59 protein-coding genes and 1 pseudogene (2 of these 60 running past the window's edge) are annotated in these 54793 nt (G+C 60.9%); 28 read left to right on the top strand and 32 right to left on the bottom strand.

Features of this window, described 5'->3' with window-relative positions; translation table 11 throughout:
• Positions 1 to 835, bottom strand: the 5' portion of a protein-coding gene (gene hemA / locus LHL23_RS11675) for a 5-aminolevulinate synthase (RefSeq protein ID WP_226429987.1). 389 nt of this gene lie to the left of the window's left edge; the window shows 835 of its 1224 coding nt (coding positions 1–835); its start codon is at positions 833 to 835; the stop codon falls past the left edge of the window.
• A gap of 220 nt (positions 836 to 1055) precedes the next feature.
• Here hemA and LHL23_RS11670 point away from each other — a divergent pair, with 220 nt between their 5' ends.
• Complete coding sequence (locus tag LHL23_RS11670; RefSeq protein ID WP_226429971.1) at positions 1056 to 1769, top strand: Crp/Fnr family transcriptional regulator; 714 nt, start codon at positions 1056 to 1058, stop codon at positions 1767 to 1769.
• 49 nt (positions 1770 to 1818) lie between these two features.
• On the opposite strand, the gene LHL23_RS11665 is transcribed toward LHL23_RS11670, so the two are convergent.
• The gene (locus tag LHL23_RS11665) at positions 1819 to 2079 is read right to left on the bottom strand and encodes a hypothetical protein (protein WP_222477014.1); all 261 of its coding nucleotides are present in this window, start codon (positions 2077 to 2079) and stop codon (positions 1819 to 1821) included.
• On the opposite strand from LHL23_RS11665, the gene LHL23_RS11660 reads away from it, so the two are divergent.
• The 5 genes from LHL23_RS11660 (at position 2078) to LHL23_RS11640 (ending at position 7954) form a co-directional block, all read left to right on the top strand.
• Positions 2078 to 2911 carry a flagellar motor protein MotB gene (locus tag LHL23_RS11660; RefSeq protein ID WP_222477017.1) on the top strand — a complete coding sequence of 278 codons (834 nt, stop codon included), beginning with the start codon at positions 2078 to 2080 and terminating at the stop codon, positions 2909 to 2911. The genes LHL23_RS11665 and LHL23_RS11660 overlap by 2 nt on opposite strands.
• Before the next feature lie 125 nt (positions 2912 to 3036).
• Positions 3037 to 4344: a flagellar hook protein FlgE gene (locus LHL23_RS11655; RefSeq protein ID WP_222477019.1), complete on the top strand. Its 1308-nt coding sequence runs from the start codon at positions 3037 to 3039 to the stop codon at positions 4342 to 4344.
• Between the two features lie 47 nt (positions 4345 to 4391).
• Positions 4392 to 5840, top strand: coding sequence for a flagellar hook-associated protein FlgK (gene flgK, locus LHL23_RS11650; RefSeq protein ID WP_226429970.1), 1449 nt, complete (start codon positions 4392 to 4394; stop codon positions 5838 to 5840).
• Between the two features lie 3 nt (positions 5841 to 5843).
• Positions 5844 to 6851: a flagellin gene (locus LHL23_RS11645; protein WP_226429969.1), complete on the top strand. Its 1008-nt coding sequence runs from the start codon at positions 5844 to 5846 to the stop codon at positions 6849 to 6851.
• Positions 6848 to 7954 (top strand): flagellar basal body P-ring protein FlgI, encoded by a 1107-nt coding sequence (locus LHL23_RS11640; protein ID WP_226429968.1) that lies wholly within the window; start codon positions 6848 to 6850, stop codon positions 7952 to 7954. The genes LHL23_RS11645 and LHL23_RS11640 overlap by 4 nt, the downstream gene beginning before the upstream one ends.
• 395 nt (positions 7955 to 8349) lie before the next feature.
• On the opposite strand, the gene fliP is transcribed toward LHL23_RS11640, so the two are convergent.
• The 4 genes from fliP to fliF are packed head-to-tail and all read right to left on the bottom strand — an operon-like array spanning position 8350 to position 11648.
• Positions 8350 to 9093 carry a flagellar type III secretion system pore protein FliP gene (fliP, locus tag LHL23_RS11635; RefSeq protein WP_222477030.1) on the bottom strand — a complete coding sequence of 248 codons (744 nt, stop codon included), beginning with the start codon at positions 9091 to 9093 and terminating at the stop codon, positions 8350 to 8352.
• Positions 9090 to 9386: a FliM/FliN family flagellar motor switch protein gene (locus tag LHL23_RS11630; RefSeq protein WP_222477035.1), complete on the bottom strand. Its 297-nt coding sequence runs from the start codon at positions 9384 to 9386 to the stop codon at positions 9090 to 9092. Before LHL23_RS11630 ends, fliP begins: the two co-directional genes overlap by 4 nt.
• Positions 9379 to 9978, bottom strand: a complete 600-nt coding sequence (locus tag LHL23_RS11625) for an ABC transporter ATP-binding protein (RefSeq protein ID WP_226429967.1) — start codon at positions 9976 to 9978, stop codon at positions 9379 to 9381. The genes LHL23_RS11630 and LHL23_RS11625 overlap by 8 nt, the downstream gene beginning before the upstream one ends.
• Positions 9978 to 11648 (bottom strand): flagellar basal-body MS-ring/collar protein FliF, encoded by a 1671-nt coding sequence (gene fliF / locus LHL23_RS11620; RefSeq protein ID WP_226429966.1) that lies wholly within the window; start codon positions 11646 to 11648, stop codon positions 9978 to 9980. Before fliF ends, LHL23_RS11625 begins: the two co-directional genes overlap by 1 nt.
• Before the next feature lie 119 nt (positions 11649 to 11767).
• Here fliF and LHL23_RS11615 point away from each other — a divergent pair, with 119 nt between their 5' ends.
• The 10 genes from LHL23_RS11615 to LHL23_RS11570 all read left to right on the top strand — a co-directional run bounded on the left by LHL23_RS11615 (position 11768) and on the right by LHL23_RS11570 (position 21548).
• Complete coding sequence (locus tag LHL23_RS11615; protein ID WP_226429986.1) at positions 11768 to 12292, top strand: flagellar basal body-associated FliL family protein; 525 nt, start codon at positions 11768 to 11770, stop codon at positions 12290 to 12292.
• Between the two features lie 9 nt (positions 12293 to 12301).
• Positions 12302 to 12748, top strand: a complete 447-nt coding sequence (locus tag LHL23_RS11610) for a hypothetical protein (protein ID WP_222477041.1) — start codon at positions 12302 to 12304, stop codon at positions 12746 to 12748.
• Complete coding sequence (locus tag LHL23_RS11605; protein ID WP_226429965.1) at positions 12748 to 13362, top strand: MotE family protein; 615 nt, start codon at positions 12748 to 12750, stop codon at positions 13360 to 13362. The genes LHL23_RS11610 and LHL23_RS11605 overlap by 1 nt, the downstream gene beginning before the upstream one ends.
• A 78-nt stretch (positions 13363 to 13440) precedes the next feature.
• On the top strand, positions 13441 to 14310 hold the full coding sequence (motA, locus tag LHL23_RS11600) for a flagellar motor stator protein MotA (protein ID WP_222477046.1): 870 nt from the start codon (positions 13441 to 13443) through the stop codon (positions 14308 to 14310).
• Positions 14307 to 16769: a hypothetical protein gene (locus LHL23_RS11595; protein WP_226429964.1), complete on the top strand. Its 2463-nt coding sequence runs from the start codon at positions 14307 to 14309 to the stop codon at positions 16767 to 16769. The genes motA and LHL23_RS11595 overlap by 4 nt, the downstream gene beginning before the upstream one ends.
• A 128-nt stretch (positions 16770 to 16897) precedes the next feature.
• On the top strand, positions 16898 to 17206 hold the full coding sequence (locus tag LHL23_RS11590; RefSeq protein WP_226429963.1) for a hypothetical protein: 309 nt from the start codon (positions 16898 to 16900) through the stop codon (positions 17204 to 17206).
• On the top strand, positions 17199 to 19292 hold the full coding sequence (gene flhA, locus LHL23_RS11585) for a flagellar biosynthesis protein FlhA (protein WP_222477049.1): 2094 nt from the start codon (positions 17199 to 17201) through the stop codon (positions 19290 to 19292). Before LHL23_RS11590 ends, flhA begins: the two co-directional genes overlap by 8 nt.
• A complete protein-coding gene (locus LHL23_RS11580; protein WP_222477051.1) occupies positions 19289 to 20068 on the top strand; it encodes a flagellar biosynthetic protein FliR in 780 nt (259 codons plus the stop codon). Before flhA ends, LHL23_RS11580 begins: the two co-directional genes overlap by 4 nt.
• On the top strand, positions 20065 to 21153 hold the full coding sequence (gene flhB / locus LHL23_RS11575) for a flagellar type III secretion system protein FlhB (RefSeq protein ID WP_222477052.1): 1089 nt from the start codon (positions 20065 to 20067) through the stop codon (positions 21151 to 21153). Before LHL23_RS11580 ends, flhB begins: the two co-directional genes overlap by 4 nt.
• On the top strand, positions 21150 to 21548 hold the full coding sequence (locus LHL23_RS11570) for a hypothetical protein (RefSeq protein ID WP_226429962.1): 399 nt from the start codon (positions 21150 to 21152) through the stop codon (positions 21546 to 21548). The genes flhB and LHL23_RS11570 overlap by 4 nt, the downstream gene beginning before the upstream one ends.
• Before the next feature lie 85 nt (positions 21549 to 21633).
• Here the strand turns inward: LHL23_RS11570 and LHL23_RS11565 are convergent, their stop codons facing one another.
• From LHL23_RS11565 to LHL23_RS11525, 9 genes are read right to left on the bottom strand one after another with little or no spacing between them, the layout of a single operon-like run.
• The gene (locus LHL23_RS11565) at positions 21634 to 22131 is read right to left on the bottom strand and encodes a flagellar basal body-associated FliL family protein (RefSeq protein ID WP_222477054.1); all 498 of its coding nucleotides are present in this window, start codon (positions 22129 to 22131) and stop codon (positions 21634 to 21636) included.
• Between the two features lie 8 nt (positions 22132 to 22139).
• Positions 22140 to 22880 carry a flagellar basal body L-ring protein FlgH gene (flgH, locus tag LHL23_RS11560; protein WP_222477055.1) on the bottom strand — a complete coding sequence of 247 codons (741 nt, stop codon included), beginning with the start codon at positions 22878 to 22880 and terminating at the stop codon, positions 22140 to 22142.
• Entirely contained in the window at positions 22880 to 23302 is a 423-nt protein-coding gene (gene flgA / locus LHL23_RS11555; protein ID WP_226429961.1) for a flagellar basal body P-ring formation chaperone FlgA, read from the bottom strand. Before flgA ends, flgH begins: the two co-directional genes overlap by 1 nt.
• Positions 23302 to 24087, bottom strand: coding sequence for a flagellar basal-body rod protein FlgG (gene flgG / locus LHL23_RS11550; protein ID WP_222477059.1), 786 nt, complete (start codon positions 24085 to 24087; stop codon positions 23302 to 23304). Before flgG ends, flgA begins: the two co-directional genes overlap by 1 nt.
• Positions 24088 to 24097: 10 nt before the next feature.
• A complete protein-coding gene (locus LHL23_RS11545) occupies positions 24098 to 24814 on the bottom strand; it encodes a flagellar hook-basal body complex protein (RefSeq protein WP_226429960.1) in 717 nt (238 codons plus the stop codon).
• Positions 24814 to 25086: a flagellar biosynthetic protein FliQ gene (locus LHL23_RS11540; RefSeq protein ID WP_222477063.1), complete on the bottom strand. Its 273-nt coding sequence runs from the start codon at positions 25084 to 25086 to the stop codon at positions 24814 to 24816. The genes LHL23_RS11545 and LHL23_RS11540 overlap by 1 nt, the downstream gene beginning before the upstream one ends.
• A 3-nt stretch (positions 25087 to 25089) precedes the next feature.
• On the bottom strand, positions 25090 to 25386 hold the full coding sequence (gene fliE / locus LHL23_RS11535) for a flagellar hook-basal body complex protein FliE (protein ID WP_226429959.1): 297 nt from the start codon (positions 25384 to 25386) through the stop codon (positions 25090 to 25092).
• A 22-nt stretch (positions 25387 to 25408) separates the two neighbouring features.
• Entirely contained in the window at positions 25409 to 25801 is a 393-nt protein-coding gene (flgC, locus tag LHL23_RS11530) for a flagellar basal body rod protein FlgC (RefSeq protein ID WP_222477067.1), read from the bottom strand.
• 12 nt (positions 25802 to 25813) lie between these two features.
• Positions 25814 to 26203 (bottom strand): FlgB family protein, encoded by a 390-nt coding sequence (locus tag LHL23_RS11525; protein ID WP_222477069.1) that lies wholly within the window; start codon positions 26201 to 26203, stop codon positions 25814 to 25816.
• Between the two features lie 88 nt (positions 26204 to 26291).
• Here LHL23_RS11525 and LHL23_RS11520 point away from each other — a divergent pair, with 88 nt between their 5' ends.
• The gene (locus LHL23_RS11520; RefSeq protein WP_222477071.1) at positions 26292 to 27620 is read left to right on the top strand and encodes a FliI/YscN family ATPase; all 1329 of its coding nucleotides are present in this window, start codon (positions 26292 to 26294) and stop codon (positions 27618 to 27620) included.
• Between the two features lie 135 nt (positions 27621 to 27755).
• On the opposite strand, the gene LHL23_RS11515 is transcribed toward LHL23_RS11520, so the two are convergent.
• The 6 genes from LHL23_RS11515 to LHL23_RS11490 all read right to left on the bottom strand — a co-directional run bounded on the left by LHL23_RS11515 (position 27756) and on the right by LHL23_RS11490 (position 31073).
• Positions 27756 to 28547, bottom strand: a complete 792-nt coding sequence (locus tag LHL23_RS11515) for a DUF1217 domain-containing protein (RefSeq protein ID WP_222477072.1) — start codon at positions 28545 to 28547, stop codon at positions 27756 to 27758.
• Positions 28544 to 28948 (bottom strand): flagellar biosynthesis repressor FlbT, encoded by a 405-nt coding sequence (flbT, locus tag LHL23_RS11510; RefSeq protein ID WP_222477074.1) that lies wholly within the window; start codon positions 28946 to 28948, stop codon positions 28544 to 28546. Before flbT ends, LHL23_RS11515 begins: the two co-directional genes overlap by 4 nt.
• A gap of 2 nt (positions 28949 to 28950) precedes the next feature.
• Entirely contained in the window at positions 28951 to 29322 is a 372-nt protein-coding gene (flaF, locus tag LHL23_RS11505; protein ID WP_222477075.1) for a flagellar biosynthesis regulator FlaF, read from the bottom strand.
• Positions 29323 to 29400: 78 nt separating this feature from the next.
• The gene (locus LHL23_RS11500; RefSeq protein ID WP_222477076.1) at positions 29401 to 30225 is read right to left on the bottom strand and encodes a flagellin N-terminal helical domain-containing protein; all 825 of its coding nucleotides are present in this window, start codon (positions 30223 to 30225) and stop codon (positions 29401 to 29403) included.
• A 202-nt stretch (positions 30226 to 30427) separates the two neighbouring features.
• The gene (locus tag LHL23_RS11495) at positions 30428 to 30787 is read right to left on the bottom strand and encodes a flagellar biosynthesis protein FlgN (protein WP_222477077.1); all 360 of its coding nucleotides are present in this window, start codon (positions 30785 to 30787) and stop codon (positions 30428 to 30430) included.
• Positions 30774 to 31073 (bottom strand): rod-binding protein, encoded by a 300-nt coding sequence (locus LHL23_RS11490; protein WP_222477079.1) that lies wholly within the window; start codon positions 31071 to 31073, stop codon positions 30774 to 30776. Before LHL23_RS11490 ends, LHL23_RS11495 begins: the two co-directional genes overlap by 14 nt.
• A gap of 121 nt (positions 31074 to 31194) precedes the next feature.
• Here LHL23_RS11490 and LHL23_RS11485 point away from each other — a divergent pair, with 121 nt between their 5' ends.
• From LHL23_RS11485 to LHL23_RS11475, 3 genes are all read left to right on the top strand, one after another.
• The gene (locus LHL23_RS11485) at positions 31195 to 33015 is read left to right on the top strand and encodes a flagellar hook-length control protein FliK (protein ID WP_226429958.1); all 1821 of its coding nucleotides are present in this window, start codon (positions 31195 to 31197) and stop codon (positions 33013 to 33015) included.
• A 4-nt stretch (positions 33016 to 33019) separates the two neighbouring features.
• Positions 33020 to 33697, top strand: coding sequence for a FlgD immunoglobulin-like domain containing protein (locus tag LHL23_RS11480; RefSeq protein ID WP_226429957.1), 678 nt, complete (start codon positions 33020 to 33022; stop codon positions 33695 to 33697).
• A 129-nt stretch (positions 33698 to 33826) separates the two neighbouring features.
• Positions 33827 to 34621 carry a phosphotransferase gene (locus tag LHL23_RS11475; protein ID WP_226429956.1) on the top strand — a complete coding sequence of 265 codons (795 nt, stop codon included), beginning with the start codon at positions 33827 to 33829 and terminating at the stop codon, positions 34619 to 34621.
• Here LHL23_RS11475 and LHL23_RS11470 read toward each other — a convergent pair.
• The 5 genes from LHL23_RS11470 to LHL23_RS11450 all read right to left on the bottom strand — a co-directional run bounded on the left by LHL23_RS11470 (position 34594) and on the right by LHL23_RS11450 (position 39939).
• Positions 34594 to 35913, bottom strand: coding sequence for an NAD(P)/FAD-dependent oxidoreductase (locus LHL23_RS11470; protein WP_226429955.1), 1320 nt, complete (start codon positions 35911 to 35913; stop codon positions 34594 to 34596). The two genes, LHL23_RS11475 and LHL23_RS11470, sit on opposite strands and share 28 nt — an antisense overlap.
• Positions 35913 to 36728: an ABC transporter permease gene (locus tag LHL23_RS11465; protein ID WP_222477088.1), complete on the bottom strand. Its 816-nt coding sequence runs from the start codon at positions 36726 to 36728 to the stop codon at positions 35913 to 35915. The genes LHL23_RS11470 and LHL23_RS11465 overlap by 1 nt, the downstream gene beginning before the upstream one ends.
• Positions 36725 to 37606, bottom strand: a complete 882-nt coding sequence (locus tag LHL23_RS11460) for an ABC transporter permease subunit (RefSeq protein WP_226429954.1) — start codon at positions 37604 to 37606, stop codon at positions 36725 to 36727. Before LHL23_RS11460 ends, LHL23_RS11465 begins: the two co-directional genes overlap by 4 nt.
• A complete protein-coding gene (locus LHL23_RS11455) occupies positions 37606 to 38733 on the bottom strand; it encodes an ABC transporter ATP-binding protein (protein ID WP_039193213.1) in 1128 nt (375 codons plus the stop codon). The genes LHL23_RS11460 and LHL23_RS11455 overlap by 1 nt, the downstream gene beginning before the upstream one ends.
• Positions 38734 to 38850: 117 nt before the next feature.
• Entirely contained in the window at positions 38851 to 39939 is a 1089-nt protein-coding gene (locus tag LHL23_RS11450; RefSeq protein WP_226429953.1) for a polyamine ABC transporter substrate-binding protein, read from the bottom strand.
• A 142-nt stretch (positions 39940 to 40081) separates the two neighbouring features.
• Between LHL23_RS11450 and LHL23_RS11445 the strand changes: the two genes are divergently transcribed.
• The 6 genes and pseudogenes from LHL23_RS11445 to LHL23_RS11420 form a co-directional block, all read left to right on the top strand.
• Positions 40082 to 40768, top strand: coding sequence for a GntR family transcriptional regulator (locus LHL23_RS11445; protein ID WP_226429952.1), 687 nt, complete (start codon positions 40082 to 40084; stop codon positions 40766 to 40768).
• Positions 40769 to 40834: 66 nt separating this feature from the next.
• Positions 40835 to 42229, top strand: a complete 1395-nt coding sequence (locus LHL23_RS11440) for an aspartate aminotransferase family protein (protein WP_226429951.1) — start codon at positions 40835 to 40837, stop codon at positions 42227 to 42229.
• 354 nt (positions 42230 to 42583) lie between these two features.
• On the top strand, positions 42584 to 43684 hold the full coding sequence (locus tag LHL23_RS11435) for an ABC transporter ATP-binding protein (protein WP_222477105.1): 1101 nt from the start codon (positions 42584 to 42586) through the stop codon (positions 43682 to 43684).
• Positions 43685 to 43764: 80 nt separating this feature from the next.
• The gene (locus LHL23_RS11430; RefSeq protein ID WP_222477107.1) at positions 43765 to 44865 is read left to right on the top strand and encodes an extracellular solute-binding protein; all 1101 of its coding nucleotides are present in this window, start codon (positions 43765 to 43767) and stop codon (positions 44863 to 44865) included.
• Between the two features lie 80 nt (positions 44866 to 44945).
• Positions 44946 to 46217: an ABC transporter permease gene (locus LHL23_RS11425; protein ID WP_226429950.1), complete on the top strand. Its 1272-nt coding sequence runs from the start codon at positions 44946 to 44948 to the stop codon at positions 46215 to 46217.
• A gap of 14 nt (positions 46218 to 46231) precedes the next feature.
• Positions 46232 to 47077, top strand: a pseudogene (locus LHL23_RS11420) (ABC transporter permease); the annotation flags it as partial.
• 122 nt (positions 47078 to 47199) lie between these two features.
• Here LHL23_RS11420 and LHL23_RS11415 read toward each other — a convergent pair.
• Positions 47200 to 48528 carry a lytic murein transglycosylase gene (locus LHL23_RS11415; RefSeq protein ID WP_226429949.1) on the bottom strand — a complete coding sequence of 443 codons (1329 nt, stop codon included), beginning with the start codon at positions 48526 to 48528 and terminating at the stop codon, positions 47200 to 47202.
• Positions 48529 to 48626: 98 nt separating this feature from the next.
• Entirely contained in the window at positions 48627 to 49331 is a 705-nt protein-coding gene (locus LHL23_RS11410) for a helix-turn-helix transcriptional regulator (RefSeq protein WP_222477113.1), read from the bottom strand.
• 87 nt (positions 49332 to 49418) lie between these two features.
• On the opposite strand from LHL23_RS11410, the gene LHL23_RS11405 reads away from it, so the two are divergent.
• Positions 49419 to 50117 carry a glutathione S-transferase family protein gene (locus LHL23_RS11405; protein WP_226429948.1) on the top strand — a complete coding sequence of 233 codons (699 nt, stop codon included), beginning with the start codon at positions 49419 to 49421 and terminating at the stop codon, positions 50115 to 50117.
• On the top strand, positions 50114 to 50536 hold the full coding sequence (locus LHL23_RS11400) for a DUF1801 domain-containing protein (protein ID WP_226429947.1): 423 nt from the start codon (positions 50114 to 50116) through the stop codon (positions 50534 to 50536). The genes LHL23_RS11405 and LHL23_RS11400 overlap by 4 nt, the downstream gene beginning before the upstream one ends.
• Positions 50537 to 50570: 34 nt before the next feature.
• Here LHL23_RS11400 and rnr read toward each other — a convergent pair whose 3' ends face one another.
• The 4 genes in view from rnr to dapE are tightly spaced (at most 51 nt apart) and all read right to left on the bottom strand, a layout consistent with a single transcriptional unit that may run on beyond the window.
• Positions 50571 to 52844 (bottom strand): ribonuclease R, encoded by a 2274-nt coding sequence (rnr, locus tag LHL23_RS11395; protein ID WP_226429946.1) that lies wholly within the window; start codon positions 52842 to 52844, stop codon positions 50571 to 50573.
• 51 nt (positions 52845 to 52895) lie between these two features.
• Positions 52896 to 53468: a TIGR04282 family arsenosugar biosynthesis glycosyltransferase gene (locus LHL23_RS11390; RefSeq protein WP_226429945.1), complete on the bottom strand. Its 573-nt coding sequence runs from the start codon at positions 53466 to 53468 to the stop codon at positions 52896 to 52898.
• Positions 53465 to 53890 (bottom strand): GNAT family N-acetyltransferase, encoded by a 426-nt coding sequence (locus LHL23_RS11385; protein WP_226429944.1) that lies wholly within the window; start codon positions 53888 to 53890, stop codon positions 53465 to 53467. The genes LHL23_RS11390 and LHL23_RS11385 overlap by 4 nt, the downstream gene beginning before the upstream one ends.
• A protein-coding gene (dapE, locus tag LHL23_RS11380) for a succinyl-diaminopimelate desuccinylase (protein WP_226429943.1) crosses the window boundary here: on the bottom strand, positions 53887 to 54793 show its 3' portion. The gene runs 239 nt beyond the window's last position; the window shows 907 of its 1146 coding nt (coding positions 240–1146); its start codon lies beyond the right edge, outside the window; its stop codon occupies positions 53887 to 53889. Before dapE ends, LHL23_RS11385 begins: the two co-directional genes overlap by 4 nt.

Below are 54793 nucleotides of genomic sequence, written 5' to 3'. Positions count from 1 at the left end.
GGGCGGTGGTGAAAATGAATCCGCTGGCAAAGCTGCGCACAAAATCGCACAGCGGCGCACTGGCGGCGATATAACCGCCCACCACACCAAACGCCTTGCCCAACGTGCCCTCAATCACTGTCAACCGGTCCATCAGCCCTTCGCGCTCGGCAATGCCGCCACCGCGCGGACCGTAAAGCCCGACTGCATGCACCTCGTCCAAGTAGGTCATCGCGCCGAACTCATCTGCCGCGTCGCAGATCTCCTTGATCGGCGCTATGTCCCCATCCATCGAATAGACCGATTCAAATGCGATCATCTTGGGTGCATTGGCTGGCGCCGCTGCCAGCTTGGCCCGCAGATCGTTCACGTCGTTGTGCTTCCAGATCACTTTTTCAGCGCGGGAATGGCGGATGCCCTCGATCATGCTGGCGTGGTTCAGGCTGTCGGAAAACACGATCAGCCCCGGTATCTTGGCGGCCAATGTTCCGATCGCCGCCCAGTTCGACACGTATCCGGAAGTGAACAGAAGCGCCGCTTCCTTCCCATGCAGGTCGGCAAGCTCTTCCTCCAGCAGCACATGGGCATGGGTGGTGCCTGAAATATTGCGGGTTCCGCCTGCTCCAGCTCCGGACGTATCCAGCGCCTCATGCATCGCAGCCAGCACCTCCGGGCATTGGCCCATTCCCAGATAGTCGTTCGAGCACCATATTTTCACATCCCTACGGGTTCCGCCTTCGGTTTGCTGTGCCTCCGGGAATGCTCCCTGCCGCCGCTCAAGATCAATGAAAACGCGGTAGTTTCCTTCGTCTTTCAGCTCCTGCAGGCGATCCTTGAAAAAATGTTCGAAATCCATGGCTGGGCCTCCGCTCGCTTGCATCTGCCATTCTGTCTGGAGCGGATCCTGATACGGACCAGCGGCGTCATCCATGACTATGGTCAAGGATACAGACTGGCGGCGGCCCATTGCGGACCAGAGCGGCAGTGGACCTTCACCTGCCGCGTCTGTATTCATGAATCCTAGGCACATGAAGCTCCGGCAAAGGCGGGAGCCGGAACCCAGGAGACACAAGACTTTGGCGCACGAACAGAACAAAGCGGTCGCACGCAATTCGCTCTTGCTCCGTTCGCTGCCTGACCAACATGTCGAAACCCTGCTGTCCCACGGCATTTTCCGGCACTATGACCGGGGCGAAACCATTTTTCTGCAGGATGAGGAAGCCGCTGAGATCCACGTCATGATCGAGGGCTGGGCCAAACTGTTCCGGATTGCGCCCAACGGCTCTGAAACTGTGGTAAGTGTCTTTGCCCGCGGCGAAAGCTTCGGAGAAGCGGTGGCGCTCAAAGGTGCCAGGTATCCGGTGTCGGCCGAAGCGGTGACACCCGCGGAGGTTTTGCACATTCCCTCTTCGCTGCTGGTGTCTCTGATGAAACAGGAGCCGCAGATCAGTATTTCCATTTTGGCGTCGACCTTTGCCCATCTGCATTCGCTGGTCGAACAGCTGGAACAGCTGAAGGCACAGACCGGCGCCCAGAGGGTGGCGGAATTCCTGCTGAAGCTCTGTCGCTGCGATAGCGGCGGCTGTGAGGTGGTCCTGCCCTACGACAAGGTTTTGATCGCCGGCCGCCTAGGCATGAAACCGGAAAGCCTGAGCCGTGCCTTTGCCCGTCTGAAAACAGCTGGAGTGGAAATCAAAAAGAACCACGCTGTTATCGAGGACGTTCAGAAACTGCGCGGCTACGCTGAGATAGATCCGGCCGAAGCCTGGCACAAGGGCGGCACAGCGTAATAGACAGGGCTACGGGCCTATCGGTCTCTTCGGATCAGCATTTGATTTCTCATGTGCCGTGCTGGTCCAATTTGCCTGGCGACGCCATGTTAAACTGCTCTTGATCAACCTTTGACAAGCTTTCCCGATGCCGAGGCAAGTGGCTGGAAGGATTACGGGTCCAGTGCTGCAGCGCTGCCGGCAGTTCGCGGCAGGCCGTTGTGGAGATGTGCTTGTCGTCGCAGGAACTGCCGGCAAATTTAACTGTTAAGCCGGGCTTAACGTGCCGCCTGCTATCCCGGGAATGGGTGAAAATAGTGGTGGTGAACATGAGCGCACAGAGCAATGTGGCGCCCATTATCATCAAAAAGAAAAAAGTCAGTGGTGGCGATGGCCATCACGGCGGCGCGTGGAAAGTGGCTTATGCCGACTTCGTGACCGCGATGATGGCCTTCTTTATGCTGATGTGGCTGCTGAACGCGACGACGGAAAAACAACGCAAGGGTCTGGCGGATTATTTCTCGCCATCGATTCCGCTGAGCCGGATCTCAGGCGGCGGCAATGGCGCCTTCCAGGGGGACAGCATGTTCACCGAGGATATCCAGCCAAAGTCCGGCACCGGCGCAACGGATATCAATCCGGCAGATGCCCAGAAGGCGCAGGGTGACACGGGGGTTGAGTCCGACCACAAGCGGGATCAGGATGACGACAAGTTCCGAGCGATTGAGGAACAGCTGTCCGGCCGCGGCGGAGAGAGTATGGTGTCCACCGCGATGGCCCGCCACATTGTGACCCGCGTCACCGACGAAGGGCTGATCATTGAGCTGTTTGCCACCGAAGACGTGCCGCTGTTCGAAGACGGGCAGGCGAATCCGACTGCTTTGTACAGGGATCTGGTCCGGATGATTGCGCGTGTATCTGAGGGCGTGACCAACAACATTGCTGTGGGCGGCCATATCCGCTCGCATCCGGTCGTGCTGGCGAAGAATCCGGTTTGGGAACTGTCCCATGACCGTGCGGATGAAACCCGAAAGCTGCTCGAATCGGGAGGCTTGGCAGCAGCCAGGATTCACCGTGTGACCGGCCATGCTGACCGCAAGCTCGCTGCCAAAAATCCAATGGCGGCCCGCAATGACCGGATCGAAATCATCCTGCTTCGCTAATAAACCGCTGAAAACGCACAACGTGCGGCTGGCAGATACGTCATTTTTGATCTGTTAGCCGCCCGTTAATGGCTGCTGCGCTAGCTGTTGCATCAGAATGATTAGATGCAGCAGAAAGGCGTGCTATGACCATTTCTTCGTCGCTGAACGCGGGCGTTTCAGGATTGAGCGCCAACGCCAGCCGGTTGGCTTCCATCTCCGACAACATCGCCAACTCCTCGACCCGCGGCTACAAGCGGGTTCAGACAGATTTCCATTCCATGGTCTTGTCCGGTTCTGGCGGCACCTATTCGGCGGGCGGGGTGCGCACCACCAATGTGCGGCTGATTGACGAACGCGGGCCGCTGGTCTCGACCAACAATGCAACCGATCTGGCGGTACGCGGCCGCGGAATGCTACCGGTGGCCTCGATCACCGAGGTGGAGGCCGGCGGCAACCCTTCGATGCTGCTGACCTCTACCGGGTCGTTCCGTACCGACTCGAACGGCTACTTGTCGACCGAATCCGGCCTGGTTCTGATGGGCTTTCCAGCGCTTGCGGATGGTACTGTGCCGGATGCTGCACGTGACACCAGCAATTCGCTGGAGCCGGTCCACATCGACCTGAACCGCCTTTCGGCGGAGCCGACAACCGAGATCAGCCTGACCGCGAACCTGCCGGCCTCCGAGACTGATCCTGGCGCCACCGGGGCTCCGGTGGAACATGTCGTACAATACTATGACAATATGGGCCGCTCCGAAGAACTGGCGATCACCTACACACCAAGCGTGGCGACCCCGCCGGCAACCACCGGCACCAATGAATGGACGATGCAGATTGTCGATTCGGCAACCGGCGCCACGGTGATCGGCGAATACACTCTGACCTTCGACGACAGTGCGTCCACAGCCGGCACGCTGCAAAGCGTGGCCACTGTGACCGGCGGTGCCTATGACGCGACGGCCGGCTCGGTCACCATCAACGTCGCAGGCGGACCGATCGAGATCAATATCGGCGTTATCGGCGAGCAGAACGGGATGAGCCAGCTGGGCGATGAATTCGTTCCGGGCACAACCGTGAAGGACGGCACCGCGGTTGGTTCCTTTGTTTCGGTGGAAATCAACGAATCCGGGGAAGTCATCGCCAAATATGACTCCGGCGACACCAAGGTCATCTACAAGGTTCCGCTGGCGGATGTGTCGAACCTGAACGGCATGCAGGCTTTGGATTCCCAAACCTACAAGCCGACGGATGATTCCGGGGCGTTCTACCTGTGGGATGCCGGCGACGGCCCGACCGGTGAAATCCTGGGCTATGCCCAAGAGGAATCGGCTGTCGACGTGGCAACCGAGCTGACCGACATGATCCAGACCCAGCGGGCCTATTCGTCCAACGCGAAGGTCATCCAGACCGTTGATGAAATGCTGCAGGAAACCACCAACATCAAGCGCTAAGGCGCTTGATGGCCCCCTGACACTGCCTTCATGAAAGCAGGCTGAACATGTCTATTTATTCCGCCCTAAACAGCGCGATGAGCGGCCTGACTGCTGCCAGCCGGTCTTCGCAGATCGTTTCCGAGAATCTCGCCAATGCCCTGACGCCCGGGTACACGCGCCGGGTTTTGGATCTGAACAGCCCGGGCGTTGGTGTTCCCGGTGTCCAGGTAGGGCATGTTCAGCGGCTGAACGATCCGGTGGTAATTTCCAACCGCAGGGTCGCCGAGGCGGATTTCGGCACCGCCAAGATCCAAGCGGACTTCTTTGAAAGGATGTCCAGCCTGGTTGGCACCGTGGATGACGAGATGTCCTTGGCAGCGCAACTATCAAATTTCGAGTCATCGCTGATCGAAGTCGTGTCGCGCCCGGATTCACAACCCCGGCTCAACGACCTGTCGGTCAAGGCGGATTCCCTTGCGGAATCGATTTCGCGTGCAGCCGAGGGGCTGCGTGATCTGCGGATCAACGCCGACAGCGCAATCAACAGCCAGGTCGACACCGTCAACCAGGCCTTGAAAGAGATCGAAAAGCTGAATGCACGCATCATGGTCGTGGAGGCGGGCGGCATGGATGCTGTTTCCATGCACGATCAGCGGGATCAGCTGATCGACCAAGTGAATGAAATCATTCCCGTCAACGTTGTCCGGCGTGATAACGGCCAGGTGACACTGTACTCGGCGGGCGGTGTGATGCTGCTGGATGGCAAGGCGTCGGAGCTGAGCTTCTCGCCGTCGCGGGATATCATGCCGCATATGACGCTCGGCAATGGAATGCTCTCTGGGCTGGAAGTCAACGGCAGGGTGATCGAAACCGGTCCGGACGGCCCGCTGCGTGGCGGCACTCTGACTGCGCAATTTGAGATCCGGGATGTCACCGCAGTGGAGGCCCAGGAAGACCTGGATGCGATGGCGCGGGATCTGATCGAACGGTTCCAGGATCCGGCACTGGATGGCACGATCGGAGTGACCGATGCCGGTATCTTCACCGATGACGGCGGCTTTTTCGATGCTGCAAATACTGTCGGGATCGCAAACAGGATTGAATTGAATGACCTGGTTTCTCTGACCGGAAGCGCAGAGACATGGCGGTTCCGCGACGGTCTTTATGCTGCTGCGCCAGGTGATCCGGGTGATTCCAGCCTTTTGCAGAGCTATACCGATGCACTGAACACCACGCGCACGGTATCGTCGGTTGGTCTGGGCACATCGGATTTGACTGCAGGCACCCTGAGCGCAAATCTGCTGTCCCGGTTTGCACAGGACAACGAAACCGCATCCCGCGCATCAACCTTCGCGGCCACCAGTTTTAACGAGCTGAGCCAGGCAGAACTGGCGCTGGGTGTCGATACCGACGCCGAGCTGCAAAACCTGATGCTGGTGGAGAAATTCTATGCTGCCAACGCCCGGGTCATCTCTGTCGTGGATGAGCTTATGGAAACACTTCTGAGGATCTGACGCATGATTATTAATTCTTACGGCGATATGGCGCAGCACCTCTTTCTCCGCGGCCGCAATGCGGATCTGAAGGAGAACGTCACCACGCTTTCCGAAGAGTTTGCCACAGGTAAAACCTCCAACCTGACTGAGCGGCTTGGCGGTGATTTCACCTATCTAGCAGATCTGGAAAGCACTCTGAACCGGCTCGACAGCTATATGGTTACAAATGGCGAGGTGCAGCTGTTTGCAACCACGGTCCAGGGCAGCTTAGAAAAGGTTCAAAGCCAGGTGCAGGCTCTGCGCAATGATATCCTGAGGCTGTCGCCGGCAATGGATGTTTACAACGCCGAACAGTTCGGCAGCCAAGCTAAGCAAAAAATGGAGAGTGCCGTCAACCTTATGAACACGTCTGTTGGCGGGCGCACAATTTTTGCCGGGACCGCAACGGATACCAAGCCGCTGAATGATTCCGGCACTCTGATGACTGCGATCCTCACCGAAGTGTCAGGGCTTACGACAAGCAATGACATCATCCAAGCGGTCAAGGACTGGTTTGACGACCCGGCTGGCTTTGATGCGGTCATGTACCAAGGCTCCGCCACAGCCCTGCAGCCCGTGACCGTGGGCGAGGGGGAACAGGTCTCTTTGGGCATTCAAGCCAATGACGACAAACTCAAGCATACGCTGCAAAGCTATGTCATCACGGCGCTGGCCGATGAGCCCGGCCTCGGATTGAACGACGACGTGAAGATCGATCTGGTCATCGAGGCCAGCAGCGAGCTGACCGAAAGCGAAGACCGGCTGATCAAGGTGCAGGCCGATGTTGGCTTTGTCGAGGGGCGCCTGGACGCGATCAACGCCCGCAACGAGGCCTCCAAAACCAGCCTGAGCATCGTCAAGAACAACCTGGTCTCTGCAGACCCATATGAAACCTACACCCGGCTGCAGGAAGCGCAAACACAGCTCGAAGGCCTTTACACGGTCACCGCGCGCAGCTCGCAGCTTTCCCTGCTGAAGTACATCTCATGATTGGATTTCTTCGTCTTCTCATCTCGTGCCTGTTCCTGCTGCCGGCAGTGGCTCAGGCCAATACAATCCGCCTGAAGGATCTGGTGGAATTCGACGGCGTGCGCGGCAACGACCTGGTTGGCTATGGCCTGGTCGTTGGTTTGGACGGCACCGGTGACGGGTTGCGGAATTCGCCCTTCACCGAAGAAATCATGTCCAACATCCTTGAGCGGCTGGGTGTCAACGTGACCGGCGAGCAGTTCCGTCCCAAGAATGTTGCCGCGGTTTTTGTCACTGCGACTCTGCCGCCCTTTGCCCGGGTTGGCAGCACCATTGATGTGACAGTATCTGCTATCGGCGACTCCAAAAGCCTGCTGGGCGGCACCTTGATCATGACCCCCCTCAATGCAGCTGACGGGCAGATCTATGCGGTTGCACAGGGTACCATCCTCGCTGGCGGCGCCGTTGCCGAGGGGGATGCCGCTGTTGTGACCCAAGGGGTGCCGACGGCGGGGGTGATCCCGTCCGGCGCCCGCGTTGAGCGGGAGATTGATTTTGATCTGGCCTCGCTCAGCTCCATGCGGCTGGCGCTGCGGGAGCCTGATTTCACGACTGCCGGGCGGATTGAACGGGCCATCAACGCGGAGTTCGGCAGCAATGTCGCCCTGATGCGGGATTCCGGTACAGTTGAGGTTGATATCCGCCGGACCAACACGCGCTCGACGGCTCATGCCGTGGGCCGGATCGAGAACATTCTGGTGGAGCCCCAGCGCAAGGCGCGGGTGGTGGTCGATCAGCGCTCAGGCACAATTGTGATGGGCAGTGACGTGCGGATCTCCCGCGTGGCCGTGGCTCAGGGCAATCTTACTCTGCGGATCGAAGAGACCCCGCTGGTTGTGCAGCCGAACCCTTTTGCTGATGGTGAATCGGTTGTCGTTCCGCGCACCGGTGCCGCCATCGAAGAAGAGGAAGGCATTCAGCTGGCAGAAGTTCCTGAGACCACGTCGCTGTCTGAAGTTGTGGCAGGTCTGAACGCCCTGGGCGTGTCGCCGCGGGACATGATCGACATTCTCAAGAGCTTGAAGGCGGCGGGAGCCCTGCACGCGGAGTTTGTGGTCCGCTGAAGCGACTTGCAGAAAAGAAAGCTACCCCGGCCTTGCGCGCAATGGCCGGGGCTTTCTGTTTCGGAAAATCGTACCCTGCGGCCTTTGGCCGGATCGTCAAATCAGAGACCAAACACCTGAGCGCCTCAAGGTTCTGACGATGAAGTGAGCGGCCGGAGGGGGACAGGTGGAGTGGCGGCTGTGCGGTGTCCCATTCCGGCAAGTGATAAGGCGCGTTTATCCGTTTCGGCCTGCAGGACTGGTTCCTGAGCAGACAGCGCCCAGCATATTGCCGGAACTGACTGCATTGCAGGCGGATTGATGGCAATCATTTGCCAGAAGGGGTAGACGGGCCCAGCTTGCAAAAAAACCGGGCACCTTGAATGCCCGGCTTGTTTCAGCGTGAAGCAGCTGAGTCAGGGATAGTAACTGCGCACCAGCGCGGTGGCGATCAGGCTCCAGCCGTCAGCAACGACAAAGAAGGCCAGTTTGAACGGCAAGGACACAATTGCGGGCGGCACCATCATCATCCCCATCGACATGAGAATCGCTGCCACAACGAGGTCGATTACAAGGAACGGCAGGAAAACCAGAAAGCCGATCTGAAACGCGCGTGCGATTTCCGACAGCAGAAAGCTGGGAATCAGTGCTGACAGCGGTGCTTCAGGGACCGGGTCCAGGCCCTGGGTCTCGGGTCTGAGATCTGCAATCGCATAGAAAGTGTCGGGATCCAGCCGGTTGGCCATGAAGGCGCGAAACGGATCCAGGCTGCGGGTGATGGCCTCCCCTGGTTCCAACTGCTCTTCCAGCAGAGGGTTGATCCCGGTGGCCCAGGCCTCAGTGAAAACCGGTTCCATCACGAAATACGTCAGAAACAATGCCAGGCTGATAATCAGCATGTTTGGCGGCGCCTGCTGCAGGCCGATGCCCTGACGCAGGATCGACAGAACCGTCACCAGAAACGGGAAGCAGGTGATCATGATCAGCAGGCCGGGAGCCAGGCTGAGCACGGTAATCAGCAGGATCAGCTGGATCGAGCGGGCCGAGATCGACTGCCCGTCTGCCAGTGAAAGACTCAATTCTTGAGCCAGGGCGGTGTGCGGCAAGGCCAGCAGGAGCGCTGAAACCAGAGCCGCCCGCACAAAAGTTGTGTGTATCATCCCAACCCGCTTTGCAGATCGGCAATTTCTGTCAGGCGCACGGCAAGCTGACCCGCCTGGTCGCCTTCCAGTTCTTCGAGCTGGCCGCGCGCGACCAGCCGGTCGCCGACATAGAGATCCACGGGATCTTCGACCCGCTTGTCCAATGTCAGGACGGCGTTCTCACCCAGGCTGACCAGATCGCGGATCAGCGGCCGGGCTTTGCCGACGGAGACAGTCACCTCGACGGGAACCGAAACAAAGGGATTGCCCGCATCGGCGGATTTCAGGTTCAGATCGGCAGCATCATCCATACTGGCTGTCCTCATTTGCGTGGTAGGTAAAGGCCTCAATCGAGTCCTGGATCGATTCAAGCAGAGCGTCGCAATTGATTTCGCATTCGGTACTGCCGACGCTCAGGTAGGCTTGCCCCGGAGTCAGGACGCTGTCTTCCCGCACGGTCACAGGCACGGAAAAATTCTCCGGCAGGAGGCTTCGCACCGCAGCGGCTTCGCCAGGGGAGACCACGATCTGCATCGGCTGGTCAGTCTGACCTTTGGCCATTTCCGCCAGCTGATCGACAATGTGATGCCCAAAGGAGGCTGCCATTGCATCCGGCAGTACGGCGCTGGTCAGGACCTTGAACATCGGGTCCAGCGAGTCGAGCAGCTGGCCTTGCGCTTCGTGGAACGTAAAGCTGAGGTCTTCGAGGGAACTGGCAAGCTCGGCGGAAATCCGGATGTTTTCCTGGTCCTTGGCAGCTACCGCATCGTCCCAGCCGGCGCTGTAGCCGTTCTCGAAGGATGCAAGGCGCTGTTCTTCCAGCACTTCCTCGGACACCGCAGGCAAGGCAGGTTCCACCAGAGTTTTCATTCCGAAATCTTCCAGCAAATGTGCAATTGTCATCAGGCCTGCTCCTTATTCTCTTCCAGCCAGCCGCGCAGGATCTGGACAGTTTCTTCCTGTCGTTCGCCAATCAGGCTGCGCAGGCGGTCGACAGGATCATCCATCCCGCCGCCCAGAGCCGGCAGGCCGGCGGCGCCCATCATGTCGCCGGTTCCCATGGCCGGCAGGCCGCCCAGCGGTTCGAACTGACCAGTTTCATTGTTTTGGATTTCACCATCCAGTGCGAGCCCTGCACCGAGGTCAGGCGCGGTCATGAAACCGCCGCCGTCCATGCCTGGCAGACCCGGCAGCCCATTTTGGTCCGGCGCAGGCAATGCCGCAGCCGGAGCGGCTTGGTTCGACAGAATCGGTCGCACCACGAAGAGGCCCAGGACCAGGCTGACAACGGCCAGTGCCGCAATCTGAACCAGCGACATGGCATCGAAATTCAAGTTGTCGATGAAGGAAGCTGTGGCCACTGATCCCTGCGGCTCAACTGCGGGCAGTTCCATCGACTTGAGGGTAATGACGTCCCCGCGGTCCGCGTCGTAGCCAACCGCAGCGGAAATCAGTTCCCGCATGGCATCCAGCTCATCCTCGGGCCGGGGCTGGAAAACGGTTTCGCCTGCATCATTTGTGGTTTCGGTGCCGTTGATCAGGACCGCCACGGTCAGGCGCTTAATGGCGCCCGGACCGCGCAGGATTTCCTTTTCGGTTTCCGAGATCTCATAGTTGATCCGTTCCCGGGTTGCGCTGGTATTGGCCTTGGTGCCCTGGCCGGAGGCGGCATCACCGTCCGGAATGTTTGAGGCTACGGTCACTTCGCCGGACTGGTTGGTAGAGGAATCGGCGCGCTCTTCTACATCGGTGCTGACAGCGACGCGGCTTTTCGGATCCACCCGTTTTTCGCGGATCGATTCGGTGTCGGTGACGGTTTCCACGCTCACTTCGACAACTGCATTGCCCTGGCCGACTCGGGCTTCGACCAGACGCAGGACGCGTTCGCGAAGCGTCTGAGAACGGTCATCTGTCCCGGCCCCGGCTGCCGCAGCTGCGTCCGTGGAGCCGATCAAGGCGCCATTGGCATCAATCACGGCCACGTTGTCCACCGCTAGGCCGGTGACTGCGGACGAAACCAGAAAGCGGATGGCATTGGCCTGCGGCGGCGTGATGGGCGATCCCATTGGCACGATGGAGACGGATGCCGTTGGTTCCACAGAACGCTGAAAGGGATTCGAACCGGTATTGGCGATATGCACCCGTGCCTGGCTCACATGCGGGCTGGCGACAATAGTACGGGCCAATTCGCCTTCCTTGGCGCGCCAGTAGGCGGCGTCGAACATCTGCGAGGTGGTGCCGAACCCGCTGAGCGAATCGAGCAGCTCATAGCCCTTGCCCCCGTTGGCGGGCAGGCCTTCGCTGGCCAGGGTCATCCGTAGTTCGTCCCGCTGGGTGGACGGCACGTAGATTGAACCGCCGCGCACTTCAAATTGCGTGCCGCGCTGTTCCAGCGCCCGCACCACATCTCCGGCCGAGCCGCTTTCCAGCCCGGCATAAAGCAGTGTCATTGTTGGCTTGCTTGCCACATGGGACATCGCGATCACGCTGAGAATCATGATCACCGTGGCCCCCACGGCAATCAGGCGCTTTCGCATGTCCATTTCTGCCCAGACATTCTTGATCTGCTGCACATTAACCTCCGTCGCACCGGCGTTCTCTCCGGTCTGCAACCGTTTTGACGGATCGCCCTTAACATTCGGTTAGTTCCTCGCAGGTTATGAAGATGCTGCACGACGTTTTAGGGATAGCCATGACAGACGCTGCAGTAGATATCGAAGCACAAGCCCAGGCCAAGAAAAGCAAACTGCCCCTGATTATCGGGACAGTGCTGGCACTGGCGGGCGCGGGCGGCGGATTCTTTGCCGTTCAGTCAGGCCTTCTTCCCTTTGGTCAGAAAGCGGCGCCAGAACCGGTGCCCGCGGCCGAAGTGGCGCCAGAAGGCGTGGACAGTGGTGAGACGGCGGAGGATATCGCCAATCTTGCCTTTATCGAAATGGACCCGATTCTGATTACCCTGCGCAAAGCCAGCGGTTTGAAGCATTTGCGGTTCAGAGCACAACTTGAGGTCGGCCTGGAGCACCAGGCCGAGGTTGAAAAAATCCTCCCGCGGGTTGTCGATGTCCTGAACAGCTACCTGAGAGCATTGGAGCTTGAGGATCTTTCCGATCCGATGGCACTGCCGAAACTGAGAGCGCAGATGCTGCGGCGGATCAACATTGCCACCGGCCAGGGCCGGGTGCGTGATCTGCTGATCATGGATTTCGTACTGAACTAGGAGGACAGGATGGACATTATTGCTGATATCCTGCTTGCAGCCGGAGCGCTGGGCGCCGGATTCTACTGTCTGGTGCTGTCGCGCCGGCTGAAGCGGTTCAATGACCTGGAAAAAGGCGTGGGCGGCGCGGTTGCCGTGCTGTCTGCGCAAGTGGACGATCTGAACAAGTCGCTGCAATCGGCGCAGCATGTTTCCGACGGGTCCAGCAAGGCTTTGCAGCAGCTGACCGGGCGCGCCGAATCGGTGGCTCAGCGGCTGGAGCTGATGATGGCTTCCATGCACGACATTCCGGAGGCCGGCACTGCGGCAGCGCCCGCTCCGGCGGCAGCGGAAGACGCGGAGATGGCGGCTGCTTACGAGGCTGGTCCGCAGCCTGCTGACGAGCCGCAGGAAGAGCCCAAGTCTTCCGGTCTGATGTTTGTGCGCCACAACCGCAGCCAGAACCGGGTGGCGTGATGGCGAGGGCGGCTAAGAAAACCAGGCGCTTCCGGCGCAGCGGCACGCTGACGATGCTGGCGGTGCTTCTGATGGGCTCCGCGGCCGTGCGGCTTGGGCTTGAGGCGGGGCCGGCAATTGCCCGTGAGGTCGCCAGCCTGCAAGAGACTGGCGGCGACTCTCCTGCACACAAAGGCGAGCCGCTACGGGATGCGATGCCTTCGTCCGCGGAGCTGCAGACCATGCTGGCTGCGTTTCAGCAGCGGGAGCAGGAATTGGCTGCCCGCGAAGCGGAGATCCAGGACCGCATGAAAGCGCTGGAAATTGCGGACCAGGCAATTGACAAAAAGCTCGCCGCGCTGGAGCAGGCAGAGGAAGAGCTGCGCGCGACACTGGCGCTGGCGGATGGCGCAACCGAGGCCGATGTGACCCGGCTGACAACAGTTTACGAGCAGATGAAACCCAAGGAAGCGTCGGCGCTGTTCGAGGAAATGGACCCGGCCTTTGCGGCGGGGTTTCTGGCCCGGATGCAGCCTGAGGCCGCGGCGGGAATCATGGCCGGGCTCAGCCCCGAAGCCGCCTATACCATCAGCGTGGTTCTGGCAGGGCGCAACGGATCCGTGCCCACGGAGTAACTTGGGCGCGGCGGCTTAGTCATTCCTTAGGAAGACTCGCCTAATCTTATAAAAACCAACGGAATTCGGAGTGGACCTATGATCGGGATTGTAGGCATTGTGGTGATCTTTGCCATGGTGTTCGGCGGATACCTTCTGGCCGGCGGCAAGATGGCGATCATCCTGAAGTCGCTGCCGTTTGAGATGATGATGATTGGCGGGGCAGCTGTCGGGGCCTTCCTGATTGCCAACGATATGGGTGGTGTCAAACACACGCTCAAGGACATCGGAAAGGTGTTCAAAGGCCCCAAGTGGAAGCCGGATGACTACCGTGATCTTCTCTGCCTGCTGTTTGCGCTGATTCGCATTGCCCGGGCCAACCCGGTCGAGGTGGAGCAGCATATCGAAGACCCGGAAAACTCCTCTGTCTTCAACAAGTACCCCAAAATTCTGGCCGACAAGGAAGCGGTGAACCTGATCTGCGACACCATGCGCTCAGCCTCTATGAACTACGATGACCCGCACCAGGTTGAGGAAGTTCTGGAAAAGCGGATGGAAGCCAACCTGCACCACGCTCTGCACTCCAGCCACGCCCTGCAGACGATGGCCGATGGCCTGCCTGCACTGGGGATCGTCGCCGCGGTTCTGGGGGTTATCAAGACCATGGGATCGATCGACCAGCCGCCTGAAGTTCTCGGCAAGCTGATTGGCGGCGCGCTGGTGGGTACTTTCCTGGGCGTTTTCTTGTCTTACGGCCTGGTTGCACCCTTTGCGGGCAAGGTGAAGGCCGTGGTCGAAGAGGATGCCCATTTCTATCAGCTGATCCGTGAGGTGCTGGTGGCCAACCTGCACAATCATGCGGCGGCCATCTGTATCGAGGTCGGGCGCCAGAATACTCCCTCGCACTTCCGTCCCGGCTTCTCGGAACTTGAAGAAGCCCTCAAATCGGTGAAACAGGACGCAGCATGATCTGGCGAGCATTTGCCACTGCAGCCGTTCTTCTGACGGCAGGCGCTGCCCAGGCGCAGACGATTGTGACCCGCTCGGGCGAGCATAAGGGGTTCACGCGTCTGGTGATGCGGCTGCCGCAAGGCGCAGATTGGTCGCTGACACAAAGCGGTATGACGGCGACGGTGAACATCGGTGCGCCGGAAGCGGTTTTCGACACGTCGCGGGTTTTTAATCTGATCCCCCGAACCAGGCTTCAATCACTGGCGCAAAACGGCCCTGGCCAGCCGCTGAGGCTGCAGTTGGGATGCGATTGCACCGTCACCTCTTATGTGCAGGAAGACGGTTATCTGGTGGTCGATATCCGCGATGGGGGCCGGCCGGGCGGAAAACAGCAGCGTACATTTGCGGGAAATGTTCTGCCCCTCGCAACCCCGGTGCCGCAGACCGGCTACCGGTTCAATTTTCCTCAGCCGGCCGAAACAGATGCAAGGCTGGCGCTGGAGCTGGCAGCGGCACTGGCCGGCCAGCAGGGGCGGCCCCAAACGGTTCAGCCGCAGCTAGAGACTGAGCCGGCAATTGCGGAAACCGAATCTGGGGCTGCGGATGAACCGTTGGCCGAGGCTGCAGAGCCAGGCCTGAAGACGGACGGCAGCCAGCCTGCATTGGAGGCGGATGTCCAGACAGAGAAGACGGTCCTCGAAATTCCTGAAACCGATTTTCTTATCGATATGGAAGAAACCGAACGTGCTGCGACGGTAAACGAATCCGAGCAGCGGTTGCTGCAGCAGATCGGCCGGGCAGCGAGCCAGGGTCTTTTGAATGTTGCTGAAGAAGGGCTGGCGGATGCCGGCAGGGCTGCCGGACTTGACCCGCTTGGCGCAGCGGACAGGCCCCTGAACCCGCTTGCGCATATTTCTGTCACCTCAGCGATCGACCGTGAGACGGGGCTGGTTGCGGCCTCGTCTGGCAACCGCGGCGAGGCGTCCCACTGTCTTCCGGACCGCGACGTCGCGATTCAGTCCTGGGGCAATGAAAGCCCGTTTGCGGATCAGCTGGCGCCTCTGCGCAGTGCCCTGGTGCATGAATTCGATGGCGTGAATCCGGCTAGTGTCTATGCTCTTGCGCGGCTCTACCTTTATTTCAGCTTCGGGGCTGAAGCGCGTTCGATTATGACAATTTTGCCGCCAGAACAGCGCAATGAGCAGGAAGTCGCTTTGCTGGGGACGATGGCATTGCTGATGGATGGCACCGCATTGCCGGTCAATCATGCGCTCTCCGGGCAGCAGGGCTGTGAGAGCGACAGCGCGTTCTGGGGTGCATTGGCCGATGGAGTGATCAAGAAAAGCGCCAATACCGATGCCATCCAGCAGACGTTTTCCAAGCTGCCGCCGCATTTGAGGGTACATTTTGGCCCCAAGATCAGCACGATGTTTGCCGACGCCGGAGAGCACCACGTTGCCGAAGCTGTGCTGCGTTCAGTGGACCGGACCGGGGTGGAAGACGTCCCTGAGATTAATCTGGCCGAAGCAGCAATCGCCGAATTGGAAGGCGACACCGAAAAGATGGCCGAGGAACTGACCAGCGAAGTCGCGGAGAGGACCGGGAATGCTCCCGCAGCGCTGATTGATCTGGTGGCTCTAAGTGTCAAGGAACGCAAGGCGCTTTCGCCTGATGTGCCGGACCTGATCGCCTCTTACGAGCTGGAGCACCGCGACACGGAACTTGGCGCGGAACTGCGCCGCGCCCACGTTGCCTCGCTGGCACTGATGGGGGAGTTTCACGGTGCCTTCAGGGAACTGAACAGCGTGAGCGACAGGGACGGGCCGAAAGCGCGGGCAGCAGCCCTGGAACCGCTAATGCTGCTGCTGGCAGAACGAGCCGATGATGTGACGTTCCTGCAGTACGCGCTGGTTTTTTCCGCGCAGGCGACCCCGGCTGAGGCAGCACCCGTGGCCGCGCAGGTAGCGCGCAGGCTGCTGAACCTGGGCTTTGCGAGACAAGCTCAGGACCTGCTTACCAAACTTGCTCTTGAGCCTGAGAACGAAACCCGACGCCTGCTGATGGCTGAAGCTGCCCTGGGCCAGGACAGGCCGCACCGGGCGCTGGTTGAGCTCATGGGGCTGGAAGGGTCAGAAGCCAACCGCATGCGTGCGCAAGCATTGTGGCGCAACGGTGAATTCGGCCGGGCCGGGGAATACCTGCTGGCCGAAGATGACGCGGACGCGGCCGCCCGGGGTTTTTGGCATTCCGAGAACCTAGGGGCAATTGAGGCCATCGGCGCGGATTCCGGTGCGGCGTTCGGAGCGGTTGCCTCTGTCACAACGCAAATCGGTGAAATCGCCAAGGACCCCGAAGGACTAGCGCCTTTGGCACACGCGCGGGCGCTGGTCGAAAGCAGTGCAGGTACGCGAGGCGGCATAGCAGAACTGCTGAACCAAGTGGGCACAGGACGCGGAAATCCTGAGGCAAGCCAGTGACCTGAACAGGGATGCACGGCTTGTAGGCCGCCTTGTCTCAAGGCGGCCTTGGTCCCCGATGATAACACTTTGTCAACCGGCTGCCGGTAACGTGACAAACGGGTGAATCCTGATTTGGAACGGGCAGAATGCCGGAAAACTACTCGAAAAAATGCCCGAACGGGCTGATTCTGCGCGCAACAGGCGCAGAGAGCAGAGCGGCAGCTCTGCTGAAATCTCTTCCCATAGCGATTTCGTTCCGCTGCCAGCCGGCTGCAGCGGCTGTTGCTGATGCTGTTTCCTTACAGACAGCAGCTGGGCGGCCTTTTGTGCGGCGTGAGCCGGAGCTGGGCGTCCGCAGTCTGAACAAGCCTCGTCTCAAGCTGTCTCCATCACGGCGCAGCCAGGCTTCCAACCCGTTGAAAGCAATCCAGAAGCGGGGCTTGAACATTGCCTAAGCTGACAACTGAACAACTTTTCAGCCCGACTGTGCTTCTGGCGCTGGCTTTGATGGCGATCATTGTGATGATGATCCTGCCAATGCCGGCCTGGGTGCTGGATGTCGGCCTGGCGGCCTCTTTTGCGCTGGCCATCCTGATTTTCACAATCACGCTGTTCATCGAGCGGCCGTTGGACTTTTCGTCGTTTCCAACGATTCTGCTGGCTTCGCTCATGCTGCGGTTGTCGCTGAACGTGTCCTCGACAAAGCTGATCATCGGACAGGGGCATACCGGCACCGACGCAGCGGGTAATGTGATCGAGGGCTTTGCCCAGTTTGTTATGGGGGGCAGCGTCTTCCTCGGGCTGGTGGTGTTCGGCGTTCTGCTGATCGTCAACTTCATGGTGATCACCAAGGGTGCCGCGCGGATGGCCGAGGTGGGTGCCCGCTTTGCGCTGGACGGGATGCCCGGCAAACAGCTTGCAATCGACGCGGATATGTCGGCCGGGGCCATCGACCATCAGACCGCCAAGGAGCGCCGGGAACGCGACCAGCAGGAAACCACCTTCTTCGGCTCGCTGGACGGCGCGTCGAAGTTCGTCAAGGGCGATGCCATTGCCGGTTTGCTGATCACCCTGCTGAACCTGGTCATGGGGTTGATCATGGGCGTTCTGGTCCATGGAATGCCGGTTGGCAACGCGTTTGAAACCTACGCAATTCTCACGGTTGGCGACGGTCTGGTGTCGCAGATCCCGTCCGTGATCATTTCGATTGCCGCTGCGCTGCTGCTGGCCCGCGGCGGCACCACCGGTGCCACAGACATTGCCCTGTTCGAGCAATTCGGCCGCCACCCTGCCGCGCTGACGACGGTTGCGGTTCTCATGGTGCTGTTCGCGCTGGTTCCGGGCCTCCCCTTCCTGCCTTTTGTGATCGGCGGCGGGGTGCTTGGCTATACTGCGTTCCGGATGGCCAAGAAAAAGAAGGACGACGCCGAAGCCGAGATCGAAGAGAAGATCGAAGAGGCGTCCGACCCGGCTGCATCGCGGCCGCTGGGCGACATCCTCGACCTTGACGACCTGCATCTGGAATTTGCACCGGACCTAGTGAGCATGGTGCTGGATGCCGGAACCGGTCTGGATGCACGCATAGCCAATATGCGGTCTCATATTGCCACCACATTCGGCCTGATTCTTCCCGAGATCCGTCTCACCGACCAGAATGAACTGGATAGGGGAACCTATTTGATCAAAGTGCAGGGCGTTGAACAGGCCCGCGGCACGTTGCATCCCGACATGGTTCTGGCACTGATGCCTGACAATCACGATGCGCTGCCGGCCGGCACCGATGTGACAGAGCCGGTTTATGGTGCGCCTGCCCGCTGGATTTCCGCCAAGGCGCAGGAGCAGGCCGCCCTGTCCGGGGCGACCGTTGTCACCCCGCCGGAGATTTTGGCGACCCATCTTTTGGAAACCATCAAGCAGAATTTCCCGCGTCTGCTGACGCTCAAGTCGCTGCGCCGCCTCCTGGACGAGATGACCCAGCTGTCCGATGGCTTCCGCTCTGAGTCAAACCGCAAACTGCTGGATGCGCTGGTGCCGGACAAGGTTCCGATGGACACCCTGCACGCGGTGCTGCGGCTGCTGCTGGAGGAACGGGTGTCTATCCGAAACATGCCGCTGATCCTCGAATCGATTGCAGAGGCGCGGATGCACACCACTCAGCCGGAGATGATCTGCGAGCATGTGCGCCAGCGGCTGGGCTTCCAGCTCGTGGCTGAGATGAAGCGCGACGATGGCACCATTCCGCTGATCCAGCTGGCGCCGGAATGGGAGGACAAGTTCTCCACCTATCAAGTGGACGCGCAGGGGGCTGGCCTCGATATTGCCTTGCCGCCTGACTTGTTCAACAGGCTTGCGGACGGGCTGAGTGACAAACTGGGCACCACGACGGATCAGGGTGTCTTCGCCGCGGTGGTGACCTCAACCCGCCGCCGCCGGTATCTTAAGACCATTCTGAAGTCCCGCGGCATCAGCAATCCTGTGCTTTCGTTTGAGGAAATCGGCCTCGAGGCGCGTCCGGCCCTCGTCGGGATGGTTCAGGCATGAACATGAACTTCCTGCCGCCAGAGCTGGTTCTGCTGCTGGGGGCAGGGTTCTGGCACGCAGCCATCGTTTTCCTGAGGGTGTCCGCCATGGTGTCGGTCCTGCCCGCGATGGGGGAGCTGTACGTACCGACGCGGGTCAAGCTGGCAGTGGCCGTTGCATTCACTTTTGTGGTGGCACCTGCGCTTCCAGCGTTTCCCGAACCGGACGGGATCTTCGATTACGCCCGCTTTGCAGTGACTGAGGCGATCATCGGCCTGGCGCTGGGCATCGGTGTGCGGATCTTTGTTTTTACGCTTCAGACAGCGGGTGCAATGGCCGCGCAAAGCACGTCGCTGTCGCAAGTGCTGGGGGGCATCGGTGCGGAACCAATGCCGGCACTTGGAGCCGTGCTCATGATTTCGGGTGTGACCCTGGCGGTGATGCTGGGGCTGCACGTCCGGGTGGCAGAGCTGCTGATCGGGTCATACCAGATGTTTCCTGCCGGCCAGTTCCCTGCTGCCGCCGGGCTGGCCGAATGGGGAGTGTTCAGGGTGTCGGAAAGCTTCTCACTGGCCTTCACGCTGGCGGCTCCGTTTGTAATCACCGCGGTGATCTACAACTTGGCTCTCGGGGTGATTAACAGGGCCATGCCGCAGCTTATGGTCGCGATGGTCGGTGCGCCGGTCATTACTTTCTTCGGCCTGTTCATCCTGATGGTCGGCAGCCCGATGATACTGGATGTCTGGTCCCGCGCATTGATGACATTTCTCGTGAATCCCGGAGGCGGCATGCCATGAGCGGCGGCGACGACGATTCTGACAAGTCATTCGAGCCAACGGAACAAAAGCTTCGCAAGGCCCGCGAAAAAGGCGAAGTCGCGAAATCCACAGACCTGTCGGTGGCGGCGGCTTACTTGGGTCTGATTGTTGCCTTTTATGCGGCCGGCAGTAGCAGCGTCGAGGGAACCGGCACCGCGCTGATGGCGTTTCTGGACCAACCAGACCGGCTGGCACAGCTATTCTTCGAAGGCTCCGCGGCCGCTCCGTCCGGGGGCTTCGCCGGCAGCTTGATACGGCCCATCCTGCCATGGTTCCTGGTGCCATTTGCGCTTGTTCTGCTTTCGATTGTCGGCCAGCGGGCCCTGGTTTTTGCGCCCAGCAAGCTGGAGCCGAAACTGTCGCGCATTTCCATCATTTCCAACGCCAAGAACAAATTCGGCAGGGCGGGACTGTTCGAGTTTCTGAAGAGCTTCCTGAAGCTGTTGCTCTACTCGGTGTGCCTGAGCGTCTATCTGACTCACCGGCTGCCGGACATGATTGCCTCCTCCGGCACCGGTCCCCAGTCGGTGGTAACGATGCTGTCGCAATTGGCATTGGAGTTTCTATTCTTGGCGCTGATCATCGCATTGGCAATCGGTGTTGTTGATGCAGCCTTTCAGCATGCTGAACACCGCCGCAAGAACATGATGTCGCGCAAGGAAATCCAGGACGAAATGAAGGATTCCGAGGGCGATCCGCATATGAAGGGCAAGCGGCGCCAGCGCGGCCAGGAAATTGCGATGGGGCAGATGATGGCCGATGTGCCGAATGCGGATGTGGTGATCGTGAACCCGACCCACTACGCGGTAGCCCTCAAGTGGAGCCGCGAGAAGGGGGCCGCACCGGTTTGCGTCGCAAAGGGGGTTGATGAAGTGGCTGCGGCGATCCGGCGTGTGGCGAATGAAAACGCTGTCCCGATCCACAGCGATCCGCCGACCGCCCGGGCGTTGCATGCAGCCATAGAGATCGGCGACGAAATTCTGGAAGAGCATTATGCGCCGGTTGCCGCCGCGATCCGCTTTGCCGAGGAAATGCGCAAACGCGCCAAGGGGAAAATCACATGAAGCAAAAGATGCTGGATCAGATGGCGGCGGTGACCGCGGCGCAATACATGCAGGAACATGCCAAGATCCAGCCTGCCCTGGCCCGCGAAGCGGAGCTGCGCGGCCAGCTGGCCAAGCTGAACGCACAGGTGCAGGCAGCCCGGGAGCAGGCGGATGGCGATCATGCCATGAAAGCCCTGGGCGCGGATCTCCTGTGGCAGGGCTGGCATACCCGCACACGGCGCCAGCTGAACATGGAGCTGGCGCAGGCTACTGCGCAGAAGCTGCGGATGATGGATCAGCTGCGTAAAGCTTTTGGACGTAAGCAAGCGGTAGAAACCATGGCCGCAGCCGAACGAAAGCGGCACAAGGCTGCCCAGGCAAAGGCGCTGATGGACAGATTGCTCGACGGTTGACGGGCCTGAGATCCTGCACATAGAAAACAGGCCGGTCCTTTGGGACCGGCCTGTTTCTTCTTGGCGGCTGCGGACCGTTTGCCGGTCAGACATCCTGACGGGATATCTCCATGATCAGCACGTCGTGAATTGTCTTGCCGACATGTTTTTGCGCCGCTTCCCGCAAGGCAGTGCGCAGCGGCTCTAGGATATCGGAGCGCGTGAAGGCGCCGCGGAAGCCGCCCATGTTGGCGTGATCGAACAGCACTTGCAGGAAAACATCGCGCAGCTTGGGCTCGAAAGCGCGGATTTTCTCACCCGCACCGGGGGCTGTCTCGAGGCTGAGCGAAATGACGACCAGCGAGGTCAGCTGATCTCGGTCGACCACCGGAACCACGAACTGGTTGGTGATCTTGATGTATTCGCGCAGGGCTTCCTCGCCTTCTTCGGCGGGTTCCTCCGCAAACGCTGCCGGGGCAGGCGCAGCACCGCCGCCTGCAGCGGCGTGCTGTTCCTCAGGAGCAGGCGCCAGCATTATACCGGCGCCGATGCCGCCTCCGGTTCCAAGGATCAGCAGGATGACTGGCAGAAGCTTCGAGAGCATGGCAATCCTCAGAACGGCAGGACAACGTCAAGCAGCTGCTGGCCGTAGCGGGGCTGCTGCACATCAGTGATCTGACCGCGGCCGCCATAGGACACCCGGGCAGAGGCGATCTTGTCATAGGTGATTTCATTCTGGCGGCTGATATCCTGCGGCCGGACATAGCCGGTGACCAGAAGTTCGCGCAGTTCGAAATTCACCCGCAGCTCCTGAGTGCCGCTGATCGCCAGCACCCCATTCGGCAGCACGTCGACGACGGTCGCGGCAACCCGCAGCTCCAGCTTTTCGCTGCGCTTGACGGACCCTTTGCCGCCTGAGGCGCTGGAGCTTCCAATCTCAACAGCGTCTGCAGAGGACGCACCTTCCGGAAGTTTCCGGTCCAGGCGCTGCGGCAGGCCCAGAAGCTGAGGCATGTTCATGCTTTCAGAGCCTGAACGCGACCGCTGGGTATCGTTGGAGATTTCCGCTTCCTCGTCGATCTCGATCACCACCGTCAGGATGTCGCCACGCTTTATGGCACGGCGGTCGCCCAGCAGCGACTGCTGCGAGCCGCTCCACAGAGAGGAGCCGTCGACCGTGCGCCGGGTCTGCGTCTGCATTGGCAGCCCTTGATACAGCATTGCAACATGTTCAGGCGTTTCATTGGCCGGGGTGAATGTGGGCGGCTTGCCCAGATGGTCCATCCGGCCGCAGGCGCCCAGCAAAGCCAGTCCGAAAAGCAGCGGTTTGACGCGGGAAAATTGCATAGTCATCAGTTTACCTCTACGGAGCCGTCGCCGTTGATCCGGCCGGTGACAGTGGTGCGGGAAGAAAGGTTCATGACCCGGACGGCTTCGCCTGCAGCGCCGCGGCCCAGAGAACGCCCTTCCGCGGCAATGGTCAGCCCGCCCTGGCGGAAGACCAGGGTAACAAGGTCATTGCGTTCGATGATGGCCGGCGGGCCGATGTCGCCCGGGCGCATGGGCCTGCCTGCATAAAGCGCGACCCGCGCTTCCATGCCGATCACCTCCGACGGGTCGGTCAGTGCGCCCAGGATCTCACCTTTTTTCAAGGCCAGGTCCTCGGCATTCACGATCTCCTTTGCGCGGATCGTGCGCAAAGGTGTCAGGTATTCCGCCCAGGCTGGGGGAGCGCACAGCGCCGCGGCTGTCAGGCAGGCAAGAACACGTTTCATCAGCGCACCTGTGTGGTTGCACTCATCATCTGGTCGACAGCCGAGATGACCTTGGCGTTCATTTCGTAACCGCGCTGGGCTTCGATCAGCTCGGTCACTTCGCGCACCGCGTCAACAGAACTGGCTTCCAGATACCCCTGGCGCAATGTGCCGAGCCCGTCTTCGCCAGCTGTCGATACGGCGGCAGCGCCGGAGGCTTCCGTTTCCGTGAACAGGTTGCTGCCGATTGCCTCCAGCCCCTTGGGGTTGGTGAAACTTGCCAGAGTGAACTGACCCAGCAACTGGCCTTCCGTCGTTTCGTTGAAGTACCCGTAGACTTCGCCTTCGGCATTGATCGAGATGCTGGTTGCGTCATCGGGGATTGTGACTTCGGGCGAAACGGCGAAGCCGTCAGAGGTGACAATCAGCCCTTCTGCCGAGCGCTTCAGCGCGCCGTCGCGGGTATAGGCGGTCTGGCCGGACGGCAGGGTCACTTCCAGATACCCGTTGCCGTCAATGGCGATGTCCAGGTCATTGTTGGTCTGCTGCAGAGCGCCCTGCGAAAGATGCACGGATACAGCGGCGGGGCGCACGCCCAGGCCTACTTGCACACCGGTTGGAAGCACGGTTCCATCGGACGCGTTCACGGTGCCAGCGCGCGAAATCTGCTGGTAATGCAGGTCGGCAAACTCGGCCCGCCGCGCGTTGTACGCGGTGGTGTTCATGTTGGCGAGGTTGTTGGAGATGGTCTCCACCCGCAGTTGCTGGGCGCTCATGCCGGTCGCGGCGATCTTCAGGGCACGCATCTGGATTCTCCTAGGTCTTGATCAGGTTCTTGATGGCATTGCGGATGCGCTCGTCTTCCGACTGCAGGAAGCTCTGGCCCATTTCATAGGCGCGCTGCACTTCGATCATGCGGGTCACTTCGGAAATTGCGTTCACGTTGGATCCTTCCAGGAACCCCTGCAGGACCTTCGAATCGAAGGACTGCTCGATCTCCCCTTCGACGCGGAACATGACCCCGTCTTCCCGAACCATCGTGTGCTGATCCATTGGCTTGAAGAGGCCCAGCTGGCCCAGCAGACGCCCGTCTGCACTGATTGAGCCGTCGGAACCGACTTCGATCTTGCCGGCATCCGGCGGCACGAAAACCGGCGCACGACCTGCGTCGAGCACCCGGAAGCCGTCCATGGTCACGAGGTCGCCGGCCGCATTGGAAGAGAACGCACCGGAACGGGTCAGCCGTTCGCCCTGGGGCGTCTCGACCATGAAAAACCCGTCGCCTTCGATTGCGAAATCAAATGTGCCGGCCGTCTGGGTGAGCTGGCCTTGTTCCATAGATGTGTTGAAAATGTTCGCACGCGACATCGACAACGATTGCTGCCCCGGAGACGACTGCACGAATTCCGAGAAAATCAGCCCTTCCTGACGGTATCCGGTCGTGGCTGAGTTGGCGATATTGTTCGCAACAACGCGCATCTCCCGGATCAGACCGGACTGGCGTGAAAGCGTGGCGTAACCTGCAGTTTCCATTACGAACCTCCGGCAATCATCGGAATGATGTGGCCGTCGAAGAAGGCCACCAGCGTTTGCGTCATGAAGCCCATGGTCATCCAAAACACGACCAGAATGGCCGTCAGTTTGGGCACGAACGTCAGGGTCATTTCCTGCACCGACGTCAGGGCCTGAAACAGGCCAATGGCCAGACCGACAACCAGCGCGACGATCAGGATCGGGGTTGCCATGGTCACGGCCGCCCAAATTCCCTGGCGCAGCGTGTCATAGAAGAGGCTTTCGCTCATCATGGCTCAGACCGGCATCCTCAGGATTTCCTGATACGCCTCGACCACTTTGTTGCGCACCGTGACGGCAGTCTCGACCGCCAGTTCAGTCTGGGCCAATGCCTGCACCAGTGCATGCGGGTCCGCCTGCGAAGTCATTGATTGCACGGAGACCTGCTCACTGCTCTGCAGGGTCGTTGCAAAGTGCTCGAAACTCTCTTTCAGACGGGCGCCAGCGCCAGCAGCTTCATGGTTGGGGTCGGCCTTGGTGGCTGGCCTGGCGGCGGCATAGCCGCCTGCGGCGGAAAGACTGCGAATATCCATTCTGGATCTCCAAATTTTTCGGTTAGCGTCTCAAAAGGTCCATCAGCGAGGCTGACATCGAGCGGGTCTGTTCAAACATCTTCAGATTGGCTTCGTAGCTGCGCTGGGCTTCGCGGGCGTCGGCAATCTCGATCATCAGGTCGACATTGGAGCCCTCGTAGTGGCCGCTGTCATCGGCAAGCGGGTGCGAAGGATCGTAGACTTTCTCCAGGTCCCGGCGGTCCAGATTGATCCGGCCGGTGCGCACATGCTCCACATCGGTTTGCAGTTCGCGCACGGCCTCGAAAGGCACGGTCTTGCGCCGGTAGCCCGGAGTATCCGCATTGGAGATGTTCTCAGACACATGCCGAAGCCGTGCAGCCTGCGCCTTAAGGCCGCTGGAAGTGACGGAAAGGGCTCTTGAAAACTCACTCATCGCTCATCCCCCTCAGTTCTTGCCGAGACTGGCGCGCAGAATGTTCATGGAAGATTTGTAGATCGCCATGGCGCGTTTGTGCTGCCGGGCGACTTCGACGCCCTTCAGCAGCTCGGTTTCGACGGAGACGGAATTGTCGTTGGGGTCGCTGCCGGCCTCGGTAGAAGTGACGGCCCAGTCCAAATTGCTGTTTGAGTTGCCATTCAAATGGCTGCCGCGGGATGCGATCATTCCGGTCGGGCGGGCGCCTGCAGCAAAGACCTCTTTGAATGGCTTGATGTCCTTGGCGTGGTAACCCGGCGTATCGGAATTAGCGATATTCTGGGAAACCAATGCCTGGCGTTTCCCGGCATGGGTTGCCATCGAATAGGCGATTTTGAATACGTTCAATTCTGTGAACACCAGGGTTTCTCCCTTGATCGATTTCAATCAAGGCTTAACCCCGATTCCTTTAGAAATTGTTTTCAGGACATGAAGGGAGACCGCTGCGATGAAAGCAGAGCTGCAAGCACTGACCCGTCAGATCGCCGGAAAACGCCTGGCGACAAAGATGGGCCGGGTGACGGGGATCTCGGGCGGGGAAATCGAAATCGGCGGGCTGGCTTCCTCGGCGCGGATTGGCGACAGGCTGATCTTGCGGCGTGGGCCGCAGGATGCATTGCATGGCGAAGTTCTGAAGATAAATGGCAGCAATATTAGCATGTTACCGGATAGGGCGCCGGATGGGGCCGCCATCGGAGATCCGGTTTTGCTGAACCCGTCTCCGGAATTTGCACCCAGCGATCATTGGATTGGACGCGTTATCGATCCCTTTGGCGAGCCGCTGGACGGCCGCCCAATGCTTCCCGGCAGTGAGCCGCGCGATCTGATGGCGCCGCCGCCCAAGGCTGCTGGCAGGCGGCCGATGGGAGAGCGGCTGGCCACCGGGCAGGCGGTTCTGAATACGATTCTTCCGATTGTACGGGGGCAGCGAGTCGGCCTCTTTGCCGGGTCCGGGGTCGGTAAATCCTCATTGCTGGCCAAACTTGCCCAAGCAATGCAGGCCGATGTGGTTGTGATGGCACTGATCGGCGAGCGCGGCCGGGAGGTGAACCACTTCGTTGAGCAGGTCCTGGGACCGGAAGGCATGCGCCGCGCCATTGTGGTCGCCGCGACCTCCGATCAATCCGCGCTGGTCAGGCGCCGCTGCGCGTGGGCTGCCATGACCGTGGCAGAGCACTTCCGCGATCAGGGAAAGAACGTTCTGTTCCTGGCGGATTCGGTCACGCGTTTCGCCGAAGCGCACCGGGAGATTGCGGCCGCCTCCGGCGAGGCGCCGGCGCTGCGCGGCTACCCGCCTTCGGTGACGCCGCTGATTACCGGCTTGTGCGAACGGGCGGGGCCGGGGGCCGAGGGCCAGGGCGATATCACGGCGGTATTCAGTGTCCTGGTTGCTGGGTCGGACATGGACGAGCCGATCGCGGATATTCTGCGCGGGGTTCTCGACGGGCATATCGTCCTGAACCGGGAAATCGCCGAACGCGGACGGTTTCCCGCAATCGACGTGTCCCGCTCTGTGTCGCGCAGCCTGCCAGCCGCAGCGACAGCCGATGAAAATGCTGCGATCCAGGACGTGCGCAAGTACCTGGGGGCTTATGAGCAGTCCGAGGTCATGATCCGCGCGGGTCTTTACGCTGAAGGCAACGATGCGGTCCTGGATCAGGCCGTGAAACTGTGGCCGGAGCTGGATGCGTTTTTCGGCCGGGAAGATCCGGAAGGTATCACCAGCAGCTTCAACCGCCTGCTGCTTCTGCTGCGCCGGGCCAAGGCCGGGCGCTGAAGCCGGCGCCTGTACTTGTCAGCCCGGCTGGGAAGTGCAGGTGCTGGTTACCCTCTGGGAAAATGCGAAAAGGGTGCAGCCAGACTGAACTGGTGGCACCCTTCTTGAGTTTTCCGTGTTATCTGGCCCGCTTGTTCAGCTGGTCAGCAGCATCAATGCGGTTGAGCCGGAAGAAACGCTTGCCTGGAAATCGGCAATTTCTGACCGCACCAGGTAAGTGTTGATCAGCTTTTCCATTTTTTCCGGATCAGAGAAAACTGCGAGATCATCAGAGCCGAACACTTGTTTTGACTTGTCTTTGAAGACTTCCAGCTGCTGGTCCAGATCGATCTGTGCCAGGCTGGTTGGCAAGCCCAGGGCGGTTTCGAACAGCTCCCGCAGTGCCTGCTGGCCCATGACATTGAACCACTTGGTGTTCACAGCGGTTCCATCTTCGGCAAGGTTCAGGACTTCGCGTTCGCCAAACATGGCCACGCGCATAGAGTTGTCCTGTTCACCAACAGCGGCCTCGAAGGATTGCACCTGATTGGTGTGAACCAGGTCAAACATCGCCTTCAGATCGCCGGTTTTGAGCGATTGCCCCGGGCCAAACCCGAAAGCCTCGCTCAGCTGGACATAGCGGTCATCCCCCATCCGGTTGGCCAGCGCGTCGTCGGCCTCGGTGCCTTCCTGAAAAATCCGTTCCAGGAAGGCTTTCTTGTAGCTGTCCTCTTCCAGCCCGAATGCGCCAAGGGCAACATTCAGCAGCCGCGAGTCGCCAATGAGGTCCTCTGCTGTTTTCACGTTCCCGATGTTTTCCATGAAATAATCGGTTTCGCGTTTCAGGACCGCGTCATTTTTGAAAACGTCGAACTGCTTGTCATAGGTCGCCTGGAGGAAGTTCCACCCGGCGATACCTGTGGCTGGCAAGAGGGGCTGAAAGTTCATGACGGCCGGACCGCGAACAAGCGGTCTTCCCGCGGCAGCAAGGTGCGCAGCGCCTTCAGGCAGCGGTAGTGGTTGTTGTTGATCAAGGCGTCCGTGGCTTCGGCAATGGATGACCGGCTGTCAGGGTCGGTAAAGACCTGGCTCAGTTCTTCGATCCGGCGCAGCATCGGCAGGCGTTCCTCATCAGGGTCTGCATCGCCCGACAGGATCAGCTGGGCGGCGTAGCACACCCGGCGCACTGGCGTATTCGCTTCTTCCGGATGGATTGCATCACGAAGGCGCAGGATATTGGCGTCCGGTGTAACAATGGACAGGCGGCTTCGGCGGTCGCCGTTTTCGATCACCGCGCCATTTACAAGGACACGCTCTTTGGGGGCAAGTTTCAGGACAAGTCCGCTCATATTCAGGATGCTCCGCTGCGGAGGCCACGCAGGATGGCCGTATTGATTTCCACCAGCGGCCGGACATTGGCCTTGCGCTGAAGCACTTTGCTGGTGTGCTGTCTCGTGAATTCCGCCAGTTCGAAGAGATTCCGCTTGAGATCATCCGGCAGTGGATTCGCCTCCATCGAGAGATCTGCGGTGAAAATGGACCAAAGCTTGCGGTTGTCATTCAGTGCTTGAGCAAGATCACTGAAGCCATCGCCGCCTTTCTGCGCAGCCGTGATCAGCCGGCGGGTAACGCGGGCGACCACTTCATACTCGAAATTCTTTGCTGTCCGGGTCGGGGACTTTGCCGCCGAATAGGCACTCTTCGCCTTCAGAAGGGCATTCACGTGTTTTCCTAACGTTTTATTCTTCAGGTTCTCTGAGAAGGGAAGACCGGGGCGCGTTTAGCGCCCCGGTAAGGGCTGTTAACGGAACAGCTGCTGCAGGGTCGACGGCGCCTGGTTGGCGATGGTCAGCGACTGCACGGCCAGCTGCTGCTGGGTCTGCAGCGCCTTCAGGCGGGCAGATGCCTCTTCCATGTTGGTGTCGGTCATCGCGCTGACGCCGGTCTTCAGCGAGTCGGTCAGCTTGGACACAAACTCGTTCTGGTCGGTGATGCGCTTGGAGTCCGCACCAAGTGCCGCTGCATCGTCGATCGCACCTGCGATAAGGGTGTCGATTTCACCGAGCGCAGAGGCTGCAGTGGTTGCATCGGTGATCGTAGTGAGAACACTTGCGGTCCAATCAAGATCGTTCTCCATGTCTACGGCATCGACGGTGATCGATGTCGAGCCGTCGACGGAACCAAGCACCGTCAGCGACGAAGCAGTGCCGTCAACAGTGGCATTCAGAAGGTTTGCGCCATTGAATTCTGCAGAAGAAATGATTGCGGTAATCTGCTCCTGTTTCTTTTCAATGTCGTTCTGGATCTTGGCGTGGTCAACGTTTTCCGAATTCGCGGAAACAATCAGCTCCTTCATGTCCTTCAGAGCTTCGACGATCTGCTCCGCACCGGAAGATGCTACGGCAACGGTTGCTTCGCCAAAGTTCAGAGCGTCGCTCACGGCTTCATAAGCCTGGATGTCGGATTCCATAGTCTTGGAGATGGCCCAGACAGCGGAGTTGTCCTTGGCCATGCCGACCTCTTTACCAGTCGAAATCTGGTTCTGAGTGTCGCTCAGGTCATTGTTCACCGAACGCAGAGTCTGCAGAGCAACCATTGCGCCGTTGTTGGTCAGAATGCTGGTCATAGCTTTTTCCTTTAGCTGCGGGGCGCTTTGACCCCATTATTCCTTGCCCCTGGGGGCGCTGTGTGACGTCTTTCTGACAGTGCGTTCCGCCGTCCGGCTTCCGCGCCACCTTTCATCAGGTGCAAGGCGACATTGGCGCATCAGTTGCTAAGGGAGTGCTAATGGCGGCATTTGGTTTTTTAGAATTTTCTCCAAATTGCGCTCAGGCTCTTTTTTCCAGTTTGGTTGCCCCGCGGGTGCCAAAGCGGTTCCGGCGCCCGGACTGGTCATAGACGTCCAGGCCCCTGCGGATGCGGCGCAATTCGGCCATCCGGGCAGCGACGGACCGGATCCCCTCCATCGCACTGTCGAGAAGCTGCTGGTTGCGCGACAATTTGGTCTGCACCAGTTCCAGCGCCTCGCGCTCCAGCTCTGTCACAGAGTTCAGTTTGCTGATGACTTTCTCTTTTTTCGCCAGAAGCTCTTCCAGCTTGCTCAGGTCGCCTGCCATCAGGGCAACGCGTTCGCGGTCGAGAATATTATCGAGCTCATCAATGAGCTGCTGCGGTTCAGGGTTGCTCACCTTGGGTCTCCTTCAATGCGTGATAAAGTGATTCGGCCAGGCCAATGCCGCCAGAGCGGGCGATCTGCGTTGCTTGCTCGCGGATCAGAAAGCTGGAAAACTGCTCTTCGCCAGCGCCGCCTCCGAAGCTTTCACTGGCTTCGCCGAGGCCTGCGGATTTGAGCATTTCAGCAAGAAATGTGGCTTCCAGTTCAATTGCCGCCTCGCGCAGCGGGTCGCTCTTGGCGGGCCGCACCGGGGTGGCCGCAGAGGAAGTCTGAAGCTGGATGGGCAATATGTCTGTCATGTCCGGTTCTCCGGTTGAAACTCGAATTCCATCGATTTTCTGAATTTGCCCCGGAACCGGTTAAAATTGCCGTAACCGCTTTGGGGTAGGTGTGTCCGGGTCGAGATAGAATATCCGGAACATGACCATGATGATGAATTCGATCCTTGGAATTGAGGCTGCCAGCGGCGGCAAGCCGTTGGCGGCCAACGCGAGGACGCAAGAAAAATCAAATAGTTCCAGTGATTTTTCTGCCTTTGTTTCTGCAGAAAATGGGCGGGGCGAAGTCCCGGAAAAAGTTTCTGAAAAAGCTGCTGAAACAGCCGGCGAATCTGCAACGCCCAAAGCAGAAGCCGGTCAGGAAGGCACCTCTGCCGAAATCAGCAGTGAAGACGCCAATGCTGGAGCCGGCAGCGAGACGGCAGCGGCCGGCGAGCAGTCCGACACCGCCCCAGAGACGGGAACCGGGAGCGCAAGCGCAACGCCAGAAGGTCCCGGTGCGGTTGATTTCGCCGCCATTGAGATTGACAGAAAACCCGGCATGGAAGCAGGGAACGGCACCGAACCGGGCGCGGCGGGCGTTGGCTTGGAACCTGAAGACATGTCTGAGACCAAGGCAGCGAACATCGATGAGACAAGCCGCCTGCCTGACAGTGATGACATTCCGCGTCTTGCATCGGACCCCGGCAGCAAGACGCCGGGCACCGCGGACCGTATGGCGCCAGAGCGTGTAGAGCCAGACCGTGCGGCACCAGGCCGTGGGGAACCGGCGGCAGCCGGCAGCAGCAGCCAAGATGCGCGCGGTGCAGTCGCCGCAGCCGCTCAGCAGGGCTCAACACCAGGAGAGGTTAGCAGCCTGGCAGTCCAAAGTGTTTTGAGCGGAAGGCAAACCAAGCCGGACCAACCTTTGGCAGACGGTGAGCGCAAAATTGTTTCCGGCACGGCAGCGGCGGGGCTGGAAGCAAGCACAGCGGCACCGCCTGCCGTAAATGGCAGCCGCGGCAGCGGCCATACTGTGCCAGCCGATTCTGCGCTGAGGCCTGCTCCTTCGTTCAGCGCCAACGCTGCTTCGGGTCAAGCCTCCGATGGGTCTGGCCGAGCCCTGCCACTTTCAGGTTTTCCAAATGCGCAGGCTGTTGAGAAACTGGCCGCGGTGCAGCCCGAAGGCGTGGCGCGCGCCGTTGCGGCTGGCGCGCAAGGCGCAGTTCAAGCGCTTGCCGCAGGCCAGCCGGTGACAGCGGCGCCACATCAGAAAGCGCAGCCGGGCCTTTCTGGCATGAAAGTCTTTGACGATGTTTCAGAGGCAGCTGCTGAAGTGGCGAAAGCCGCATCCGCAGATATCAGGACCGGAACTGCCCAGGTCGCCTCAGCACCGCAAGCGGCGCTTCCGGCTGCGGCGGTTATCCAGTCGTTGCAGGCTGGCGGGATGGCTGAGGCCTCCGCAGAGACCGATTTCCTGTCCCTTGCGCTTGGCATGACCGGTGAATCACCGGGGCTGACCCAGCTTCTGGCGGAAGCGTCGTTTGGCACGCAGGCTGGGCACCGGCCGGAAATGCCCCGGATGATCGCGGCGCAGATTGCCGAGGCTTTTGCAGCCAAGGGCGAACAGAAAGTCGAGGTGAGCCTGAACCCGCAGGAGCTGGGGCATGTGAAAATGCGGGTGGTGACCAGCGAATCAGGCATCACGATGATCATCCAGACAGAACGCCCGGAAACCGGCGATCTGATGCGGCGCCATATCAACGAGCTGGCCGAAGAATTCCGCCGCATGGGGTACGAAGATATCTCTTTTGAATTCAGCGGCGGCCAGACCGGCGGCGGGCAGCAGGGTGAAAATGAACAAGGCGGTTCGGCGCAGGCCGGCGGCAGAGGTGAGACGGAAATGTCCGGTGGAATGGCCGCCGGAGCGCCAGCAACACAGAATCTCCGGCTTGGCGCTGCCGGTGTGGATATGAGGGTCTGAACACATGACAACAGCAGTCACTTCCGCGGGCAGCTCTGCGGCACAAACCTTCGCGCAGCCGGCGGCCTCCCAAGGCACTTCCGGGCTGACATCCGATTTCGAAACCTTCGTGAAGATGCTGACCGCGCAGGCCACGAATCAGGACCCATTGGAACCGCTTGATTCGACCGAATATGCGGCGCAACTGGCGCAGTTCTCGATGGTTGAACAGCAAACCAAGAGCAATACCCTGCTGGAGGGGCTGCAGTCGCAGCTTGGCCTCGCCAACATGGCGGCGCTGTCGGGCTGGGTCGGCATGGAGGCGCGGGGCGTGGCGCCCGGCTATTTCGACGGCAGCAATGAGATCACCATTGCACCTAACCCGGCCGCCGCTGCGGATTCGGTGACACTGGTCGTGCAGAATGCAAATGGCACTGAAGTACAGCGCGTCACCTTGCCGGTGTCTGCTGAGCCCTATCAGTGGAACGGGCTGGATGACGACGGCAACCCGCTGGAAGCTGGAGAGTATTCCTTTGTCGTAGAAAGCAGGAAGGGCGATGACCTGTTGCTGCAGGAATATGCCGAGATCTATTTCAAGGTGAATGAAACCCGGATGCAGGGCGGAGATGTGGGGCTGATTACCGAGGGCGGCTCGGTGGTTCTTGCCTCCTCGGTCAGTGCGTTGCGTGAACCTGCAGGGTAATCCGGCGGTAGGCGCTGACAGAAAAACTGTCTAAGAACAGGGCGGCCAACACCGGAGACCGCCCTGCAACCTCTGCCCGATCAGTTCGAAGCCCGTTTCTTTGCGCATTTGTCTGCACAGGGGCTGCATGTGCCTGCCCCGCGGCGCCTGACCGGCGGGCGGTCAAACCACGTCTGGCGGGCCGGCGGGCTGGTGATCAAGCTTTACGCCGAAGATGGAGCAAATCCGCTGTTCGCCAATGACCCGGCGCGCGAGGGGGCGATACTGGCGGCGCTGTCCGGTACCGGAATGGTGCCGCCGCTGGTGCAGACCGGTGCATTCGAAGGCCGGAATTGGCTGAGCTATGCCCATGTCAACGGCAGCCCCTGGCAGGAAGACACCGCCCATGTGGCAAGGCTCCTGGGGCGGTTGCACGATGTGTCGCCGCCACCTGGGCTGCCGCAGGGGATAAACGGCAGCACGGCTTTGGAAACGCAAACTCTGGGTATTCTCAAGAACTGCAAGAACCCTGACCAATTGACGGCCCTGCGCCCGTTGGGCCGGGTGCCGCCTCTGCCGCAGCCAGTGCTCATCCATGGCGATCCGGTGCCGGGAAACCTGCTGGCGCATGACGGCACCCTGACGCTGATTGACTGGCAATGCCCGCAGATCGGCGACCCGGCAGAGGATCTGTCTCTGTTCCTGTCCCCGGCAATGCAGCTGATGTACCGGGGGGCGCCGCTGACGAAGGCCGAGGAAGACAGCTTTCTGAGGGCCTATCCCGATCCGCGTATTGCAGGCCGGACGCTAGCGCTGAAACCCTGGTTTCACTGGCGCATGGCAGCCTATTGCCTGTGGCGGGCCGAACAGGGTGGAGAGAAGGACCGGCAAGGCTATGAACTGGAACGCGCGGCGCTTCAGCCCATCAGGCCTAGAACCGCATAGGCGGGCGGCATCAGCACCCGGCGGGCGCGGCCGAATGGAAAGCGCGGCATCTTTTGAACTGCAGGCGAATAGGGCAGCTCTGGCCTGCACCCCTGCACCAGGTCGCTGAGAATCCGCCCGGCATAGCTGCCCATCGCAACCCCGTTGCCGTGATAGCAGAGGCCGGCAAACATGCCAGGACTCTCGGGCACCGGCCCGATGAAGGGCACCAGATTGCGCGACAGGCAGACCATGCCGGACCAGCAATGGGTGGTTTCCACATTCCGCCACTCCGGGAACATGGCCTCGAAATCCTGCCGCAGCTTGTGCCGGATGCCTGCCTCGGCACGGGGCGAGGCCAGCAGCCCGCCGCGCATGCCAAACAGGAAGCGCCTGTCCGGCATCAGCCGGAAGTAGTGCAGCAGGTGGCGGGTGTCATAGGCCATCTGCTGAGAAAACCAGCCTTGAGCCTGCAGCTCTGCCTCTGTCAGGGGGTGGGTTACCATGACCGTCGATTGTGCGGGCATGTAGCGTCCCGCCAGCCATTCGGGCAGGTCCTCAGAGGAGTAGCCATTGGTGGCGATGACAACCTTGGGTGCCCTCAGAATCCCTTTATTAGTCTCTATCTTATAACCGCCGGCCGCCTGTTTTATGGATAGCGCCGGACTGTTCTGAAACAGTCTGGCGCCTGCTTTCCCGGCAGCGGCGGCCAGGCCGAACAGGTATTTGCGCGGGTTCAAGGCAAAGCCCACCGGCGTGGTCAGCGCGGCATGGAAACTGCCGTTCAGACCGTGGTCCGCCAACTGGCGGCGGGCAAGGAACTCCACCTCTTCGCCCGCCCTTTGCAGTTCCTCGGCCTGTGCTGACAGGCGGCGCGCAGCTTTCTCGCTGTGCGCCAGCTGCGTCTCCCCGCGGGAGTGGGTGTCGGCCGCTATGCCGTGAGAGGAAAGCAGTTCATGCACAAGGTGCACCGCAGCCTCTTCGCTGGCCTCGTAAACGTCTGCGGCGGAACTACCGAACAGCCTGCGCATTGCGGTGCCGGAGAGTTTCGAGCCGCCAAGGCAGCAGAACCCGCCATTGCGCCCTGAAGCCCCCCAGCCCGGTGTCTCCGCTTCCAGCAGGGCAACGGAAACCCCGCTTCCGGCCAGGTGCAGGGCTGCCGACACGCCGGTGAAACCGCCGCCGATGATGGCAACATCGGTAATGGCTTCTCCTTCAAGAACGGGCCAGTCCGGTGCCGGGACGGTCTCGTCCCACCAGCAATTGCTGCGCGGGCCGGGACCATAGGCATAGCCGGAAAAGATCCGGCGCATCAGGTGCGCACCGCAGCCTGTTCCTCGCGCTTCTGGCGGGCCACCTGATGCTTGGTCACCAGCGAGGCGGTGATGACGCCCACGGTGACGATCGAGATCATAATCGTCGACAGTGCGTTGATTTCGGGGCTGACACCCAGGCGCACGGCCGAGAAGATCTTGATCGGTAGGGTGGTGGCCGAGGGGCCGGAGGTGAAGGATGCAATCACCAGGTCATCGAGCGACAGGGTGAAGGCCAGGAGCCAGCCGGAAATCACCGCGGGCGCAATGATCGGTAGGGTCACCAGCCGGAACGCCTCAGATGCGGAACAGCCCAGATCCAGCGCAGCCTCCTCCAGCGAGCGGTCAAAGGTCACCAGCCGGGAAGACACCACCACCGAGACATAGCACATCGAGAAGGTGGTATGCGCCAGCACGATGGTGAATACGCCGCGATCCAGGCCGATGCCGATGAACAACAGGAGCAGCGACAGGCCGGTGATCACCTCGGGCATCACCAGTGGCGCATAGATCATGCCGGAAAACAGCGTCCGCCCCATGAACCGCCCGCCGCGCACCAGCACATAGGCGGCAATAGTGCCCAGCACGGTCGCCATCGTGGAGGAGAACACCGCCACCTTGATGGTCACCCAGGCGGCATTCAGGAACGCCTCGTTCTGCAGCAGCTCGCCGTACCACTTGGTTGAAAACCCGGCCCAGACGGTGACCAGCTTGCTTTCGTTGAAGCTGAAGATCACTAGGATCACCATCGGGATGTATAGGAAGGCAAAGCCGAGGGTCAAAGATACGGCGTTAAACCAGCTCATACGGTTCATTGCTCTGCCTCCTGCTGTTTCTGCTGGTTGCGCTGGAACAGCACGATCGGGATCACCAGGAGCAGCAGCAGAACCACCGCCACCGCGGATGCCACCGGCCAGTCGCGGTTGGAGAAGAACTCCTCCCACAGCACCTTGCCGATCATCAGCGTGTCGGATCCGCCCAGCAGCGACGGGATCACGAATTCACCGAGCACCGGGATGAATACCAGGAAGCTGCCGGCAATAATGCCGTTCTTAGACAGCGGCACGGTTACCAGCCAAAAGGCCGTCAGGCGCGAGCAGCCAAGGTCCTCGGCAGCCTCGATCAGAGAGCCGTCCAGCCGTTCCAGTGCCGAATAGACCGGCAGGATCATGAACGGCAGGTAGGTGTAGACGATGCCGACATAGACTGCGGAATTGGTGTTGAGGATGGTCAGCGGCTCGGAAATCACTCCGATCCACATCAGGAACTGGTTGAGAAAGCCCTCGTTCGACAGGATCCCCATCCACGCATAAACGCGGATCAGGAAAGAGGTCCAGAACGGCAGGATCACCAGCATCATCAAGGTCGGGCGCCATTCTTCCGGCGCGCGCGCCATGCCATAGGCAATCGGATAGCCGGCCAGAAGGGTGAAGAAGGTCGAGACCACCGCGATCTTCAGGGAACTGAGGTAGGCCTTCCAGTAAAGATCGTCTTCGGTCAGCCAGACGAAGTTCTCAAAGTCTAGCTCTGCGATGAAGGCTGCGATGCCTTCGGCCCAGTCGAACTGCGGGAAATAGGGCGGCCGGGCCACCGCGGCATCCGACAGGGAGATTTTCAGAACGATGGCAAACGGCACCAGAAACAGTGCCAGAAGCCAGACATAGGGGATGGCAATCAGGACAAAGCGGCGCATCAGTCTGCCAGCAGAACGCCTGCCGTGGCGGTCCATGACAGCCAGACAGTGTCTTCCCAGGTGAAGGCGCGGCGGGCGATGCGGCGGGTGTTGGCGGTCTGCGCCTTGATCACCGCGCCGGTGGGCAGTTCCACATGGTAGGTGGAGATATTGCCAAGATAGGCGATATCCAGAATGCGGCCCTGTACGGCGTTATCCGCCTCGGCCGGCTTTTCGGCGCTGATCGCCACTTTTTCGGGCCGGATCGCCAGATGGCACTTCTGCCCGTCGGAAAACGCGGTCGGTGACTTGACGGTCAGCGGTTCATGGCCCTCGTGCCAGGACATGGCGTAGGCTTCGCTGCCGTTGAGCTTGGCCGTGCCTTCGATCAGGTTCACGTCGCCAATAAAATCAGCCACATAGACAGAGTTCGGGCTTTCATAGATTCGGTCCGGCGTCGCCACCTGGATGATCTTGCCGTGATCCATCACCGCCACGCGGGAAGCGACGGTCATCGCCTCTTCCTGGTCGTGGGTCACGATCACAAAGGTGGTGCCGGTCTTCTCCTGAATGTCCATCAGTTCGAACTGGGTGTCCTGGCGCAGTTTCTTGTCCAGCGCGCCCAGCGGTTCATCGAGCAGCAGCAGTTTCGGGTGTTTCGCAAGCGAACGGGCGAGGGCAACGCGCTGGCGCTGGCCGCCGGAAATCTGATGCGGCTTGCGGCGGGCGAATTTCTCCAGCCGGGTCAGCCGCAGCATCTCATCAACGCGGTCGCTGATGTCGTGCTTGGGCATCTTTTCGCGTTTCAGGCCAAAGGCGATGTTTTCCCAGATCGAAAGATGCGGGAACAGCGCATAGGACTGGAACATCATGTTCACGGCCCGCTTGTTCGGCGGCACCGGAGCAATATCCTGCCCGGCCAGGAAAATCTTGCCCTCGGTCGGGGTCTCGAACCCGGCCAGCATCCGCATCAGCGTGGTCTTGCCGCAGCCGGACGGGCCCAGCAGCGCGTAGAATTCCCGCTCGTAGATGTCGATGGTCAGGTTGTCGATGGCGGTGAACTCACCATATCGTTTGGTGACGTTCTGGAAGTGGATCAAGGGCTTAGCCTCAGGATCGTTCCAAGGTTCGAATACGGAAGCAGTCAAGCCGGGCCTCTTCTGCGAATTGTCGCGCGGATGTATTGGGGGGCCGCGCGAGGGAAACCCAGGCGCGTCAGGATTTGCGGGGCGGCGAATGCGCCCCGCAGGTCAGGCAGCGGCTGATCAGGTGCCGGATTTGACCTTGGTCCACATGCGGGTGGCCTTGCGCTGTACTTTCGGCGGGTAGCCTTCCTTGATGTACAGGTTCTGGACGGTTTCTTCGTTGGGATAGATTGCCGGATCGCCGATCACATCCTCTTCCAGGAATTCCTGGCTCGCCTTGTTGCCGTTGGCGTAATAGACGTAGTTGGACGCGGCCGCCATGTTCTGCGCATCCATGATGAAGTTCAGGAACTTGTGGGCGCCTTCCGGGTTCGGGGCATCGACCGGGATGGTCATCTGGTCGAACCACATCAGCGCGCCTTCCTTGGGCGCGTTGTATTCGATCTCGACGCCATTGTCTGCTTCGACCGCACGGTCGCGCGCCTGCAGAATGTCGCCGGACCAGCCGAAGGCCACGCAGATATCGCCGTTGGCCAGGGCGTTGATGTATTCGGAGCTGTGGAACTTGGTGATGTAGGGGCGAACAGCCAGCAGCACTGGTTCTGCCTTTTCAACGACATCGGCATCCATGCTGTTGGGATCTTCGCCGATGTATTTCAGCGCCGCCGGGATCATTTCGTCCGGGGCATCCAGGAAATGCACGCCGCAGCTCGCAAGCTTTTCCATATTGGCCGGGTTGAACACCAGCCCCAGCGAGTCGATTGGGGCGTCGTCGCCCAAAACTTCTTTCACCTTGGCAACGTTCACGCCGATGCCAGTGGTGCCCCACATGTAGTTGATGGAGTATTCATTGCCGGGGTCATACTTCGCGGTGCGCTCCTCGATAGCGTCCCACATGTTTCCCTTGTTCGGCAGTTTCGACGGGTCCAGCTTCTGGAAGGCGCCGGCCTGGATCTGGCGCGCCATGAAGGAGCCGGTCGGCACCACAACATCATAGCCCGAGCCGCCTGCCAGCATCTTGGTTTCCAGAACCTCGTTGCTGTCGAAGACGTCATAGATCAGGTCGATGCCGGTTTCCTTCTCGAACTTTTCCAGCAGGCCTTCGTCGATATAGTCCGACCAGTTGTAGACGCGAACCTCCTCCGCCGTGGCGGCGGCTGCCGTGCCAAGGGCAACGACGGCGGTCATGGTCATCGTTTTCAGTGTCATGAAATTCTCCCTGTGCGTGCCGGCTTCCAGGTCCGGCTGTAAATAGATTTGATCAAGTTTTGCCGCGTTCGGCAATACTCTTTATGTTTTCACTTGGCTCAGGATGGTGCAAGCTGGCCAAAATCGAGGAGGAAACCCCCAGGTGACAGAGACCACTTCGCCCCCCGCAGCGGCGCAGGAAAGCCCGGCGAAACTGCCCGCGCATGAGATCGTTTACCAGAAGCTCAGGGCGCAGATTCTGTTCGGCGAACTGGTGCCCGGGCAGGCCGTGACAATCCAAGGTCTGGTCGAGACGCTGGAAGCCGGCATGACGCCGGTGCGCGAGGCGATCCGCAGGCTGATTTCCGATGGGGCGCTGATGTTCCAGGGCAACCGTCGGGTGTCGGTTCCTCTGCTCGGGCCGCAGGACCTAGAGGAGCTTATTTTCGCAAGAAAAACAATAGAATGTGAGCTTGCGCGCCGGGCCACGATTCAGATTGCTGCCGCCGATATCGAAGAGCTGGTGACCATTGATAACGCGCTGGACAAGGCGATCGCGACCGGCGATGTCGCGGGTTATCTGGTGCAGAACTACAGCTTTCACACGGCGCTTTATTCCCATGCCAAAGCGCCCATTCTCAGCGACATTGCCGACCGCCTGTGGCTGCGCTTCGGCCCCTCGCTGCGGGTGGTCAGCGGCCGCCTCGGCACCCAGAGCTTTCCGGACCGGCACAAGGACATCCTCGACGCGTTGCGGCGTCAGGACCCGGAAATGGCCGCCTTGGCGATGGAGCGGGACGTCTTTGAGGGCATGGAGCATGTGGTTCAGGGTCTGCGGGCCGCGAACTGATTCGATTGACACCTGAGAATTTGATCATATTCTGGTGCCAATCAGTTATTCTCAGGAGCGAGTCTCATGACCGTGATCACCAACCACATGCCGACGGCCGAGCTGCAGGCGCTGGACGCCGCCCACCACATGCACCCGTTCACTGCCAATGGCGAGCTGTCGCAAAAGGGCGCGCGCATTATCACCCGCGCCGATGGCGTGCATCTGACCGACAGCGAAGGGCATCAGATCCTTGATGCGATGGCGGGTCTGTGGTGCGTCAACATCGGCTACGGCCGTGAGGAGCTGGCCGAGGTGGCCGCCCGCCAGATGCGCGAGCTGCCCTATTACAACACCTTTTTCCAGACCACCCATGTGCCGGCCATCGCGCTGGCGGCCAAGATCGCAGAGCTGGCGCCGGGCGACCTGAACAATGTGTTCTTTGCCGGTTCCGGCTCTGAAGCCAACGACACCAACATCCGCATGGTGCGCCATTACTGGGCGCTCAAGGGCAAGCCGTCGAAATCCGTCATCATCAGCCGCAAGAATGCCTATCACGGCTCCTCTGTCGGCAGCGGTTCTTTGGGCGGCATGAGCGGCATGCATGCCCAGGGCGGCATGCCGATCCCGGATATCCACCATATCAATCAGCCGAACTGGTGGGCCGAAGGCGGCGACATGCCGCCGGAAGATTTCGGCCTGCAGCGTGCCCGCGAGCTGGAAGAGGCGATCCTGGAGCTGGGTGAAGACCGTGTCGCTGCCTTTATCGCAGAGCCGGTGCAGGGGGCCGGGGGCGTGATCGTGGCGCCGGACACCTATTGGCCGGAAATCCAGCGGATCTGCGACAAGTATGAAATCCTGCTGATCGCGGATGAGGTGATCTGCGGTTTCGGGCGCACCGGCAACTGGTTCGGCAGCGAAACCCTGAACATCCGCCCCGACATCATGACCATCGCCAAGGGCCTCAGCTCCGGCTACGCGCCGATCGGCGGCTCTATCGTCAGCGATGAGATTGCTTCGGTGATCGCAAGCGACGAGTTTAACCACGGCTACACCTACTCCGGCCACCCGGTGGCCGCAGCGGTGGCGCTGGAAAACCTGCGCATCCTGGAAGAGGAAAATATCCTGGGCCACGTGCGCGACGTGGCAGCCCCGTATCTGAAGCAGAAATGGGAAGCGCTGACCGATCACCCTCTGGTGGGCGAGGCCAAGATTGTCGGCATGATGGGCTCGATTGCGCTGACCCCGAACAAGGATACCCGCGCTGCGTTTGCATCTGATGCCGGCACCGTCGGCTACATTTGCCGAGAGCGCTGCTTTGCCAACAATCTGGTCATGCGCCATGTCGGCGACCGCATGATCATCTCGCCGCCGCTGGTGATCACCCCGGAGCAGATCGACGTGCTGATCGAACGCGCCGTCAAGTCGCTGGATGAATGCTACGCGGAACTGAAAGCGAAGGATCTGCTGCACAGCGCTTGATTCCATATCCGGCTCCGATTCAGGGGTAGACTCATAAGGCCCGGCAATATTATTGCCGGGCCTTTTCTCTTCGGTTCCGGGGGTAAAAGAGTCGGTTTCCAGCCAAGGTTTCGCAGTTTGCGGCGCAAAATGTCCGAAGTGGGTCGCAAAGCGTCCGATCATCCAGGGCGGAACAGGACTAGGGTTCCGCTAGGGTATTCTTTTCCGTCAGGAGGGGACTGAAGTATGAATTTCGTACGCTCACCGGTGAAAGAATATTTTTTTCATATCTAGCGCTTGGTAGCTTTGGTGTGATTAACTTCGAATAAGTGCAGAGCCAATCTGCCGGAATGACAAAACTACGGGGAGCCTGCTTTGGCTGATGCGTCAAACGTTGATGCGTTCGTTGAATTCGAACGCGTCCAAAAGAGCTATGATGGCGAAAATCTCGTTGTCAAAGACCTTAACCTCACCATGCCCAAGGGCGAGTTTCTGACCATGCTTGGCCCGTCCGGGTCCGGGAAAACCACCTGTCTGATGATGCTGGCTGGTTTTGAAACGGCAACCCACGGCGATATCCGCCTGGACGGAACATCGATTAACAATATTCCGCCGCACAAGCGCGGCATCGGCATGGTGTTCCAGAACTACGCCTTGTTTCCGCACATGACGATTGCGGAAAACCTCTCCTTCCCGCTGGAAGTCCGCAAGATGGGCAAGTCCGAGCGCGAGGAAAAGGTGAAGCGGGCGCTGGATATGGTGGAAATGGGCGCCTTTGGCGGCCGCCGCCCGGCACAGCTTTCGGGCGGCCAGCAGCAGCGGATCGCACTGGCCCGCGCGCTGGTGTTCGAACCCGAACTGGTTCTGATGGACGAACCGCTGGGCGCACTCGACAAGCAGCTGCGCGAAAAGATGCAGTTCGAGATCACCCATCTTGCCCACCGTCTGGGGATCACCGTGGTCTATGTGACCCACGACCAGACCGAGGCGCTGACCATGTCCGACCGCGTTGCCGTGTTCGACGACGGCCGCATCCAGCAGATCGCGCCGCCGGACCAGCTTTATGAAAGCCCGGAAAACAGCTTCGTGGCCCAGTTCATCGGCGAAAACAACACGCTCGAAGGCACCGTCAAGGAAATCAACAACGGTATCGCGCTGGTGCAGCTGGACGATGGCGAGCTGATCGACTGCAAGCCGGTCAATGTCTCGAAGCCCGGCGAGCGCACCCGCGTGTCGATCCGTCCGGAACGGGTGGAATACAACAAGAGCCGCCTGCGCGAAGGCGTGCATACCCTCAAGGCGGAAGTTCTGGAGTTCATCTACATGGGCGACATCTTCCGCACCCGTCTGCGGGTGGCCGGCAATGATGAGTTCATCATCAAGACCCGGAACGCCCCGGACCAGACCCGTCTCCAGCCCGGTCAGCAGATCGAAATCGGCTGGCTGCCGGAAGACTGCCGCGCGCTGGACGCCTGATCCGCGCGCGCCGAACCCCCGGCAGAAGAACGACCGGGGGGAATCTCACATCTGTGAATTTCAACAAGGAGAGACTCTCTATGAAACTCAGCAAACTGTCTGCACTGGCGATGACCACCGCCCTTTGCGCCCCTTCGGCCTTTGCCGAGGAAATGGCCAATGAGCTGACCCTGGTGTCCTGGGGCGGTGCCTATCAGACCAGCCAGCACAAGGCTTATGTTGAGCCCTATCTGGCCGCCAACCCCGATGTGAAAGTGGTTTGGGACGAAAGCTCGGCTGAAGCCGTGGCCAAGATCCGTGCCATGAACGAAGCCGGCAATGTGACCTGGGACCTGGTCGATGTTGTGGCCTCCGACTCCATGCGTCTTTGCGACGAAGGCCTGGCGGAAGAGATCAACCATGACGAAGACCTGGCAGCGGCGCCGGACGGCACCGCCGCCTCCGAGGACTTCGGCGACCTGATCGTCAGCGACTGCTTCGTCCCGCAGATCGTTTACTCGACCACCTTCGGCTACCGCACCGACCTGATCGACCAGCCGGATTCGGTCTGCGCGATCTTCGACACCGAGAAATACCCGGGCAAGCGCTCGCTGCAGAAGCGTCCGATCGACAACATGGAGTGGGCTCTCTATTGCGACGGCGTGGCCAAGGATGAGATCTACGACGTGCTGGGCACCGACGAAGGTGTGGCGCAAGCTCTGGCCAAGCTCGACACCATCAAGGACCAGGTGGTGTGGTGGACCGCAGGCGCGGAAACCCCGCAGCTGCTGGCCGACGGCGAAGTGGTGATGGGCTCGACCTTCAACGGCCGCCTGTTCTCTGCAATCGCCGAACAGGGCCAGCCGATCGGCATGCTCTGGGACATGCAGTCCTTTGACCTCGACGGCTGGGTTGTTCCGGCGGGTCTGCCCGCGGACCGCAAGGCCCGTGTGATGGACTTCCTGAAGTTCGCAACCGACACCCAGCGTCTGGCAGACCAGGCCGCCTATATCTCTTATGGCCCGGCCCGTGCCTCCTCGGCGCCGCTGGTTGGCAAGCACGCCGAACTGGGCATCGAAATGGCGCCGCACATGCCGACCGATCCGGCCAACGCCGGCAACGTGCATGTCTATGACTACGAATGGTGGGCAGACAACCGCGATGATCTGGACGCCAAGTTCCAGGCATGGCTGGCCAAGTAATCTGACCCTTCCAAGATTGCAGGGGGCCTGCTGCGTCCAGGCCCCCTGCCCAAAAAAATAAAGACCCGACGGGGAACCCTATGACTGACATTAGCCAATCCGGCCCGGTGCTGGCCGCGGACGGCACGCCGCTGAAGCGCAGCCTGGCGCGGGCACTGCGGATGCAGAAGCTGCGCGCGCTGATGCTGATTGCGCCGCTCCTGCTGTTCATCCTTGTGACCTTCATCCTGCCGGTGGCTGATATGCTGTTCCGCTCGGTGGAGAACCGGATCGTCCAGGACACGCTGCCCCAAACGGTCGAAGCGCTCGCGGACTGGGACCCCGCGTCAGGACAGCTGCCTGAAGAGGCAGTGTTTGCCGCCATGGCCGCGGATCTCCAGATCGCAGCCCGCGCGAAAACCCACACCAAGGTCGCCAAGCGCCTGAACTATGAAAACCCGGGCTTGTCCTCTGTGTTCCGCAAATCGGGCCGCAAGGTCAGCAAATGGGATCTCGCTACTGACGGGCCGTTCCGTGAAAAGCTGATCGACATCGACAAGGGCTGGGGTGACGTTGAGCTGTGGCGCACCATCAAGACCTACTCGGGTACGGTCACATCCGGCTACTTTTTGAACGCCGTCGATATGCAGCTTGGCGCAGATGGTCCGGAAATCCGGCCCGAGAACGAGCGGATCTACAACACCATGCTGATCCGCACCATGCGGATGTCCCTGATCATCACCTTCAGCTGCATCCTGCTGGGCTACCCTGTCGCGTGGATCCTGGCCAACCTGCCGGCACGCAAGGCGAACCTGCTGCTGATCCTGGTGCTGCTGCCCTTCTGGACCTCTCTCCTGGTGCGGACCTCCGCTTGGAAGATCCTGCTGCAGCAGCAGGGTGTGATCAACGATACACTGGTCTGGATCGGGCTTGTGGATGATGCCAACCGATTGGTTCTGATCAACAACGAGCTCGGCACCATTATCGCGATGACGCACATCCTGCTGCCGTTCATGATCCTGCCGATGTACTCGGTCATGCAGACCATCAACCCGTCTTACCTGCGCGCGGCCAAATCGCTGGGCGCAACTGACTGGACAGCCTTCTGGCGGGTCTATTTCCCGCAGACCGTGCCGGGCATCGGCGCAGGCTCGATCCTCGTCTTCATCCTGGCTGTGGGCTACTACATCACTCCGGCCCTGGTCGGCGGCACCAAAGGCACCTTCATCTCCAACCTGATTGCCTACCACATTTCGACCTCCGGCAACTGGGGCCTAGGTGCGGCGCTGGGCGCAATCCTTCTGGCGGTCGTTCTGCTCCTCTACTGGGTCTACGACAAGGTCGTCGGCATCGACAACGTTAAGCTGGGATAACCGATATGAGCGCACTTCCTCCTTATGCGACCGTTGGCCAGCGCACCTGGCATTACACTTTCCGGGTGATCTGCGGTCTGGTCTTCTTCTTCCTGATCGCACCGATCGTGGTGATTATCCCTCTCAGCTTCAACGCGCAGGACTTCTTCACCTTCACGCCGGAAATGCTGCGGCTGGACCCGGAAGGCTACTCGCTGAAGCACTACCGCGATTTCTTCAACAATGACTCCTGGCAGTCTGCGATGTGGAACTCGCTCAAGATCGCGCCGATGGCGACCATCGTCTCGGTCACCTTCGGCACGCTGGCCGCCATCGGCCTCAGCCAGCCGCATGTGCCGTTCCGCCGGGCGATCATGGCGATCCTGATCTCGCCGATGATCGTGCCGCTGATCATCTCCGCGGCCGGCATGTACTTCTTCTACAGCCGCATCGGCCTGCAGGGGACCTACATCGGCGTGGTTCTGGCGCATGCCGCACTGGGCATCCCCTTCGTGATCATCACTGTGACGGCGACGCTGGTGGGTTTTGACCGTTCGCTGACCCGCGCCGCGGCCAACATGGGTGCCGATCCGGTCACCACCTTCTTCCGGGTGCAAATGCCGCTGATCCTGCCAGGGGTGATCTCGGGCGGTCTGTTCGCCTTCATCACTTCCTTCGACGAAGTGGTTGTGGTGCTGTTTGTCGGCTCGGCCGGGCAAAAAACGCTGCCCTGGCAGATGTTCATTGGCCTGCGCGAGCAGATTTCGCCGACCATCCTGGCGGTGGCGACGATCCTGGTGGCGATCTCCATCATGCTGCTGGCCACGGTCGAAATGCTGCGCCGCCGCTCTGAGCGCCTGCGCGGGATGTCTCCCGGCTGATCACCGCAAGGATCATTGAACAGAAAAGGCCCCGCATTGCGGGGCCTTCATCTTTTTTACTGCTGCCAGTTGGCGAGCCAAAGGTCTTTGTCCCAGGAGGGGACAGGCCCCCTCCGCCGGTGCTACCGCAGCCGCTGCAACAGCCGCAGCGAGGCATAGCCATCCGGCGTCAGCCCGTTTGCAACCTGATAGGCGCGCACTGCCCCGATGGTCTTGGGCCCGATCTTGCCGTCGATACCGTCGGTATCGAACCCGGCGCTGGTCAGCCGCTGCTGCATCTCTTCGCGCTCTGCCAGGGACAGCGCCCGGTCGCCGCGCGGCCAGCTGCCCTGGATTGGCGCGCCGCCCTTGATCCGGTCCGCCAGATGCCCGACCCCGATCACATAGGCGTCCGCAGTGTTGTAGCGTTCCAGTACAGCGAAGTTTTGGAAGATCATAAAGGCAGCGCCCTCGCTGCCCGCAGGCAGCAGGATTGAGGCGGGCCCGTGATCCTTCACCGCACGCCCATCCAGCCCCTTGATGCCGAGCGCCGCCCAGTCTGAAGGCGGTTTCTCAATGTCGCGATCAGCCAGGGTGTAATCAAACCCCTTGGGCAGGGTCACTTCCACTCCCCAGGGCTGGCCTTTCACCCAGCCGAACTGCTTTAGGTAGGCCGCAGTCGAAGCCAGTGCATCGGCCGGGTTGTCCGACCAGATATCCCGCTTGCCGTCGCCGGTGAAATCCACCGCGTAGTCCAGATATGATGTCGGAATAAACTGGGTATGCCCCATTGCCCCGGCCCAGCTGCCGGTCATTTTGCGGGCGGCAACATCGCCTGCCTGCAGGATCTTCAGCGCTGCAACCAGCTGACCCTCAAAGAATTCCCCGCGCCGCCCGTCAAAGGCCAAGGTTGCCAGCGAGCGAACCACATCCATCTTGCCGCGGAAGGTGCCATAGCTGCTTTCCAGCCCCCAGATCGCGACCACGATCTCTTTCTCGACACCGTATTTGGCCTCGATCTGATCCAGCCGCGCCTGCTGGTTGCGCAGCGCCGCCTTGCCGTTCTTCACCCTCAGATCCGAGGCGGCGCTGTCGAGGTAATCCCAGATCGTCTTGGTGAACTCCGATTGGTTGCGGTCGCGGCGGATCACTTCAGGATCATAGCGCACCCCGGCAAAGGCGCTGTCCAGCACAGAGGCGCTGATGCCCTGCGCCAAGGCGCGGTCTTTGAATTCCGAGATCCAGCCTTTGAAGTTCAGCTCCGCCGCCGCCAGTTCCACCGCGGCCTCCTGAGGTGCAACAGGCCTGGCGACCGGTCTCAAGGTTGTGGCCGAAGCCAGCTGATAGCTTTCACCTTGCCTCTCCTGCTTCGCGGCCCCGGGCCGCTCGGCAGGCCTCAAGGAGTTGTCCGGCGCGGCCTCTGCCGCCATTGCACTGCCTGCCACCAGCGATACAGCTACCCATTTGCGCATGATGCACCTCGTTATTCACTGCCCAGCTCCAGTTTAGCGGCAGCGCGAACCGGGTAAAGAGGCCACTACTGGCGTGTGCGGGGTGCCGCCTGCCTGTCCTACTGACGATGCTCTTGCCGGTGCTCCTGGCGCATCTGTTCCAAGGCCTCCCGCAGCATTGGCACCCGGTGCGGGCGAAAACTCTGCTCCGTCACCTCCAGCCCGCGCATCCGGTCCAGCCGGAACACCCGCACCGCCTGACGCAGGCAGCACCAGGCGATCAGCACGGTCGAGCGGTCGAAATAAACCACGCTCAGCGGTTTCACCTGCCGCTCGGTCACTGCGCCGTACCCGTCAGTGTAGCCAAACCGCACCTCGACCTCGTCCCATGCCGCCTGACGCAAATCTTGTGCGGAAATCGCGGGCGGAATCGGGCGTTCGAACCGGTAGGGCGCCAGCACCGCGTGGCGCAGCCGGTGCGCCTGCCTTGGCGGCAGACGCGCCTGAAGCTTGCGCAGGGCTTCAGAGGCTGCGGTGGCCAGCTCCGGGTCGCCGATCAGCTCCACTTCCCGCAGCCCCAGAACCAGCGCCTCCAGCTCGGTGTCGCGAAACCCCATCGGCGGCAGTGCGTTGTCCTCGATCAGTGTAAAGCCGTATCCCGCCTCGCCGTCGATCACCGCGCCCATCTCGCGCAGAGTCGCGATATCGCGGTGGATGCTGCGGGCCGACACGCCCAGTTCCTCCCCCAGCCGGGCCGCGGTATGCGGGCCGGGCCCCAGGCGCAGGGCCTGCATCAGCTGAAAGAGGCGATGAGTTCGGGACATGTCTGACCATCCTATGCACTAATGACACTAATTGTCATCAGGGAGGCTTAGAAAAGCCCTGTAAACGCAACGAACAGGATTTCAGAAATGCTTTCCCTCCTCACATTCCCCACCGGATTCGGTTTGTTCAGCATGAGCCCCTTTTGCATCAAATCCGCCTTGATGCTGGAGCTGTCCGGACAGCCCTGGCAGCGCAGCGACATGCTGGACCCGACCGAAATGCCGCACCGGAAGCTGCCGGTCCTGGAAACCCCGGACGGGCAGATTGCCGACAGCGACGGCATCCGCGACTGGCTGGAAGGGCAGGGGGCCGATTTCGATACAGGGCTGGATGCTTCCTTCCGCGCCCACGCGCGCGCTTGGGTGCGGCTGGCGGAATACCACTTGGGCCTGCACCTGCTGCAAATGCGCTGGAATGACGACACGGTCTGGCCCGAGGTGCGGGATCAGATCTTTCAGCCGGTTCCCGAACCCATGCGCGATGAGATCAGCGCCCCGGTCAGGAGGGAAATCCAGGCCGGGCTCCACTGGCAGGGCCTCGCACGCTTCAGCAAAGCGGACCGGATGCACCGGCTGGAGCAGGACCTGAAGCCCATCGCCGCGCTTGCCAGTGAACGTCCGTTCCTGATGGGCGGCAGCATCACCTCTGCTGACTTGAGCGTGGCGCCGTTCCTGATCTCCATGCTGCACACCTCTGAGGCTTCGGCAGTCAGCAAACGCTTGCGGGGCGACAAGGTTTTATGCGCCTATCTGAGCCGTGTGTTCGAAACGGTGCCCTTGCCATGAAACCTGCCTTTGCCACCCCGGAGATCGCGGCTGCCTTTGCGGTGTCTGACCCGCTGGTGCGGGAAGGGCTGCTGCGGCTCAGGCAGCTGATATTTGATACCGCCGCCGAAACACCAGAAGCTGGACGGGTGGAGGAAGTGCTGCGCTGGGGACAGCCGTCTTACGTCACGCCTGAGACCAAGGCGGGTTCCACCATCCGGCTGGGGGTGCCAAAGGGCGCGCGCTTTGCCCTGTTTGTGCATTGCCAAAGCCGGCTGATTCCGGAGTTTGCCGCGGCCTTCCCTGCCTGGGACCGGTTCGAAGGCACCCGCGGAGTCCTGTTCAATCACCCGGAGGAGGTTGAACCCATCCGCCATGGCTGGCTCATCAAGCGGGCGCTGACCTACAAGACTCGCGCGCCGCTGAATACTCCAGCGTGACAGAAAACTGGCCTGTCCCCGTGGCAACAGACGCCTATTTCCGCCGCTTGCGTTCCACCTTGCGCTTCACCTTGGCGGCCTTGTGCTTGGACTTGGCCGCCTTGCGCTTGACGGTCCGGCCCGCCGGGCTGCGGCGGCCGCGCTGGCCGCCGCCAGCGGGCATGGGCGCGTCCTCTAGCGCCAGCAGCTCCAGCTCCAGACCGCCGGTGACAGGCGCCGCCTGGGTCAGCCGCACTGTCACCCGCTGGCCGATGGCCAGTGTCATGCCGGTGTCCGCCCCCGTCAGGGTTCCGGCCTGGGCGTCGAAATGAAAGAACTCCCGCCCGATGGAGCGTACTGGCACCAGCCCGTCAGCGCCGGTCTCGTCCAGCTTCACAAAGGCGCCGAAGCGGGCGATGCCGCTGATCCGGCCTTCGAATTCATTGCCCACCCGCTCGCTGAGGTAGGACGCCAGGTAGCGGTCCGTGGTGTCGCGCTCCGCAATCATCGAGCGCCGCTCGGTTTCAGAAATATGGGTGGCAGTGTCTTCCAGCCGCTCGATCTGGGCGGCATCCAGCCCGTCATCGCCCCAGCCGTGCGAAGAGATAAGCGAGCGGTGCACGATCAGGTCGGCATAGCGGCGGATCGGCGAGGTGAAATGCGCGTAGTTCCTGAGCGCCAATCCGAAATGCCCGAAGTTCTCCGGGTTGTAGTAGGCCTGCTGCATCGAGCGCAGGGTAGAGATGTTGATCAGTTCCGCATCATCCGTCCCCGCGGCCTGGTTCAGCAGGGCATTCAGATGCCGGGTCTGCAGCACCTGCCCCTTGGCCAGGCTGAGGCCCGCCGCCTGCGCGGTCTCGCGCAGCGCTTCCAGCTTCTCCTGCGCCGGCTCCTCATGCACCCGGAACAGCAAGGGCGAACGCTTCTTTATCAGCGTTTCAGCCGCAGAGACATTGGCGAGGATCATGAATTCCTCGATCAGTTTGTGCGCATCCAGCCGGTCGCGGAAGGCAACCGAGGTGACATGGCCGTCGTCATCCAGCACGATTTTGCGCTCAGGCAGGTCCAGATCCAGCGGCTCGCGCGCAGTTCTTGCCCTTGTTAGAGCCTTGTAGGCCGCAAACAGCGGCTTGATCACATCGTCCAGCAGCGGTGCGGTCTTGTCGTTCGGATTGCCGTCCTGCGCCTCCTGCACCTCGGCATAGTTGAGTGAGGCCACAGAGCGCATCAGCCCGCGCACGAACCTGTGCGACAGCTTGTTGCCCTCGGCATCCACCTGCATCCGCACTGCGATACAGGCTCGCGGCACGCCTTCGTGCAAACTGCACAGGTCGCCGGACAGCCGGTCCGGCAGCATCGGCACCACCCGGTCGGGGAAATAGCTGGAATTGCCGCGCTTCTTCGCCTCGCGGTCGAGCGCCGAGCCGGGGCGCACATAGGCAGCGACATCGGCAATCGCCACCCAGATCACATGGCCGCCCGGGTTCTTGGGGTCGTCATCGGCGTGGGCATAGCAGGCGTCGTCATGGTCGCGGGCGTCTGCCGGATCGATAGTGACCAGCGGCAGTTCACGCAGGTCCTCGCGGCCCTTCAGCCCCACGGGCTTGGCGGCATCGGCCTCTGCCATCACCGGATCGGGGAAATGATCAGGGATACCGTGCTGATGAATGGCGATCAGCGACACTGCCTTGGGGGCGGTCGGGTCGCCCAGCCGTTCCACGATGCGCGCGCGCGGCAGGCCCATGCGGCCCTTTGGACCGGTCTGCTCGGCCTCAACCAGTTCGCCGTCCCGGGCGCCATTGACCGCATCTGGCGCCACCATCCACTCATTTGACGCCGCCTTGTCGATCGGTACGATCCGCCCGCCCTCAGACCCTTTGCGGAAGATGCCCAGAACCCGCTTGGGGTTGGTTCCGATGCGGCGGATCAGCCGCGCCTCGTAATTGTGGTCCTGATCCGGGACCATCTGCAGTTTCACCAGGATCTTGTCGCCCTCTCCCAGTGCCGGGTCCGAGGGTTTGGTCAGGATCAGGATGATGGGTTCCACACCCTCGCCATGCCATTCCAGCGGACGGCCATACAGGTCGCCATCCTCGTTCGGCGCCTTGACCTGCAGCACCGTCACCGGCGGCAGCTGGTCCGGGTCGCGGTAGGTTTTCTTGCGCTTCTGCAAATGCCCTTCCGCCTCCAGCTCCTTCAGGATGCGCTTGAGGTCGATGCGGTCGGCGCCCTTGATGCCAAAGGCCTTGGCAATGTCGCGCTTGGAGGTATGGGTCGGGTTGGCGGAGATCCAGTCGAGGATTTCGGCCTTGGAGGGAATACGGCTCATACTTCCCGCGTAGCATGGCGCGGGGGCGGCGTCATGGTGAAAAGCGAAGCGTCAGCGCCGCGGCAGATCCGCGGCGGTGTCGACATCCTGCAGGGTATCGGTCAGCGCAATGCGCCAGCCGGGCAGGGTGTTCAGCGTGTCGGCCAGCGCATGTTCGCTGGACCAGCGGACATTTTCGAATATGCCATGCGGAAGGCGGGTTGGGTGCTTGGCGCCCACCAGCCAATAACCGCCATCCGCTGCCGGACCGAAAACCGCGTCATGATCGCCAAGGGCTGCAAAGGCGCGGGCGATATGGGCCCGGGTGATGCCGGGGATGTCGGCGCCGATCAGGCAGGCAGACCCAGGAGCAGCCCGCAGCATCCGTTTCATTCGCTGACCCAGATCACCGCCCCCTTGCGGCAGGCGGGGTAAATCAGCGGGCCAGACTTTTGAAGCGGCTGCGGTATCCGGTGCCACCGCCAGCACGATCTGCCAGCGCGGGTCGCACAGCCTACGGATCAGCCGGGCGGACTGATGGCGGAACCACCAGGTGGCGGGGATCACGCCAATGTCCCCCCCCAGCCGGGTCTTGACCCGGCCGGGGCGCGGTTCCTTGAGCATGATGATCAGGGAGCGTTTCACGTGAAATCGCGCACCATGTCCCGGTGATCAATACCCGCGTCGTCATAGACCGGGCCAAAGGCGGTGAAGCCAAGCTTCTCATAGAACCCGAGCGCATGGATCTGCGCGCCAAGCTTGGCCTTCGTTATCCCGGGACGTGCCCGGGCGGCATCCACTGCGGCCTCAATCAATTTGGCGCCAAGCCCGGTGCCGCGGGTCGAGGACAGCACGCAAACCCGGCCGATTTTGGCAGTGTTGCCATTGAACACAATCCGCGCCGTCCCAACCGGAACACCGTCCTGCAGCGCCAGAAGATGGGTGGCAGCGGCGTCCAGCGCGTCCTGCTCCTCCTCCACCGGCACACCTTGCTCCTCCACGAACACTTGGTGGCGCAAGGCAAAGCATGTCTTGAGATCCTCGGTGACCGCAATGCTGAGGCTCATGCGAAATAGTCCTGCAGAATGCGGGTGTAGATGGCTTTCAGCTGGTGGATCTGGGCGACCTCGACCCGCTCATCCACCTGGTGCATGGTCTTGCCAACCAGACCGAATTCTACCACCGGGCAGTGGTTTTTCACAAACCGCGCGTCGGAAGTGCCGCCGGTGGTTGACAGTTCCGGCTTGCGTCCCGTCTCCGCCTCAACCGCTTTGGAGACCAGGTCCGACAGCGCGCCCGGCGGGGTGATGAAGCTCTCGCCGGAGATTTTCACCTTCATCCCGATTTCGACGCCGAATTCCGCTGCCACCTTGTCCGCCTCACCCTGCAGCCACTCTGTCAGGCCGGCGCCGGAATGGGCGTCGTTGAAGCGGATGTTGACGGCAGCGGTGGCCTGCGCCGGGATCACGTTGGTGGCGGTGTTGCCGGTGTCGATGGTGACAACGGCCAGAGTGGACGCATCGAAATGTTCAGTCCCCTGGTCCAGCTCATGGCTGGCCAGCCGGTCCATCAGCCGCGCCATTGCGTTCAGCGGATTGTTGGCACGGTGCGGGTAGGCCGAATGCCCTTGCACACCGGTCACCGTGAACCAAGCCGTCATCGAGCCGCGGCGGCCGATCTTGATCATCTCGCCCATTTCATTGGGGCAGGTCGGCTCGCCCACCAGGCAGACGGACATCTGCTCGCCCGCATCTGCCATGTAGTCCAGCAGAGCGGTGGTTCCGTCCACCGCATCGCCTTCCTCATCGCCGGTGATGGTCAGGATGATGGCGCCATCCGGCGGGGTGTCCCGCACGAGGTCCACAGCAGCCGCGGCAAAGGCGGCAACACCCGACTTCATGTCGGTGGCACCGCGGCCGTACATGAACCCGTCCTTCTCCTCGGCGCCAAAGGGGGGCATGGTCCAGGCG

Source organism: Leisingera sp. McT4-56, from assembly GCF_020514995.1.
Taxonomy (GTDB): domain Bacteria; phylum Pseudomonadota; class Alphaproteobacteria; order Rhodobacterales; family Rhodobacteraceae; genus Leisingera; species Leisingera aquaemixtae_A.
This window is presented reverse-complemented; position numbering and strand designations above follow the sequence as displayed.

Excerpts from the sequence above, each read along its gene's own strand:
- LHL23_RS11660 (WP_222477017.1), top strand. The coding sequence starts at position 2,078 with ATGAGCGCACAGAGCAATGTGGCGCCCATTATCATCAAAAAGAAAAAA.
- LHL23_RS11665 (WP_222477014.1), bottom strand. The coding sequence starts at position 2,079 with ATGTTCACCACCACTATTTTCACCCATTCCCGGGATAGCAGGCGGCAC.
- LHL23_RS11655 (WP_222477019.1), top strand. The coding sequence starts at position 3,037 with ATGACCATTTCTTCGTCGCTGAACGCGGGCGTTTCAGGATTGAGCGCC.
- flgK (WP_226429970.1), top strand. The coding sequence starts at position 4,392 with ATGTCTATTTATTCCGCCCTAAACAGCGCGATGAGCGGCCTGACTGCT.
- LHL23_RS11645 (WP_226429969.1), top strand. The coding sequence starts at position 5,844 with ATGATTATTAATTCTTACGGCGATATGGCGCAGCACCTCTTTCTCCGC.
- LHL23_RS11640 (WP_226429968.1), top strand. The coding sequence starts at position 6,848 with ATGATTGGATTTCTTCGTCTTCTCATCTCGTGCCTGTTCCTGCTGCCG.
- fliP (WP_222477030.1), bottom strand. The coding sequence starts at position 9,093 with ATGATACACACAACTTTTGTGCGGGCGGCTCTGGTTTCAGCGCTCCTG.
- LHL23_RS11630 (WP_222477035.1), bottom strand. The coding sequence starts at position 9,386 with ATGGATGATGCTGCCGATCTGAACCTGAAATCCGCCGATGCGGGCAAT.
- LHL23_RS11625 (WP_226429967.1), bottom strand. The coding sequence starts at position 9,978 with ATGACAATTGCACATTTGCTGGAAGATTTCGGAATGAAAACTCTGGTG.
- LHL23_RS11615 (WP_226429986.1), top strand. The coding sequence starts at position 11,768 with ATGACAGACGCTGCAGTAGATATCGAAGCACAAGCCCAGGCCAAGAAA.
- LHL23_RS11610 (WP_222477041.1), top strand. The coding sequence starts at position 12,302 with ATGGACATTATTGCTGATATCCTGCTTGCAGCCGGAGCGCTGGGCGCC.
- LHL23_RS11605 (WP_226429965.1), top strand. The coding sequence starts at position 12,748 with ATGGCGAGGGCGGCTAAGAAAACCAGGCGCTTCCGGCGCAGCGGCACG.
- motA (WP_222477046.1), top strand. The coding sequence starts at position 13,441 with ATGATCGGGATTGTAGGCATTGTGGTGATCTTTGCCATGGTGTTCGGC.
- LHL23_RS11595 (WP_226429964.1), top strand. The coding sequence starts at position 14,307 with ATGATCTGGCGAGCATTTGCCACTGCAGCCGTTCTTCTGACGGCAGGC.
- LHL23_RS11590 (WP_226429963.1), top strand. The coding sequence starts at position 16,898 with ATGCCGGAAAACTACTCGAAAAAATGCCCGAACGGGCTGATTCTGCGC.
- LHL23_RS11580 (WP_222477051.1), top strand. The coding sequence starts at position 19,289 with ATGAACATGAACTTCCTGCCGCCAGAGCTGGTTCTGCTGCTGGGGGCA.
- flhB (WP_222477052.1), top strand. The coding sequence starts at position 20,065 with ATGAGCGGCGGCGACGACGATTCTGACAAGTCATTCGAGCCAACGGAA.
- LHL23_RS11570 (WP_226429962.1), top strand. The coding sequence starts at position 21,150 with ATGAAGCAAAAGATGCTGGATCAGATGGCGGCGGTGACCGCGGCGCAA.
- LHL23_RS11565 (WP_222477054.1), bottom strand. The coding sequence starts at position 22,131 with ATGCTCTCGAAGCTTCTGCCAGTCATCCTGCTGATCCTTGGAACCGGA.
- flgH (WP_222477055.1), bottom strand. The coding sequence starts at position 22,880 with ATGACTATGCAATTTTCCCGCGTCAAACCGCTGCTTTTCGGACTGGCT.
- flgA (WP_226429961.1), bottom strand. The coding sequence starts at position 23,302 with ATGAAACGTGTTCTTGCCTGCCTGACAGCCGCGGCGCTGTGCGCTCCC.
- flgG (WP_222477059.1), bottom strand. The coding sequence starts at position 24,087 with ATGCGTGCCCTGAAGATCGCCGCGACCGGCATGAGCGCCCAGCAACTG.
- LHL23_RS11545 (WP_226429960.1), bottom strand. The coding sequence starts at position 24,814 with ATGGAAACTGCAGGTTACGCCACGCTTTCACGCCAGTCCGGTCTGATC.
- LHL23_RS11540 (WP_222477063.1), bottom strand. The coding sequence starts at position 25,086 with ATGATGAGCGAAAGCCTCTTCTATGACACGCTGCGCCAGGGAATTTGG.
- fliE (WP_226429959.1), bottom strand. The coding sequence starts at position 25,386 with ATGGATATTCGCAGTCTTTCCGCCGCAGGCGGCTATGCCGCCGCCAGG.
- flgC (WP_222477067.1), bottom strand. The coding sequence starts at position 25,801 with ATGAGTGAGTTTTCAAGAGCCCTTTCCGTCACTTCCAGCGGCCTTAAG.
- LHL23_RS11520 (WP_222477071.1), top strand. The coding sequence starts at position 26,292 with ATGAAAGCAGAGCTGCAAGCACTGACCCGTCAGATCGCCGGAAAACGC.
- LHL23_RS11515 (WP_222477072.1), bottom strand. The coding sequence starts at position 28,547 with ATGAACTTTCAGCCCCTCTTGCCAGCCACAGGTATCGCCGGGTGGAAC.
- flbT (WP_222477074.1), bottom strand. The coding sequence starts at position 28,948 with ATGAGCGGACTTGTCCTGAAACTTGCCCCCAAAGAGCGTGTCCTTGTA.
- LHL23_RS11500 (WP_222477076.1), bottom strand. The coding sequence starts at position 30,225 with ATGACCAGCATTCTGACCAACAACGGCGCAATGGTTGCTCTGCAGACT.
- LHL23_RS11490 (WP_222477079.1), bottom strand. The coding sequence starts at position 31,073 with ATGACAGACATATTGCCCATCCAGCTTCAGACTTCCTCTGCGGCCACC.
- LHL23_RS11485 (WP_226429958.1), top strand. The coding sequence starts at position 31,195 with ATGACCATGATGATGAATTCGATCCTTGGAATTGAGGCTGCCAGCGGC.
- LHL23_RS11480 (WP_226429957.1), top strand. The coding sequence starts at position 33,020 with ATGACAACAGCAGTCACTTCCGCGGGCAGCTCTGCGGCACAAACCTTC.
- LHL23_RS11470 (WP_226429955.1), bottom strand. The coding sequence starts at position 35,913 with ATGCGCCGGATCTTTTCCGGCTATGCCTATGGTCCCGGCCCGCGCAGC.
- LHL23_RS11465 (WP_222477088.1), bottom strand. The coding sequence starts at position 36,728 with ATGAACCGTATGAGCTGGTTTAACGCCGTATCTTTGACCCTCGGCTTT.
- LHL23_RS11460 (WP_226429954.1), bottom strand. The coding sequence starts at position 37,606 with ATGCGCCGCTTTGTCCTGATTGCCATCCCCTATGTCTGGCTTCTGGCA.
- LHL23_RS11450 (WP_226429953.1), bottom strand. The coding sequence starts at position 39,939 with ATGACACTGAAAACGATGACCATGACCGCCGTCGTTGCCCTTGGCACG.
- LHL23_RS11440 (WP_226429951.1), top strand. The coding sequence starts at position 40,835 with ATGACCGTGATCACCAACCACATGCCGACGGCCGAGCTGCAGGCGCTG.
- LHL23_RS11430 (WP_222477107.1), top strand. The coding sequence starts at position 43,765 with ATGAAACTCAGCAAACTGTCTGCACTGGCGATGACCACCGCCCTTTGC.
- LHL23_RS11425 (WP_226429950.1), top strand. The coding sequence starts at position 44,946 with ATGACTGACATTAGCCAATCCGGCCCGGTGCTGGCCGCGGACGGCACG.
- LHL23_RS11415 (WP_226429949.1), bottom strand. The coding sequence starts at position 48,528 with ATGCGCAAATGGGTAGCTGTATCGCTGGTGGCAGGCAGTGCAATGGCG.
- LHL23_RS11410 (WP_222477113.1), bottom strand. The coding sequence starts at position 49,331 with ATGTCCCGAACTCATCGCCTCTTTCAGCTGATGCAGGCCCTGCGCCTG.
- LHL23_RS11405 (WP_226429948.1), top strand. The coding sequence starts at position 49,419 with ATGCTTTCCCTCCTCACATTCCCCACCGGATTCGGTTTGTTCAGCATG.
- LHL23_RS11400 (WP_226429947.1), top strand. The coding sequence starts at position 50,114 with ATGAAACCTGCCTTTGCCACCCCGGAGATCGCGGCTGCCTTTGCGGTG.
- rnr (WP_226429946.1), bottom strand. The coding sequence starts at position 52,844 with ATGAGCCGTATTCCCTCCAAGGCCGAAATCCTCGACTGGATCTCCGCC.
- LHL23_RS11385 (WP_226429944.1), bottom strand. The coding sequence starts at position 53,890 with ATGAGCCTCAGCATTGCGGTCACCGAGGATCTCAAGACATGCTTTGCC.